This window comes from Microcoleus sp. bin48.metabat.b7b8b9.023 (genome assembly GCF_013299185.1).
Lineage (GTDB): Bacteria > Cyanobacteriota > Cyanobacteriia > Cyanobacteriales > Microcoleaceae > Microcoleus.
On sequence record NZ_JAAFKG010000012.1, the window covers coordinates 57,672 to 115,342 of the forward strand.

Genomic DNA, 57,671 nt, shown 5'->3' on the forward strand with positions numbered 1-57,671 from the left:
ACAAGCCGATTTAGTCTTGTTGACAATTGACGCAGAATCTGGTTGGACAGCAGGCGATCGGGAAATTTACGAACAAGTAAAACACCGCCAGCTCATTATAATCATCAACAAAATCGACCTAGTAAAAACAATCCCAGAATTACCTTTCACCTCTGAAATTCACCCCGTTGTCACCGCTGCCGCCGCCTTAGATCGAGGTATAGAAGAATTAGAAACAGCCATCTTAGATGCTGTCAGTGGCGGAAATTTGCAAGCAGAAAACTCAGATTTAGCAATCAACCAGCGGCAAGCAGCAGCTTTAACTAGAGCTAAAATTTCGCTGGAAGAATGCACGGATACTATTAACAATAAATTGCCTTTAGATTTTTGGACAATAGATTTGCGCGGCGCAATTCAAGCATTGGGGGAAGTTACGGGGGAAGAAGTGACGGAATCAGTTCTCGATAGAATATTTAGCAAGTTTTGCATAGGAAAATAGTAATTTTAATTGATTTATAACGCTGCTCAGAAAGATGAGGTATGTTGTTGGGCTTCAGCCCTTCTTAGTTTCGTAGAAACCCGGTTTCTCGCCTCCCATGAGTAATCTCTAAAAGTCTACTGAGTGGCCGAGACTTCAGAAACTGGCTTTCTTTAGACCTCTTGCATAAGTCTTTGATCGATCCTTCAACCGCAGATGTCAGACAGATAAACACGGATAAACGCAGATAATTTCAGGGTGTTTTCCGATTTTTGCAAGAGGTCTTTTCTAAACTTCTCGTTACTCAACATAAAACTTCCTAAAAACTCGGTTTCTCGCCCGATTTGGGTAAATTTCATTTAAGTCATATGATGTCTGCTAGAACGATCGCACTCATCCTCACGATCGCGGTCTTCCCAGAGTTGTGATATAAAGCACAGCCTCACTCGTAGGAATACCGAGAACGTCATTCACGAGATCGTCAAAAAAGCCCGCAATACCGCTGACACCCAAACGCAGTTGAATCGCTGCTAAATTCAACCGCTGGCCCAAATGACCCGCATCCATGTGCAAATATCGGTAAGCGCGATCGCCATATTTGGCAACAGCCCTATTCAAATCCGCCGTGTGAAACAACAGCGCCCCCGCATCTCTGCCCAAATCTTGCCCCAAACACAAATAATGCAGCTCCCTGCGGAAATTTTTGAACCGAATTTGCCGCAATTCTTGAGCTTTCGGAGCGTAATAATAACAACCTTCTTCTAACCCATGCACTCCCGAAACCGCAATAAAAGTCTGAATCAAACTCAGATCGAAATAGTCTGGATAACCGTCTAATCCTTGGTCGATATAGTGCTGCGACTGATAAGTAAAATCAAGCAACGCTAGCAGTTCGCCCAAGCTCAAAGAAGCACCTGTATAAGCACGGGTAGAACGCCTCTTCAGCATCGTATTTTCTAAAGTTTCTTGATTCACTCCCCAAGGAATTGAAGGTGTGACAGTCGAAACTTTAGTGCAAAATGGAAAGTTATATTTGTCTTCTAAATCTCCTTCACGTTCATCCAGTTTCCAGCCATCTACTCCAGTGGGATCTGATTCTAACTGTGTCGCTTTATGGAGGTATTCTAAAATTTTACCTTCGGAAATTTTCGGGTAATCTATCGTCGTTTTTCCTGCCAAAGCCGTTTTAAACTTTGGCAAATTTTGGTCGATGTCTAGCAAGTCAGCTAAACCAATTAAACAGATCGCTCCTTCTTGCTGCGAGTCGATATACAGTAATTGATTGACAGCTTCGTCTGCGAATCCTCCAATCAGGTGAGGTCGGTAATCGTTGATGGCGCAAGCTAACTCGATATTGCTCAATAAATGACCAGTGTCGAGAAAGATTCGCCGATAAGCTCTGTCTGCGTAACGCCAAGAAGAACGGAAGAAAACAGTGGTAACGGCGATCGCCAATTGGGTATTTTCTAACACTGGCGATCCGAAACAAGCCACTTGCAGGGCCGGCCAAATTTCGCTGTCCCAAAAATGAACCAGCGAATGAGTTCTGCACTGATAGTTGTAGAGTCCCGCCGGCAACTGTGGCGTACCCCGCGAGATTAAATAAACCTCTGCTGGGTAGAGCCCACCGGCCGATGGTGCCGATCGCAAATACAGGTAGCTGTCATCTACCGTCTGCACCTTCGCCGTCAGCCCGTAGCTGCACAGCAACAAACTGGACAACCGATGCCACCAACTGGCATCATCCGGGGAATTTGGATCGTCTGAGGGGTCTTTTAGATAAGGCTTCAGGTCAAAATACGCGCCAATTTTATATTCTTTGAACGGAACTGGTTGCTCTGTCCAATCTAGCTGTCTGCTTTTGGCAGCAATGGTTTGAGGATCGTATTTCGTCCGTTCGTGGTAGTGCTGTGCAATGGAGGGAGGAAGTTCTGGCATATTTCAGTAGAGGATCAGCTTTGGTTTGTTTATCGATCTTGACATTACTAACGGGAAGCATGGTCGAGCAACCCAGAAATTTACAAATATAAAAAAAATCTTAGAAAAAATACGATCGTTGTTACACAAGCTTAACATAAGAAGATGCCTAGGTATAAATACGCAGAATAATAATCATCAATTATCGTTATGAATTGGCTGCAAAAGCTGTCGTCATTAAGGGATGAAAATGCAAAAGCTAAGCGCTGAGGAATTGCTCGCTCAGTATTCTGAAGGCCAGCGAAACTTTAACGCCGTTGACTTAAGTGGAGATAACTTGTTTCAAGCAGATTTGCCAGAAATAAACCTTTCTGGTAGCGTGCTGACGCGAGCTTATTTGCCCTACGGAAATCTGACTCAAGCCAATCTTTACAAAACACAGTTACAAGATGCTGAATTGGGCGACATTCAACTTTATCAGGCAAATTTGTCGGAAGCTAATCTGTCAGGAGCTAATTTATCTAGAGCAAATTTGCGCCACGCCAATTTGCAAGGAGCAAATTTGTATAAAGCCAATTTACAAGGTGCGGATTTGTACAATGCAGATTTGAGCAATGCCGATTTGAGATATGCTGATTTGAGCCGAACTAATTTGGAGAAAGCAAAGTTAACCAAAGCTCAATTAGCTGGCTGCAACTTATTTCGATCGCGCTTAGTGGATTTGTCCGACGCTGAGTGCGATCGCACTACCATCGGCCCCGAAGGATATTGATTTCGCAGCAGTGCATTTGGGCGATCGCCAAAAAGGGCGTGAAGTGCAGCGATCGTCTGCTGGAATCGCCCTTTTTGATATTTCTTAACATTTCTCGACACCGCTGACAATGTAAGTTACAGTCATAGAGAACTTATTGCCCTTCTCAAAAAGATGAGGTACTCATGGGCATAGGGCATAGGGCATAGGGCATAGGGCATAGGGCATACCTCACTTTTTTTAGAACCGCTATATAGCCGTCTAATCTTGACAAGAAAAAACACATATTTCCACATAATAAAAAAGGTAAAACCTATGAACGATCCCGATGAAAAAGCCAGAGAACTCCGACATAAAGAACAACAACTGCGGAAGCGAGAACAAGAAATTCGACTCAGGGAACTAGAAGCAGAAATTGAACGATCGGTGCCAGAAAATATAACAAGAAAGTACGAAAAAGAAGACAACAATACTCAAAAAAGCAAACTCGAACTATGGCGTCGAAAAATCATAGCAATCAGTCAATTTACAGGCCTGGCAATTGTAGCGCTGGTTGCGCTGCGCGTAGCATCTTGGCTGGGAACTGCGGTGATGGTGGGAGCAATTGCTTTCATTGGTTACAAAATACTTTTTCAAGACAAGAATCCCAAGAATTAACTAACAGAGTATTGTAGTTGTTTCAGGTTTGTAATGCACATTTTTTCGCAAGAAATAGCGAATCAAATAACTTTTGCACGAACACCATCATGAAATGACTTTGTTTTGAAATATCCAGCAGTAAACAATCATAAAACAACCATGAACCTCAAAGTAGAAACTAGCAGCTTTCTCAACGATTTAGAGCGAGTATCCGCCGTGCGCCGAGAAATTGCCGATCGCCTGAGCAACATCGTCACAGCCATAGAGCGATCGGAATTAGCGGGAATCGAAGCATCAGGAAAACTTGGTTTAGAAACAGACAGCGCCGACATCAATCTCGCCAGCAAAAACTTGCGCCAAGGAGTATTTCGGCTGCTCATCTTAGGCGACATGAAACGCGGCAAAAGCACTTTTCTCAATGCCTTAATCGGAGAAAACTTGCTTCCCAGCGATGTCAATCCCTGTACGGCTTTGCTGACAATTTTGCGCTACGGCCCCGAAAAAAAAGTCACCGTTTATTTCAACGACGGCAAAAGCCCCAAACAGCTCGATTTTAAAAGTTTCAAACAAGACTACACAATCGACCCCGCCGAAGCAAAACGCCTAGAATCCGAGCAGAAACCAGCATTTCCCGATATCGACTGCGCCGTAGTAGAATATCCCTTACCTTTGCTAGAAAAAGGCATAGAAATAGTAGACAGTCCCGGCCTCAACGATACAGAATCCCGCAACGAATTATCTCTCGGTTACATCAACAACTGCCACGCAATTTTGTTTGTACTCCGGGCGACTCAGCCTTGTACAATGGGTGAAAGACGTTATCTAGAAAATTATATCAAAGGTCGTGGATTAAGCATTTTCTTTCTGATCAATGCTTGGGATCAAGTGCGGGAAAGTTTGATTGACCCAGACGATCCTGAAGAAATGGCAGAAGCAGAACAGAAATTGGGGCGGGTTTTCAAAGCTAATTTGGCTGAATATTGTTTAACAGAAGGACACGACATTTACGACGAGCGGGTGTTTCCAATTACCTCAATTAAGGCGCTCAGATTGCGGGTAAAAAACCCGGATGCAAATTTAGCAGGAACTGGTTTTCCTGAGTTTATGGCGTCACTAAATACATTTTTGACCCAGGAAAGAGCCATTTCGGAATTGCGTCCGGCAAGGACTTTGGCGCGTCAAATTTCTGCTCGCGTTCGCGAAGCTGTCGGGCGCCGTTTACCATTGCTTGAAGGGGATGTCAATGAGTTGAAGGACAAGATTAATTCAGTTGAGCCGGAGTTTAATAAACTGAGTCTGATTCGCGATGAATTTCAACAAGAAATTATCCGAGTTAGAGATAGTAAATCGCGGGCGATCGCAGATTCTTTCCGCACCTACGTTCTCAACTTAGAAAATACCTTTGAAACAGACTTTTTGCGGTATCAACCCGAGCTGAGATTTCTGGATTTCTTCAGCCAAGACAAGCGAGAAGCCTTTGAAGCATCGCTCAGACGAGCATTCGAGCAGTACATCAACGACAAACTAGCAGCTTGGACTCTCACGGCTGAACAAGAGATGAATTCAGCATTTTCGCAGTTGTCGCAAAGTGCGGCAAATTACGGAGCATCTTACACAAAAGTGACTGAAAAAATTACCGAAAAACTGACCGGGCAAAAAATCCCCGCAGCAGTCAGCAACTCAAACGAAGATAACTCGCCAGCTTGGGCAAAATGGGCGATGGGATTGTTTTCATTAACGACAGGAAACTTGGCGGGTGTAGCAATGGCAGGAGCTGGTTTCGACTGGAAAAATATCCTGCTCAATTTAATTACTGTATTGGGCGTCAGTACGATTTTTGCGAGTTTTACGGGGATTGTTTTGGGGCCGCTGTACTTGGCTTTGCTGGGGATGGGTATTGGGGTTTTGCAAGCAGATGGAGCTCACAAACAGTTAGTGAAAGCAGCTAAAAAAGAGTTGGTAAAGTATCTGCCGCAGGTGGCTCAGGAGCAGTGGCAGCCGATTCACGATGCTGTGAAAGAGTGTTTTGATGTTTACGGGCGCGAAGTGGGCGATCGCATGAATGATGATATTAAGTCTCGGAAAGCTGAGTTGGATAATTTGTTGGAACAAAAGCAATCTCGCGAGATTAATTGTCAGGCTGAATCGCAGCGGTTGGAAAAGTTGGAGGCTGATGTTTCTGCTCAGGCGCAGAGTATAGAATCAGTATATCAAGGTTTCTTAGCATCTGCTAGTTGAAGCTCTAAGGTACGTAGTTGCGCTTCAGCGCTCTTTGTTTATATAGACAAGAGCGCTGAAGCGCAACTACGTACCTTAGATTTGGAAAAGTTGGAGGCTAAGGTATGTTGTTGCGCTTAAGCGCTCTTTGTTTATATAGACAAGAGCGCTGAAGCGCAACTACGTACCTAAGATTTGGAAAAGTTGGAGGCTAAGGTATGTTGTTGCGCTTTAGCGCTCTTTAGTTATATATAAGAAAGAGCGCTGAAGCGCAACTACGTACCTAGGATTTGGAAGAGGACTGAAGTCCTTACTACGAACCTTTTATAAGTCCAAGAATGAGATGATTTTAAATATGCAACAACCCGAAACTTATCAAAATCTAACTAACTATCTCAAATCAGCACTGGGCATTCTCGAATTAGATAAAAACTCCCAACTTTACCGAGATACAAACTCAATTTGCGATTATCTCGCCAAACCAACTTTTCAAATCGCTGTCTTTGGCCCGTTTAATTACGGTAAGTCAACTTTGCTGAATGCTTTGCTTGGAAATCGCGCTTTGCCGATCGATCTTGTGCCCACTACCGGTGCTGCCATTTATGTCAACTACGGCGACGAATTGCACGCAAAAATCACCCTCAAAGACGGTACAGAAGTCAGCGAAGCCGGGACTGATGTGTTGAAACGCTACGCCATCCTCGACGACAACCGACAGATGCGCGATGATGTCGCAGCCGTGAATGTCTACTGTCCCCACCCATTCCTGAAAACGGGTGTGGAATTGCTGGATTTGCCCGGAACTAACGATCGCCAAGAACAGGATAACTTAGTTCGGGATAAATTGCTTTCGGCTGATTTGGTGGTGCAGGTTTTGGACGCTCGCAAATTGATGACTCTGGGCGAACGGGAACACCTGAGAGACTGGTTGAGCGATCGCCAAATTAACACAGTCGTCTTTGTTGCCAATTTTCTCAATCTACTCGAACCAGACGACCAAAAACAAGTATACAATCGATTGTTGTTTGTTGCCGAAAGTTTTCGCTCCAACTTGCCGAATAACATCAGCAATATCTACCGCGTCGATGCTTTACCCGCTTTGAGGGCGAGGCTGAAAGGAGATGTGGCTGCGGCTCAAACTACCGGAATTGCCATGTTTGAATCGGCTTTACAAAGTATTGTCGCAAGTCAACAGGAACAACTAGCAGTTAAGTTGCCGAGAATTGAAGCCATAGCTACTAAGATTTGCCAATCTCTGGAAGCCAAATCTGAAACTGTCGCCGCCGAAATAACAGCCGCTAAACAAAAGCAAAAAGACCGAATTGAAATTAAACAAAAAGCTGAAAAACTGATTTCACAAGGCTTTCAAGCCAGCGTTTCCGACTTCGAGATTTGGCTTTACCAGCCCACATTTTTGCGGCGCTATCAATCGGAAATGGCGCTGTCGCTTCAGCAAGGAAGTTTTGATGCGTGGAAGACAAAATTTGAGGAAGATGTGCTCAAGCAGCGGGAAACCATTGCAGAATGGGTAAATAAAGCTTGCGAGTTCTTCGATCGCGAACAGCCGATCGCCCTTTTGATCTCGTTTCCCCCATCCCCGCAAATCGCGTTACCAGAACCGCCACCAACCGCCGCAGCCAAAAAGTCGATCGAGGGCGAAGTGACTCCAGTCGCGATCGCCACCGGCTTAGGTTGGCTGTTGGGTGGCCCAATGGGAGCAGCAGTAATAGGCGGTGCCAGCTATATTTTGAAGAAAAGAACAGGCTATGAAAAGCCGCCTGAATCGTCAGAAGCTTATCTAAATCAAGTAACAGAAATTTGCAACGAAGCTGCTAAAAACTATCTCATTGGTTTCAGTATCGATACTTTTTTAATGCTGCAACACTACAAGGAAATCGCCGCAAAAGTTATCTGTTTTCAAGACAGCCAAGAACCCCTACAGACAAATATGCAGCAGTATCAGATACAGTTGATTGATAATTTGTTAGAAAACATCGAATCCAGCTTTCAAAGTACCAAATCTGTAATTAACGGCAAATGATCCGAACCCACATTGCGGACAGTATGAATATTCAACACACCAATTTCTTTCTCTCGCCGCTTTTGAAAAAATCTCACCAGCAAGCTATCTACCACAAAATAACTAAAATAATTGGCAACAAATCCTGCAATTACCAACACACTTAAACCGCTGAGCGTCCCAAAGGAACCGCCTACTTTCCTCAAACCAGACCAGACGGCTGCATCACCTGTTTTACCTGTAGCTACTATGCCGATAAGTAGCATTAAAGCAGGTAATGCGATCGTGATTGTATTTCTGATGAGTTTGTCCATTAGACAATTTTAGATTGTAGATTGGGAATGAATGATTCAGGTTTCCGGGTGCGGATGGCACAGCGATTGAATCGGAGGTGGCTTTAAAAAATTGGCTAATTCTTAAATCTCATAGATTTCTAACGGTAAGTTGTCTGGATCTCTAAAAAAGGTAAACCATTTTTCGGTAATCTCGTCAAAGCGAATTTCTTCTACTTCTATTTGTTGGGATTTTAAGTAAGCAACCGATGCTTTTATGTCTTCAACTGCAAAAGCTAAATGTCTCAAGCCGCAAGCTTCAGGATTGTTAACTCTTTGAGGAGGCTCGGGAAATGAGAACAGTTCAATCATTGTGCTACCGTTTCCGAGTTGCAAATCTAGTTTGTAAGAATTCCTCTCGGTTCGGAAAGTTTCTTTGATTGTGGAACATCCCAATACTTCTACATAAAATTTCTTCGATTTTTCGTAATCCGAGCAAATAATTGCCACATGATGTATTGCTTTTATTTTCATTTTGAAAAAGTTACTTGGGTTTTCTGAGATGTAGTAGCATTCTCAATCAGCTTTTATGAACAGGCTTTCCGGCCTGTTCCACAAAGAGTGAATTTTCTTGTGGAACAGGCCGGAAAGCCTGTTAAGAGAGAATGGTGCAAGATGTGAGGTTTTTCTCACAGCACGGTGGGTTATTGACAATTATATTTGACGATCGCAAACTCCGCGACCAACCTGCCTAAATTCAGGGCGAGATTCCTTTATTTTCCCCCACCCAAATCTCGATCGGTAAATTTATGCAAAAAAAGCACCCCACTTTGATAAAATTAGAGTTTTGCAGTCACTCACCCATTTGCATCTCAGGAGACAAGCACCATGGCCCGTATGTATTACGACACCGACGCCAACCTAGACCTCTTAGCCAAGAAAACAGTTGCTATCATTGGCTACGGTTCCCAAGGGCACGCCCACGCGCTCAACCTCAAAGACAGCGGGATGAATGTCATTGTCGGTTTGTATCCCGGTAGCAAATCTGCCGCCAAAGCAACCGATGCAGGTTTAACTGTTCACCCGGTAGACAAAGCAGCCGCCGCCGCTGACTTCATCATGATTTTATTACCCGATGAAGTTCAAAAAACTATTTACAAAGAACAAATCGAACCTAACCTTTCAGCAGGAAATGTTTTAGCATTTGCTCACGGTTTTAACATTCACTTCGGCCAAGTTGTCCCCCCAGCCGACGTAGACGTAGTAATGGTAGCGCCCAAAGGCCCCGGACACTTGGTGCGCCGGACTTACGAACAAGGCGAAGGTGTTCCGAGTTTGTTTGCAGTATATCAGGATGCTTCGGGCCAAGCGCGCGATCGGGCAATGGCCTATGCTAAAGGTATCGGCGGCACCAGAGCAGGCATCCTCGAAACCACTTTCCGCGAAGAAACAGAAACCGACCTTTTTGGCGAACAAGTAGTTTTGTGCGGCGGTTTGAGCGCCTTAATTAAAGCTGGATTTGAAACCTTAGTTAACGCTGGATATCAACCGGAATTAGCTTATTTTGAATGTTTGCACGAAGTTAAACTTATCGTTGACTTAGTAGTAGAAGGAGGCCTCGCCAAAATGCGCGACAGCATCTCCAATACCGCAGAATACGGCGACTTAACTCGCGGCCCCCGCATCGTCACCGATGACACCCGCGCCGAAATGCGTAAAATTCTTAGCGAAATTCAATCCGGCCAATTTGCGCGCGAATTTGTTCTAGAAAACCAAGCCGGCAAACCGGGCTTTACTTCGATGCGCCGTCAGGAAGCAGAACATCCGATTGAAGAAGTTGGTAAAGATTTGCGCGCTATGTTTAGCTGGTTGAAAAAGCAGGCATAATCGATTTTAGATTTTAGATTTTAGATTTTAGATTTTTCGTTTTATCTAAGATCTAAAATCGCCAATCTAATAGTAATTTTCAAAAGTAGTCGTAGGGTGTGTCGCCACGAAAAATCCCTAAATAAGACAGAGAATCTCACAGCGACGCACCTGACAAGCAGCAGAAATAAACCCAACACCACTGAACAGACAAAAATCGGTCAATTGGTTCTTTCTTTGTCTTCCAACTTCCATCGGATTTCTGTCAACTGTCAACTGTCAACTGTCAACCCTTCTCTAAGCAAACTGTCAACTGTCAACTGTCAACTGTCAAAACTATCGACTAGGGCTTTTTTGCAAGTCATCAATATCTTTCTCTCTTTGCTTATTTACCTCTTTCGGCTTTACCCATGACGGCCACAAACTGACGAAGAACTTTCTACTTGCTAAGCTGGTATCTCTTACAGGTTTGGGGAGAAAAGTTAAACTGTCACCGTAAAGGGTAAACAGCGCTACAAACAGCAGCACTATCGGGATAATATTTTTTTTAGGCATGGCAGTTTGGGATTTGAGTTTATAAAAGTCGTTGTTTATATTTTGCCCTGGCGCGAACCAAAAATATCAGCACTCAAGAAAAATAAACCGGTGGGCGAAGCGGGCGCCCAGACAGACGATGCACATATTCCGAATCCTCCCTAACGCCCCTTAATAACCAGGGTGGTTGGTACGTTGTTGGGCTTTAGCCCTTTTTAAACATATATATATAAAGAGGGCTGAAGCCCAACAACGTACCTAATTTAGGGAACAAGATTTCGAGCTTTCTTCCTCCTCCAAGTAGAGGGATGCAATGGTAAGTAAGGTTCGTAGTGCGGACTTCAGTCCGCAAAAAGCTGCGGACTAAAGTCCTCACTACGAACCATTTTTTCAAGGTAATGCACCGGATATGATATTATTAGGTAACTACTAAAGACTCTGCTGTAAGTAAGGTTCGTAGTGCGGACTTCAGTCCGCAAAAAGCTGCGGACTAAAGTCCTCACTACGAACCATTTTTTCAAGGTAATGCACCGGATATGATATTATTAGGTAACTACTAACGACTCTGCTGTAAGTAAGGTTCGTAGTGCGGACTTCAGTCCGCAAAAAGCTGCGGACTAAAGTCCGCACTACGAACCATTTTTTCAGGGTAATGCACTGGATATGATATTATTAGGTAACGACTAACGACTCTGCTGAATAAAAGTTTGTACGACTGCATTAGTTTCCGGAGAGATTTCTGTTACCAGGCGCACCGGAATTGCATTTGTAGAAGCAAATTGCGCGTATTCTGGGGTGAGAAAGACTGCATATTTGTCAGCTTCGGTCGTTAGTTGAGCGGCAGTGGCTAGACTGATAGCTTTAATATAATTGCGGATGCTAACTGCTTTCTCGCCGACAACTTCATCGCCAGAAATTACTGTACTCGGTCTGCTAACTTGGTCTAAGGTTGTACTCGGATCTTTGACGCTTAAGTGGGTTCCTCCTACAAAGCCCACTAGCCATTTGGGACTGGAAATTTTGGTGAAGCCGGCAATTTGTTCGACTAAGGCGGGTGTGGTTTTGTCGGCTGAAGATGCTACTATTAATGTAGGGATTTGAATGGCACTTAAACCAGTTTCTCCAAATAGTAATGATGTGGTGGGATTCATGACGATCGCCCTTTTAATCCTCACATCCCGCAATTGATACCGTTCTTGGGGCAATCGGGCCGCCGCGCACTGAATGCCTTCGCCCAAGCTAAACCCGATTAAATCGCCCTGACAGCGCTGTTTGAGCCCGGTCAATTGCAGTTCGGCACCGGCTACGGACAAGGCTGTGGCGCCACCGAAGGAATAGCCCACGATCATCGATCGGTCGATCGCAATTTTCCCCTGCAAGTTATCATCCGTTTGGTTCAATTTTGCCAGTTCGTCGAGCACAAAACTGATATCTTTAGGACGGTCTAAAAACTCTCCAGAAGCGAGCAACTGAGACTTACCCGCGATCGCAGCCTTGGTATTTGTTTCGTTGCTTCCCGGATGTTCTACAGCAGCTACCACGTAGCCGTAGGACGCCAAATGCTCGGCTAAATAACGCAAATCCGTCCGCACCGAACCCAAACCGTGAGAAAACACGATCGTCGGTTTGTCGGCCGTCGCTGCTCTCGACCAATAGACATCAACAGGAATACGCCGATTGCGGGCGCTATCGTTCAAATCTAGCTTGAGAACCCGAACCGAATTCGGGCCGGGTTGGGTCGGGTCGAAAGGCGGGTTAAAGGCGGGTTTAGTGGCTGTTAATTGAGGTGCGATCGCGGCCATAAACCTCTGAGTTTGCCAAAAACCCGAGTTTAAATTGCTTAAAACTGCGAAAGCTCGATCGAGATCCACGACTACCCGCGAGCTCGGATAAGATTCAATGAAACTCAATACAGATAAGCCTTCCGGCGCATTCGCCCCCAGCACCAAAGCCGCTCGCAGCGCTTCCACACCCGCACCGTCGCCCCTGGGTATCACTGTAGTCAAATCCGTCAAAATCGCAGTCCCGATGCGCGTATTTAGCAAGTTGCTCAAACCAACTACATTGAGAGGGATTTTCGCTTGAAGTGCTCCCAAAATTTGACTGCGCTGTGCGTCAGACAGCAGATTCGCGTAGGCTTGCAGTCTGAGGGGGACTTTTCCGGTTTTTGCGAGCTCGCGCAAATCCGCCACCGAAATAGACGATTCTAAAGGGCCTTTGCGGACAACAACTGTTTCTGTAGCTTTTGCAGGGGATATCATAGCGCCGAAAGTGCCGATCGCGATCGCGCTACAAACACTCGCCACTGAAGAAAACCATCTGAAATTTTGTGTGATGCTCATTTTTACCTGATTGAACTAGAAACCATATCACCATATTCTCAGAATTGTCCCAGATACAGAGAAATTCTGTTCAAGTGTTGATAAATTGTCTGGGAATGCGATCGAAAAAACCTCTCGGTATGTTTAAATGTCGATCGTCGCGATCCTATTAAGTATAATTGTCAATCAAACATGGCAATTTAGCTTAAGGGACTAAGCTAAATTGCGGTTGACATCATATTTTGTGTTTACTATCATAATAAATAAAACCCTGTGATATCCCTGACCTTTGCATCAGAATGATAATTTTTCGAGTGCAGTGCGATCGTCCCAAGCGCATCATATCGTTTCCCCCAGCCTTGAAAAAAATCAATTTACCGAATAGCAAGGGTTTGAAGCCCTTACTCAGGTCGGCAGATTGCGATCGGAACGGAGTTGAAATCTCCGTTCCGATCGCTTCGCTGTCAACTGTCAACTGTCAACTGTCAACTGTCAACTGTTTAACTCAGCTATCAGAATGATTTCAATGAATACCTTTGCACTTCCAGGTTACCAAATCAGCACCTCCATATCCGACGGCTTCAATACCAGCATTTACCGGGGAATTAGAGAGTCAGACGAACAACCAGTCATCATCAAAATCCTCAAAGCAGAATGTCCCACCCTCGAACAAATTACCCGCTTAAAAAACGAATATAAAATTAGTCAGCATTTACAGGTAGACAGCATCGTCAAATATTACAGCCTCGAAACCTGTCAAAACCGTCTCGCCCTAATTGCAGAAGACTTTGGCGGCCGCTCCCTCAACCAAATTATCTCGAAAAAGCTTGACTTAACAGCATTTTTAAGTATTGGCATTCAACTAGCATCAGGACTCAGCTCGCTGCATCAGAACGGCATCATCCACAAAGACATCAAACCCTCCAACATTATCATCAACCTGGAAACAGGAACAGTCAAGATTACCGACTTCAGCATCGCTTCCAGGCTGAGTAAAGAAAACCCTCAAATCAACAGTGCTAACTTAGTTGAAGGCACAGTCGCCTATATGTCTCCCGAACAAACCGGGAGAATGAACCGCAGCTTAGATTATCGCAGCGATTTCTATTCCCTAGGCGTCACATTATACGAAATACTGACAGGCGAATTGCCGTTTAACAGCAACGATATTTTGGAACTCGTACACTGTCATATTGCCAAACATCCCGTACCACCTTGTGAATACAGCAGGAATCCAGAAAAGAGCGATAAGATTCCGCAAGTTGTTTCGGATATTGTGATGAAGCTTTTGGCAAAAAATGCCGAAGATAGGTATCAAACAGCAGAGGGAATTCAAGCAGATTTAGAAAACTGTTTGAATTCTTGGCAGACAACTGGGGAAATTGCTTATTTTGTACCGGGACAGTTGGATCGATCGCGACAATTGTCAATCCCTCAAAAACTTTACGGACGAAAAGCTGAAGTCGATCGCCTGCTGGCTGCTTTTGAAAGAGTTAGCGGGCTTGCAGGCTCACAACCGCCAGAAAGTTCAGAAAATCTACAAGCTCCTACGCAAAGCGAAATAGTCCTAGTTTCCGGTTATTCTGGGATTGGCAAAACCGCCATTGTCAATGAAGTTCACAAGCCAATTGTGCGACAGCGTGGCTATTTTATTAACGGCAAATTTGACCAATTTAAGCGCAACATTCCCTATGCAGCTTTGATTCAAGCTTTCCACTCCTTAATCGGGCAGTTGCTGACTGAAAGCAGCGAAAAATTGCAAGCTTGGCGAGAAAAGTTAGCGGCGGCTTTGGGTGCAAACGGTGCTGTGATTGTTGATGTAATTCCAGAAATTGAGCTAATTATTGGCAAGCAGCCGGAAGTACCACAATTGGGAGCTACCGAATCTCAAAATCGCTTTAATCGAGTCTTTCAAGAGTTGATCGGTGTCTTTACTCATCGAGAACATCCGCTGGTAATATTTTTAGATGATTTGCAGTGGGCAGATTCGGCTTCGCTGAATTTAATGCAGTTGTTGCTTGGTAATTCCGAAAGTCAATACCTGCTTTTAATTGGTGCTTATCGGGATAATGAAGTTAATCCGACTCATCCGCTCGTACAGGCGATTGAACAAATTGAAAAAACTGGTACTCCTGTTAATAATATCATCTTGCAACCGCTGGATTTTGAGAATGTTCGGGAATTAATTGCCGATACTCTCACGGCTAACGACAAGGTGAGATTGCTGGCTGAGTTGATTTTCCACAAAACCGGCGGTAATCCTTTCTTCATCACGCAACTTTTGCAAGCCCTTTATCAAGAGAATCTGTTACACTTTGAGTTGAGCAGCGGTAGTTGGCAGTGGAGTTTAGCAGAGATTCAGGCGATCGGCATTACGGACAAAAGTGTCGTGGAATTGGTAGCCAGCCGCATCGAAAAACTGCCGGAAACCACGCAGCGAGTCTTAAAATTGGCGGCTTGTATTGGCGACAGGTTTACCCTCGACGTTTTGTCAATTGTCAACGAACAATCCCAGACGCAAACTGCTAGCGAACTCTGGGCGGCGCTGCAAACTGGATTGGTTCTCCCGTTGAGTAATGCTTACAAGATTCCGCTGGTTGGAGGCTGGGGATTGGACAATTTGCGATTGCTTCTTGCGGCTTCCCAATCAAAGATTTCCTACAAATTTCTGCACGACAGAGTGCAGCAAGCAGCTTATTCTCTGATTCCCGATGACGAAAAGCAAACAACACACCTAAAAATCGGTCAACTACTGCTAGACAATACTCCTGCTTCCGAGATTGAAGAGAATGTGTTTGATATTGTCAACCAACTGAATGTCGGCTTTGAATTACTCGCCGAAAAAGCCGACAAATATGAACTAACAAAACTAAATCTGATCGCTGGGAAAAAAGCTAAAGCATCCAATGCTTACGAAGTCGCTGTCACGTATTTTAATGTCGGCTTGGAACTCATTAACTTCCCTCTGTTCCCCGTTAATATGGGATCGAGTTGGGAAACTGATTATGACTTGACGTTGAATCTGCACGTTGAAGCAGCGGAGGCGGAGTATCTGAATACTAACTTTGGGCGATCGCACGAATTAGCAGAGGTCGTTTTGCGACAAGCTACAAATATACTCGACAAAGTTAAGGTTTACGAACTGCAAATCCAGTCTTATATGTCTCAAAACCAGATTCTAAAAGCCGTCGATACTGGTTTCCAAGCTTTGAAAATATTAGAATTTCCCCTATCGGAAATCCCACCAGAGGGTTTGGCAGGAATTAAGTTACCTCAGCTTGAGGAACTAAAAAATATTCCGGTAATGACTGATGAATATCAGTTAGCTATCATGCGGATACTCTCGGTTATTCTTACTCCTGCTTTTGCTGCAAAACCGGAACTATTGCCACAGATAATCTTCACAATGGTTCATTTTTCGATTAAACGGGGTAATTCAGCACTAGGAGCGATCGCCTATAGTTGGTACGGCTTGCTGCTGACTGGAGCATTAGGAGAGATAGATGCTGGATATCATTCTGGACAGCTAGCTTTGAAGCTATTAGACCTATTCAATGCTAAACAACTAAAATGCAAAGTTTACCACATATTTAACACTTTTATCCGTCACTGGAAAGAACACGCTAAAGAGACAATTGCACCATTAATAGAGAGTATTCAAAGTGGCATCGAAACAGGAGATCTAGAATTTAGTAGTTATTCTGCTATCAACAGTTGTTCTTGTCCATTTTTGATGGGAGAGTCGCTGGAAATTGTACAACAAAAACAAGTGCAATACTTAAATTTTGCCCGCGATATAAAACAAGAACTTTCGATGGAGTTGCTAGGTATTTGGGGGGAAATTGTTTTGAAATTGCGAGGTATATCAGGGAATAGATATGGATTTATAGGTGAAAAACATACGGAACAAGAAATATCACTTAGTGTGAAAAAGCTTAATCCCATGTCAATTTTTAATGTGTATTTTGCTAGAATGCTGATTTTTTACTTGTTCAAAAAGCCCGATAAATCAGTTGCTAACGCATCTTTGGCGACAGAATATGCACAAGCAGCAATTGGCTATATGATGATAGGCACGCACAATTTTTACTATTCCCTGGCACTCCTCGCTGTGTATCCAACTGCTGACAATTTAGAACAAGAAAAATACTTGAGGCAGGTAGCAGCCAATCAGGAAAAAATGCAGCATTGGGCGCACCACGCCCCAATGAACTATCAGCACAAGTATGACCTGGTAGAAGCAGAAAAAGCGCGATTTTTCGGGAAAGCTTGGGAAGCAGCCGATTATTATGACAAAGCCATTCAAGGCGCAAAAGAGCAGGGATATATCCAAGAAGCAGCACTCGCCAACGAACTTGCAGCCGAGTTTTATTTTGGCTGTAAAAAAGACAAAATTGCTCAAGTCTATCTCACAGAATCATACTACGGTTACATTCACTGGGGAGCCATAGCAAAAGTCAAAGATTTAGAATCCAGATATCCCCAATTAGTGACCCAAACCCTCAACAGACAAATCAATTACTGCGATTTAACTGTCACCGCCACAACAACAGCCATCAACAGCGAGTTTAGCAAAATATTAGATATCGGCACATTCATCAAAGCATCTCAAACTATTGCCAGCGAAATTGTGCTGGATAAATTGCTCGCGAGTTTAATCGAGATTTTGTTAGAAAATGCCGGGGCTCAAAAAGCAGTGCTGATGCTCTACAAAGATGGCAATCTTTTGATCGAAGCCACTTCCAATACCGATCAAAATCAAGCCGTCGTGTTGCAATCCTTGCCCGTGGAAATTAGTCAAGATTTGCCCATCTCGATAGTCAACTATGTTGCCAGAACTCAAAAAGACTTGGTTTTAAACAATGCAGCCTCAGAGGGCTTGTTCACCAAAGATCCCTATATTGTAAGCAGTCAGCCTCAGTCAATTATTTGTAATCCCATTATTTATCAGGGCAAACTCACAGGTATTCTTTACTTGGAAAACAACTTAGCTATCGGTGCATTTACAGCCGAGAGATTGCAAGTTTTAAAAGTGCTCACTTCTCAAGTTGCTATCGCCATAGAAAACGCCCAACTCTACGCAAAAGAACAAGAAAAGTCGCAGCAACTCGCACAATCTTTGCACCAATTGCAGCAAACCCAAGCCCAACTCGTACAAACTGAAAAAATCTCAAGTTTGGGGCAGTTGGTAGCAGGAGTCGCTCACGAAGTCAATAACCCCGTTAGTTTTGTTTCGGGCAATCTCCATCATGCTAATGATTATGTCAAAGACTTGATTTCCATTGTCAATCTTTACCAGCAGAATTATCCGAATCCAGTCCCGGAAATTGTGGAAGCAGCAGAAAATATTGAACTCGATTATCTGATGGAAGATTTGCCGAAAATCTTGGGTTCCATGCAGCTAGGAACCGATCGCATCCGCGATATCATGCAATCATTGCGGAACTTCTCGCGCATTGACGGCACCCGCAAAAAAACCGCCGACATCCACGCAGGCATCGACAGTACGTTGATGATTTTACAGCACCGCTTGAAAGCTAAACCCGAACGTCCAGCAATTCAAGTGATTAAAGAATACGGCTATTTGCCTGCGGTTGAGTGCTACAGCGGACAACTCAATCAGGTGTTTATGAATTTGCTGTCCAATGCGATATACGCTTTGGATGAGTCAAATGCCGATCGCACTTATGCTGAAATTGAAAAGCATCCGAATATTATCACAATTTACACCGAAGTCAAGGATGCTAAGGAAGAAGGAAGGAGGAAGAGGGAAGAAGGAAGAGTGGGGAAAACTGACAGTTTTGCGGTGATTCGGATTAAGGATAATGGGCGGGGGATGCCTGAAGCAACGCGGTGTAAATTGTTCGATGCGTTTTTCACCACTAAGCCCGAGGGGAAAGGTACGGGATTGGGATTGTCGATTAGCTATCAAATTGTAGTCGAAAAACACGGCGGTGCGATCGAGTGTATTTCTGAACCGGGAAAAGGTGCGGAATTTGTCATAGCAATTCCCTTAAATTAGGCAATCTTAACCGGTTCGTAGTGAGGACTTTAGTCCTTTCTTTGATGCGGACTAAAGTCCTCACTACAAACCTATTGAAAATCCAAAACAGGGAAAGGTTTCGCCGCTTCTATCTGCGCTGCTAAAGCAATTAAAGTTGCTTCGGCCGCCGGCCGCCCGATAATTTGAATTCCCACCGGCAAACCGTTATCATCTAAGATGGCTGGAAGTGCGATCGCAGGTAAACCACTCGCATTAAATGGCGGACAAGGAGCAACCCAATTAATAATCCGCTGCAAAGTTTCCTCACAACTCAAATCCGCCCACTCCCCGATGCCAATTGGCGAGTGCATATAAGTCGGCAAAACTAACACATCAAAATTTTCAAAGAATCCCACAATCCGCCGTGAAATTACCTGCATTTGATTCACCGCCCGCAAATATTCCCCAGCCGCAACAGTTTTTTCCAACAACCAGCGATTCATCGGTTCCAAAACCTTGCCTGGAATGCCGCTTGCTGCCGCCCCTGACTGCCAAATTACTGTAAACGGTTCGATTAAACCTGTAAAATCCGGGCATCCCGGTTCGATATCGTGACCCAAATCTGTCAGTAATTTTACGGTATCGAGTACCGCTTGCTGACACACAGGCGCTGCCTCACCCACGGGAGCAATACTGGTAGAAAAAGCAACTCGCAGTTTGCCCAACTTTTGGCCGGAAGCCTCTAAAAACGTGGGATTTGGGTCTGGTAGCCAGTACGGATCGCCGGTGGTGTAGCCTGACATTACGTCCAACAGGGCGGCGGCGTCAGCCACGGTGCGGGCGAGGGGGCCGTTGGCAGAAATTCCGCTTAGGTAATCTCCGACTGGCGCCCAGGAAACTCGCCCGCGCGAGGGTTTAATGCCCACTAAACCGCAGGCGGAAGCTGGGCCTCGGATCGAACCGCCGCCGTCTGAACCTTGGGCGATCGCACATAAACCCGCCGCTACGGCCGCCGCTGAGCCGCCGCTGGAACCTCCGGGCGTGTAGTCTAAATTCCAGGGATTGCGCGCGGGCCGGAAACCTGGGGGTTCACTGTAAGGTAATGAGCCTATTTGAGAGGTTGCTGTTTTCCCCAGAATGTTAAATCCGGCTGCTTCGATCCGCCAGACTACTGACTCGTTGTAGGGAGATATGTTACTGTGCAAAGCCTGAACCCCGTAAGTACACGGAATGCCGGTAACTGGTGTCAAGTCTTTGATGCCGATCGGCACTCCGAAAAAAGGCGGCAATTGCTCTGACTTGTTTAAGCCTGCTAGGTGTTCGGTTTGCGCTGTCGCCAGCTCGATCGCCCGATCGGCCGTTACTGTAAAATAACTACCAAGCTGATGGTTTAATCGATCGATCCGTTCCAAATACACATTGGCAATTTCTAGGGGCGAAATTTCCCGAGCGCGGATCGACTTCGCCAAATCCAGGGCTGAACTAAAAGCCCGATCGACAGAATTCATAGGTGTAAGTCCTGAATAGTTCGGTCAAGTATCTATTTATACTGTTTTTTGAGGAAAAGTCTTTCCCTTTAAAAAAATATTCAAAAATGTCGAAAATCCATATTCGATTGTAGGGCCAGAGCGATCGCCCGCGTGCAAACAGCAGAATATTTCCTTGCTGCGACCCCCTCTTGAGATAAACTGATCGGAACAGTTAAGCTTTTGTGCAAGAAACGCTCTTCGGGCGATCGGCATTGTCTAACTTCCACAAATCATCAGAAAATGTGGGTGGAAACCCCGTTCCTTCGGCAAGCTCAGCGCAAGCCTTACAGAACGGCTTTATATGTGGGAAGTGTGTTAAAATAGACACACACACGTTGACCTCTAAAGTAAGGTGAAACTCCTAGCAATTGGACTTTGTAGTTAAAAGACGTTTAACCGACATGGTTAAACTGGTATCCAATAATACCCTACCTCTAGCCTTTGCAAGTAAAGACTCTGGGGCGACTGAATCACTCACAACAAATCAAAGTAGCCTCAATGCTAGAAATAGCGGAGAGAGTAGTGGGAATTGGCACCCCCTGTCGCGCTGCGGTAGAGTTCGAGTAAGCAGCTCTACGAGTAGCGGTTCGAGCAATGTCCAACGGTGGATATCTCCTTCTAAAGAATCTCAGTGCGTTTACGCGCCTTGAGTGTCAACTGTTCGAGTCAGCCTTCTCACCAAATTCCCAGTAGCGCATATGACACAACAGCATCCGCCAGCTCCTCGTCCGCCCGTACCCGGAGCTCCCCCACCCCCAGGGCTGCCACGCCCTCCAGCTCCAGGCATTCCCAGAGCAGCAGGAATGCCACCAGCACCGCCACCACCAGCACCAGCAGCACCGCCACCACCCGCACCAGCAGCACCGCCACCACCCGCACCAGCAGCACCGCCACCACCCGCACCAGCACCCCAATCAACCGCCACACCTAAAAATTCCAGCAACAACAAAATTCCGACTTTGAAAGAGTTGGTAATGCGAGCCAAAGAAGAAGGAGTATCCGATCTTCACCTCGGAGTCAACGAATTCCCGCGCTTCCGAAACCGGGGCGAGATAGCCGATATCGGCTATCCACCGTCGGATTTAGATACGTTTTTTGGCTGGCTGCGCGAGTGCATGAGCGATGAAGAAATTGAAATTTTCCAAAAAACCCTAGACTTTGACGGTGCTTTCGACTTCGGCTTCGTCCGCATTCGGATCAGTTGCATGGACTCCTTGGCCGGCCCGGCGATGGTGCTGCGGCTAATTCCTGCCAAAATAATGACGCTGGAGGAATTAAACCTGCCGCAAGTCTTTAAGAAAATATGTGGCTACCACAAAGGGCTGATTTTGGTGACGGGCCCCACAGGTTCTGGCAAATCGACCACCTTGGCCGCCATGATCGACTACATCAACAAAAATAAAGCCTACAACATCATCACGATCGAAGACCCGGTAGAATTCGTACACGAAAGCAAAAAATCCTTGATCAAGCACCGGGAAGTCGGCAGACACACCCTCAAGTTTATGAGTGCTCTCAAAGGCGCTCTGCGGCAAGATCCGGATATGCTGCTAGTAGGAGAAATTCGGGACAGAGAGACGGTGGAAATTGCCCTCAAAGCCTCTCAGACAGGTCACTTAGTTGCAGGAACTCTGCACACCAACAGTGCAGTTAAAACCCTGAACCGGATTCTGGATATGTTCGGGGCGGAAGAACAGGACGCCATACGGGTTTCAATTTCCGAATCCCTAGTGGCGATTATTGCTCAACTGCTGTGCAAAACCACAGACGGCAAACGGGCTGCTTTCCACGACGTGATGATCAATACCGACGTGGTTAAGGAATACATTCTGAAGGGACAGAATGAGGAAATCAATCAAATCATGATCAAAGATACTTATGAAGGCATGACGACGATGAATAAGTCGCTCTACGGCCTTTATCAAGAAGGTAGAATTACTGAAGAACTGGCTGTAGAAAACTCACCGTTCCCCAACGAAATGGCCCAGATGCTCCGAGGTCGAGTCTAAAGGTCGAGTGTTAACAGTTAACTGTTATTAATTAATAGTTAACTGTTATTAGACTTGCATTGCAAAAATCGCTCTCAAGTCTTGAAATTATCTGCGTTGATCTGCCTTGCATCTGCGGTTGATCTATCAATCAAAGATTTATGCAATGCAAGTCTATTGGTACTTCATTGACACTCTCAGGGAGTCAACGCCACGCTCGATTCTACTGACAGAATTAGACAAGCGTGTATTACCTAAATCTAATCTCGTTACGGCCGTCAAACGCCGTCTACCTAGTCACCAATCGTCAAGCGATAGTTACTAGCTAATGATTGTTATTTCCAATGCTTTCAGAATCCATCACGCTTGCCAAGACACGGTACGCTCAACATCCTGCCATCCCACCGCTCTTTTTGTGTTACCTCTCACTCTTGCGTACTAAGTTGCAGGGATTTCTCCGATACTAGGATGTTTCAACACGTAGATGTTTTTGTTCTTACTCACAATTCAAATTATACCACATTTTCAAGAACACGGGGACTGAAGTCCCTCGCGTCGCTTTCCTCTCAGGTCTAAAGACGCGCTCGTTTCCCGCATCCCGTATTATTTTTATGAAAGTCGATCGCCCGATTTTGCCAGAATTTTTCAAAGGCATTGCACTGTTTACACCAGGGGGAGACTTAATCTATTGTATAGACTCCCGCAAGCAAACTCAGTGGCACTTGCAGTTGTGCGTTGCTCTCCAGGAGATACTCGGTTTGTCGGAACCGCCGCATTTTCTGATACCTTGCTACACGGCAACAGTTGACTGCTGGCGCGATCGCACCGATCGACAGTTGCGGGTGGCAGCCGAGGCATACCCCCCGGTGCTGCGACATCAAACGCTGCTAAATGCCATTTTTGGCACGAGCGACTTGGTTTGGGAAGCCCGCAGCGACGAAATCTGCGAACCAATGGCGATCGCCACTTATCACGAACAATTCCCCGAACTTTGGGAAAATCACGACTTAGTTGTACGATATCCGATCGACGTTGGGCGATCGGACTCTGGCAATTCTGCGATCGTACCTCCCTCCCACTTTCGGCAATCTCCGCTGTTCCCGGGAACCAAACCAACAGGACTCACCCCACCGCCACCAACCCAAGGGTACGTTTTGCGGCTGTTTGTTTCCGGGAGCAACCCCAGCACCGAACGCACCCTCGAAACTTTATACCAATTCCTAGAGAAATGTCTCGATCGCCCCTACACTTTGAAAGTAATCGATGTGTTAAAACATCCCGAACAAGCAGAAGCAGATCAGATTTCAGCAACTCCCACTTTAATTAAAATCTGGCCGAAACCCGTGCGGCGAATAGTCGGCGAATTGAACGATGCCCAAAAAATAGTCAGATTGTTGAGCAATTCAGAATTTTAGATTTGTGCGATTATTGCATACTGGCGATCGCCGGTTGACTCACCATCGAATTAACAAGATCCAGCAACTGCTGTTGAGACACTGCACTCGCCGATACCGCAACGGCATATCTGAGTCCTTCCTGTTCCCAAGAAATAGTTCTGCCACCACCTTTTGCTAAATAGTAGCCACGAATTCCACCACTCAAATTAATTGGCGAAATATCCTGATCTTGCCCGGGCCAATTTTTAGAATGAGCGGGTGAAACCACCGCGAATACTCCGACAGTGCAAGACGAAGCATTAGCAGATTTACCGCACTCCGGCTTAATTCCGATATTAACTTTAAATACTTTACCATCCGACTCAATGAAAGGATAAAGCTGTATCGGAGTAGCGGGGATAGACGCAGGCAGCCGCATTTTCAAACCTTTGGGCAATTGGCGGCGAATGTCGTCAATCAGCGGCCTAAAAACAGAGGCTGGTTGGGCGATCGCAGATTCCACCGCCAATAAACCGCTTCCTAAAACTGTCAGACTGACTAAACCAGCGAACAGAGCTTGCAACTTCATCGATAGATTCCCTGAAAATAACCGTTTAATAATACAGCTACAAACTCTCGACTCCGCCTCACCCAATCGGATGATTTATTATCCCCCAATAGTATGACTATCCCTTTTCTCAGTAACATGAAGTACACTTTGTAATTGGTAATTAGTAATTAGTCATTAGCCATCGATCGCCTGCGTGCTTCAATTACTTAGCAATCGCTATAAATAGGAGTATAATAATAAAATTATTTAAAACTTTCACGATATTCTTATTATTAATAATTTCCATCGGCATTACGGAAGCTTACTCCATCATTGCGACATTCACAACCCCAATATCTTGCATTACTCAGTACAAATTAACGATTGGGAATCTATAGGATGGAAACCAATTCACAGCAATAGCAAAAAAAATACGGCAAGATTAGCAATTTGGCAAATTGATTGGGATAGATTTCAAACTGCCAAATGGATATTATATCGGGAAAAGGAACGCATCAATCAAGCATTGCATATTTCTGTAGCAGAGTTTCACGAACGCTGGCAATATGAACTCTATCGATTCAATTGCGAACATTGGGCAAGACTTTTCAGTTGACAGTTGACAATTGAGGGCGACCTCTACCTGGAAGGAAGAGGATTGGAGTAATGAATCGTCTTTTTTAAATTTCTCCCGAGCGGGCTTGGGGCTTTCAACCAATTCTTTCTGATAACAACAGGGGATGCGAGAAGCCCATCCCTCTCCTAACTAAATTTAGCAAGTAAGAATTACAGGCGTTGAGTATTAACTGTTTAAAACCTCGCTGTCAAATGCTTTCCTGCCAACTGCTAACTCTCAATTGTTTAAGCAGCATACTCCAATTAATCAGAAAGATATTTGGTTAAGCGATCGGCAATTTTGCTGCTACCGCCCGATCGCCCCATTCTTTCTAAGCCATTTTTTACGCAAGTCTCTAAATATTTTTTGTCTCGCAAAGTGCGATCGACTGACGCGGCAGCTTCTTTGATAATCTCAGGATTTGCTGGTTCTGTGCCAATAACTTGCACTGAATCACCTAACAGCCGGTTTTGAGCCTCGGCAAACCGATAGGTAAATGACGGGCCGTTACCAGGGATGGTAATTACTGGTTTTCCTAAGCCTACGGCTTGTTCGATCGCAGTTCCCGTCATCCCAATTACTAAATTAGACTGCTGCAAAATGTCGGCGAAAGCATCGGAGTAGCAAATTACTTCAACTGTTGCTGCTTTTTCACTATCCTGCTGTTTGATTTCTTGACAAACTAACTTTCCTTCTCGGTGCAGCCATCCGGAGCGCGCTGCAATATTATCTAATTCCAGCATTAAACTTGGAACTAAGGCTGCTCGAAACTGCACTGGTAAGGTAGAGTTGGCGGCAATTTCTTTGACCAATTTTAGCAGCAAAATCAGGTTTTCCGTGGCTTCGGGGAGCCGCGAACCGGGCAGAAGGGCGATCGTCCTAACTCCAGGCTTTAACTGCAAATCTTTGCCTGTAGCATTGAGGTTGTCCATGACAGGATTGCCGACAAATATCGCTCTCTCGAAACCCTGTTGGTTTAAGTCCGCAGCAGTCAAAGCATCCCTGGTGAAAATAGCCAGACATTGCTCGGAGGAAAGCAAATAATTCAAGACGAAACCCAAATCGGCTAGCCCTTCGTAATAAGTAGAATGAGCCGACAGAAAAATTATATACGGGCGGCCTGTGGCATGGGCGAACCCCGCCGCGACAATATCCCCAGTCGTTACCACCAAATCGCATTGCTGCGAATGCGCCGAAGCAGCCTTGACTTGCTGCCAAGTCAAACGAAGTAGCCCCGCCCTCACATCTTTGAGGAAAAATAGGGGATTCATGTAAAAAACTCCCCCAGATGGCATGGGACTGGTGGGCCCGATAATTGGTACTGTCGATCGACTGTAAGCAGCCCCATCACCGACAATGGGCATCGCTGAAACCTGAATCTCTGGCGCAGATGCTCTCAAAGCATTGACAATTTGACAGTTAATCGCGTCTTCCCCGTGGCCGTTGCTGAGGAAAAGTATTTCCTTGGAGTTCATGGGAATGAAAATTATTGATGAGCTTTTGTTAAAAACCGTGAGAGGATCGCGACCGGCAACCGAGCTACGATTTTGTTAACAAGGCAGACGGGAATTCCCCCACTATACCGTACTCGGTTAGTGGGGGATGAAAGGCGTGTGAGTCGTACTCGATGAACAAATAGATAATTGCTTAGCAGAAACATTTCGAGAATTGGTACAATCGGTTTGGAGGTCGATCACCCCGCGCGGCGTCTAAAAGGCCGTTGCACTCGAGCAAGCGTAAGTACGCTTCGCACTATCCACTAAAAGAAATCCGCCACTGAATATATCAAACGCCATGTGGGTTTCCGACTAAAAACATTTCTGCCTTCGGAAGGAGGGTGGCTGCCTGGGCATCGTGCAAGGGATGTGAGAGTCAGGGCAAGACGGCTTGTCAAACCTCTAGACGCTGCGTAAGACCGAAACATAAGGCAAGCTTGTGTCGAGGCGGTGGCGGTTGAAACAGGAAGCCCCCGTCATAGCGGTAATCCGCTTGACGGTGGGTACTTCACTCTAATTTAAATACATTGTGGAAGTGAAACAGCGTGAATATTGAAATTGGGCGGGGCAAAAGCGCTCGCAGAGCTTACGGCATAGATGAAATCGCGCTCGTACCGGGACAGCGTACCCTCGATCCGAGTTTGGCAGATACTAAGTGGCAGATTGGTGGGATCGATCGAGAAATCCCGATCATCGCCAGCGCCATGGACGGAGTAGTCGATGTCCGCATGGCCATTTTGCTGTCGGAATTGGGAGCAATGGGCGTGCTTAACCTAGAAGGAATTCAAACCCGCTATGCTGACCCCCAACCCATTTTAGAGCGCATCGCTTCTGTGGGGAACCACGAATTTGTGTCTCTGATGCAGCAACTCTATGCCGAACCCATTAAGCCAGAATTAATCGAGCTCAGAATTAAAGAAATTAAAGCTGGAGGAGGGATTGCCGCCGTCAGCGGTACACCCGCAGGTGCGAGCAAATACGGCTTAAAAGTTGCTGAATCTGGAGCCGATATATTTTTTGTGCAGGCTACTGTAGTCTCGACTGCTTTTCTTTCCCCAGAGTCGATCGCATCTTTGGACTTGACCCAATTCTGTCAAGAGATGCCAATACCCGTAATTTTGGGCAACTGCGTCACCTACGAAGTCGCCCTGAATTTAATGAAAACTGGCGCCGCAGGCATTCTCGTGGGCATCGGGCCGGGGGCTGCTTGCACATCTAGGGGGGTATTGGGTGTCGGCGTTCCCCAAGCGACAGCGGTAGCAGACTGCGCCGCTGCGCGGGACGACTACTATCGCGAAACTGGCAAATACGTGTCGATAATTGCGGACGGTGGTTTAATTACCGGGGGCGATATCTGCAAGTGCATTGCCTGCGGCGCTGATGGAGTGATGATTGGTTCGCCCTTTGCTAGGGCTGCGGAAGCTCCGGGCCGGGGCTTTCACTGGGGAATGGCGACTCCCAGCCCGGTTTTGCCGCGAGGCACTCGGATTCGGGTGGGGACTACTGGGACTGTGGAGCAAATTTTGCGGGGCCCAGCACTGCTCGATGACGGTACGCACAACTTGCTTGGAGCGCTGAAAACTAGCATGGGTACCTTGGGCGCTAAGGATATTAAGGAGATGCAGCAAGTGGAAGTGGTGATTGCTCCTTCTCTGCTGACGGAGGGTAAAGTCTATCAAAAAGCTCAGCAGTTGGGTATGGGTAAGTAGATTTATCGATTGAATACCATCGTACCTTGACAAAATTTGTGCGATCGTCTCGAAATTTACAGAATGTTGTGGAATTATCGAGAAGGAGGTGTCACAATATAAGAAGCGGAGACGCATGTTTCCGTTCACTCCTCACACCACACTCCGCCCGGACTACTGTTCGGGCGGTTCCTTTTTGACCCCAAGCGCTCCCCTTTACTGACTAGGTACGGGGTTAAGGCTGTTCGATCCGGAGAGGGAAGAGGGGAAGAGGCGGAGAGGGGGAAAATTTTTTGGTGGCAGAATGCCGAATTCTAACTTCCATTTCTCGAATTTTTTCAGAAGCCTTCTGTTAAAATCGTCGCTCCGACCCACAAAGGGATAGCGTGCCACGTACAATCGTCGTGCAGAACTCAGAATAGTGGACTCCTGTTTGAACTCCGAGATTCAATGCTGCAAGTGAACTAACCACCCCAACTGCTATGCGGTATGGGGTAGGCTTCCCAATTCATCAGCAACCGCCTCTACATTAGTAGACTTACGCCCATACCGATGAAGGTCTTACATTGCCTCCAAGGGCAGTATCGCTGGTTCCCAACGACAATATCCGCAAGCCTTCATTCTTGATATTGATAGCAGCATTGATATCCCGGTCATGATGTTCCCCGCAATGCGGACATTCAAACATCCTGATCGATAAATCAATCTTGGCTACTTTCAGCAGTGTGTTAGAGCAAAGATGTGAGGAAGGAAAGAATCTACCCACTTCTAGGTAAATCTTGCCGTCTTGCTCCGCTTTGTATTTGAGCATGGTTTGGAACGTTCCCCAACTTACATCGCTGATTGCTTTAGCTAGGTTGTGATTCTTGACCATGTTTTTCACTGCCAAGTCTTCCACCACAATCACTTGGTTTTCGTTGACTATCTTGCGGGATAGCTTATGGAGGAAATCTTCTCTCACTCTAGAGATTTTGGAATGCACTTTCGCTAGTGCTTTTTTAGCCTTACGACGTTTGTTCGTCGTTTTATCCTTTTTGCGGGACAACTGACGCTGCTTTCGCTTCAGGTTGCGCTCATGCTTTTTTAGATGACGAGGGTTTTGAAACTTTGAACCGTCAGAAGTAACGGCAAAATCAGTCAGTCCCAAATCAATCCCAATGGCATGACCTTCGCTATTCGATTCTGGTTTTTCAGTACCATCATCTAGCAACAAGGAAGCGTAATAGCGACCATCTGTCATCCGGGATAGCGTCACAGTTTTGAGTTTCTTTCCCTCAGTTTACCGATGAATTTTCGCTTTAACTGTGCCCAGATTGCCGGGGAACTTAATCTCGGAATTGCTGAGGATTTTAACGTTTGCAGGGAATTGAATCGACTGGCGACCGTGCCTATTTTTGAAAGTTGGGTAGCCTGTGCGACCATCAAAGAAATTGATAAACGCACCAGACAGATTCAGAACAGAAGATTGAAGGCATTGAGAGTAACACTCTTTCAACCATTCGTATTCTTTCTTCCAAATCGGAATCATTTTCTTCATGTCATAAGCCGATACTCCCTTTCCCGTGTCTTTGTAGGTTTGGGACATCGCAGCCAAAGATTGATTCCAAACCCAACGAACACACCCGAAAGCCTGTGCAAGATGGGCTTCTTGAATGTCGGTGGGATAGATTCTGACCTTGACTGCTTTCAACATGACTATGTTTATCGTGCTTCTATGAGTATGATAACACCCGCAAGACAAAAGCTTCTGGTTTGCCCAATAGACTGACTGGCTGTTTCCTCCGTCTCCGCAACTCTATTGGCTACGCCAATTCGTTCAGGGAGCGTCGTCAACAGCCCTGGCTTTCATCCCACACCAATCGCAGCGCTATCGCGCGAGGGATTCCCGCGCCCGTTAGCTAAATCTAAAATCTAAAATCTAAAATCGTAAAATCGACTGACGCAAGTGGTTACACTTTTTGCTAAACTTGTTATCCGAGAAATAGTATTTACAAGGATGGCTAGGGATGTCAGCAGCCGCGCAAGTAACCGACTCTACCTTTAAACAGGAAGTGCTCGATAGCGAAGTTCCAGTTCTAGTGGATTTTTGGGCTCCCTGGTGCGGGCCCTGTCGGATGGTGGCGCCCGTCGTAGACGAAATTGCCCAGCAATATGAAGGGCAGGTGAAGGTAGTAAAAGTTAACACCGACGAGAATCCTAATGTGGCAAGCCAATACGGTATCCGCAGCATTCCGACGCTGATGATATTTAAGGGCGGTCAGCGGGTTGATATGGTGGTTGGGGCAGTTCCGAAAACTACTCTGGCCAACACTCTGGAAAAGTACATTTAACCAAACTGCGAGAGGTTTCGGGCTGTTTTTTGGGGCCGCGAAATCTAACTATCTTCAGAACCGGGGCAAAGCTACTGGAAAAGTTATTAGTTGCTAGCAGTGCTATTTGCTGGTGGCTACTGGCTTCTAAATTTGGCTTGCCCCTTAATTTTTAGCAACAACAAATTGTTACCGTTTCGGAAAAATTCATGATTCCTTCTGGTCAAGGTTTTGAGTCCCTCCAAGCTGATGCGATCGACTTAATCGATCGCCTGCCAATGTTAAAGCACTCTGAGTGGATCGAACGATCGCTCTCGACGATCGTGCAAATGGCTGGAGAGGAACTCGATCGCCTCGATTGGAAGATTATGGCGTCGTCGCTGCGAGATATGGAGAGAGCTTTTTCCATGTTTTATCCTTACCGCCACGTTCGCAAAATTGTGATTTTTGGTTCGGCGAGGGTGTCGCCGACATCGGCGGAATATTTGCTAGCCAGAGATTTTGCACGGGCGATCGCCCAGCAGGGATTTATGGTGATTACTGGTGGCGGTGGGGGGATTATGCAGGCGGGGAATGAGGGGGCGACTGCGGAACGTTCTTTTGGGCTCAACATTCAGTTACCTTTCGAGCAGAGTTCTAATCCTTTCATTGCGGGCGACTCCAAGTTGCTCAATTTTAAATATTTTTTCACCCGCAAGTTATTCTTTCTCCGGGAAAGCGATGCTTTGGCTTTGTTTCCCGGCGGTTTCGGCACTCTGGATGAGGCTTTTGAGTGTCTGACTTTGACTCAAACTGGCAAGTTTGGGCCGGCCCCTTTGGTTTTGCTCGATCGACCCGGAGGCGATTATTGGCACGATTGGGATTATTTTGTACAAAAACAATTGCGTGGTCGGGGTTTGATTTCAGCCGACGATCGCAGCCTGTACACAATTACAGATGATATAAATGTCGCTTGTGAGGCGATCGCGAGTTTTTATCTGGTTTATCACTCCTGCCGCTACGTGGATGGAAAACTGGTAATTCGCTTGAAGTCTCAACTTTCTGAGGAGAATGTCGATCGATTAAATACTAATTTTAGCGATATTTTGGTAGACGGTAAAATCGAAAAAAGTCAAGCTCTGCCCGCCGAAGCCACGGATGAAACCTTTGCTTTACCGCGCCTAGTTTTGCATTTCAACCAGCGGGATTCGGGGCGGCTTTATCAGCTAATTGCTGCGATTAATCAAATGGGAGCGACATCGCCGGCGGCGGCGCATCCAGAACAAAAATAGTTATAGCAGTTGACAGTTGGTAGGGGCGGTGCCCCCGTGCCCGCCCTCTTAATTAGCAGTTGACAGTTATGGTACCCGAATCAAACCGTCGATCGATCGCGGGTGCATCTGATTTTTGCAAATATATTCGTAGGGGCGAAGCATTTCGGCAGTCAATCTCTGGTTCTCACTCATAAATTATGTGCCGAAATGCTTCGCCCTTGCCAAATTAAGATGCACCCTCGATCGCGGGGTAGCTTGCGTCAGTCAGATGGGGTAGAAGTCCTAAGAAAGTAAAAAATTAAGGGCAAAAGGTATGGCTTACAGCGATTTTAGTTTGGCAAGCATCAAAAAATCTTTAAATTTAACGATTTCGCCCAGACAAGATTTGTTTTCCGCCGTACCTGATTTACAATGCAGCAATTATTTAACAGAAACTTTAGCTTATAATGTGCCTTTTGCTCTGGCGAGGAATACGGAAAAATCGCGATCGGAAATGATTATTGCGCCGATTTTGCTGGAACTTACCTCGAACAGCAAGAAGGCTCACACTGTACCTGTACGTTTGTCAGTGTCGAGATGAATTGCGCGTGAGTTGAGGAGTGTAGTCTGACCACATTTGAGCGCAGCGAAAACCGGGAAGACTACGACGACGAAACGAGCAAAATATTCTGTTTTTGGTGAAACAATCATCAAAAATGTGTTACTATGAATATGTAAACACGGTAAGGTCGATACCATGTATAGAGCAGTTAAGATGAGAATTTATCCTACAGGCGAGCAAGAATCATATCTAGCTCAATGTTTTGGCAATACTAGATGGTTGTGGAATCATATGCTTAATGCAACAACCACCGCGTACAAAGAAACAGGCAAGGGGCTTTCTAAAGCAGCTATGGATAAGTTGCTTCCGGGACTAAAAAAAGAATTTGAATGGTTGGGACTAGCTTATAGCCAAGTTTTACAACGAGTAACATTCAATCTTTCAAGTGCGTTTGTCAATTTCTTTGAGGGTCGTGCTAAATTCCCTAACTTTAAATCTAAACATGGTAAGCAATCAATTCAATATCCCCAAAATATCAAACTGATGCCAGAGGATTCTGTTATTAAGTTTCCCGGTAATCTGGGGTTAATGAAAACTGTGTTTCACAAACAACTACCTGATGCTAAATTCACGACTGTAACAATATCGAGAAATGCAGACGGCAGGTACTACGCATCTATTCTTTTTAACCAAAATGACAATCCGGTAGTTGCAATTAGGGAAGCTATCGGCGTTGACTTAGGATTGAAGCACTTTGCTATAACTTCCGAAGGCTCAAAATATGACCTACCTAAAAAGCAATTAGCCAAACTAGAAAATAATAAAAAATGCAAACATAAAAAATTAGCTAAAAAGACAGATAAAACTTCTAATAAACGTCGTAAAGCTAGACGAATATTAGCCAAAGTTTCTAGCAAAATAGCTAGAATTCGTGAAGACTTTCTACACAAGCTATCTCGCAAAATAGCCTACGAAAACCAAGTTATTTGTGTAGAAGATTTGGCAGTTAAGAACATGGTAAAAAATCCCAACTTGGCAAAATCGATATCAGACCAAGGATGGGGGATGTTTCAAACCATGCTCAAGTACAAAGCTGAGAAATTTGGTCATACCTACCAAGAAATAGGACGTTTTTTCCCATCTTCTCAACTTTGTAGCGAGACTCTACTACCAATCCCGATGCTACAGAAAGGCTATGATTCATTGGGCGTAAGGTTTGTAGATTGTCCTCACTGCCAGAAACAGCATGATAGAGATATTAATGCTGCAATCAATATTAAAAATGAAGGTTTGCGACTTTTGGAGTTAGGAACTAGCTCTTCTGCCCTTGGAGGGGATGTAAGACCAAAGTTATCAGGACGTAAAAAAGCCATGAAGACCGAGGCAATCCCCAATGAATTGGGAAGCCTACACCCTATCTGTGCTCAGATGGGTGTTGGGTAGTTCACCAGACTGTTTCCCGATCGCATTAGTTTGTTTTCGGGTGTCGATTTTACGGTTGATAGCGACTTGGGATTAAACGGGAGTTGCGATTTTCTGATTAGCCGATCGGTAGAACTTTTGATTCTAAGCGCACCTGCGATTTTAATCGTTGAGGCAAAAAAGGAAAATATTAATGCTGGGTTGGGTGAGTGCGTGGCGGAAATGTATGCAGCGCAACTGTATAATGAGCGCGAGGGAAATCAGGTATCAAAGATTTATGGAGTGGTGACAACGGGAGAAATTTGGAAGTTTTTGATACTGGAAGGGCAATCAGTTAAAATAGATTTATTAGAGTATTTTTTGAATGAAGTTGATAAAATTTTGGGGATTTTGGCGATCGGCATTCAAAACAGTTGAGAGTTGACCACAATCAAAAGGGTTTGTAGTGAGGACTTTAGTCCTTAGGAATCAAGGACTAAAGTCCTCACTACAAACCAGATCGCGGGTAATTGACCAGACATGACATAAGCAGTAAAAACCAATCTAAAATCTAAAATGTAAAATCTAAAATCCCCTGACTCAAAATGCTAGACATCCTGCTAATTGCAACTTTAGGATTTCTCGGCAGTTTCGGACACTGCGCCGGAATGTGCGGCCCGCTGACAGTGGCTTTTTCCCTGTCAAGTACCGACAAAGATAAATTAGCTTCTTTCCGCTTTCACCTGCTATTAAATGTGGGAAGAATTGTGGCTTATGCTTTAGTTGGCGCTGCAATTGGCGGAGTGGGTTCGGTATTGATTGCAGGCGGGCAAATGGCAGGTATCGGTAGCGGGTGGCGGCGGGCGATCGCCATTATCACCGGTACAATGCTAATTTGGTTTGGATTGGTACAAATTAAACCGGGTTTGCTCCCACGTTTGCCATTGCTGCACCCAGTTTCGCACGATCGCATCAGCAGTGCAATGACCAAGATTTCAACTCAAAACAACTGGTGGATACCGTTAGCTTTGGGTTTGCTTTGGGGTTTAATTCCCTGCGGTTTCCTGTACGGGGCGCAAATCAAAGCGGCAGAAACCGGAAACCCAATTTTGGGTGCGGCAACGATGTTTGCTTTTGGAATGGGCACGCTGCCAACTATGCTGGGAGTGGGATTTTTTGCTGGCAGATTCAGCACCGACAAACGCAGTCAACTGTTTCGTGCGGGCGGTTGGGTGACAGTGGCGATCGGGATCATTACTCTGTTGCGAACCGATGAAATGGTCGATCTGACAGGCCACGCAGCGCTAATATGCTTGATGCTAGCACTGATTGCGCGTCCGCTCAGCAAGTTTTTGCCGCCACTGTTGCGCTACCGTCGGGCTTTCGGTGTCGGTGCGTTTGCGATCGCCCTTGCCCACACGTTTCATATGCTAGATCATACGCTGCAATGGAATTTTGACGCTGTATCTTTTATGCTGCCGCAGCATCAATTAGGGATGGCATTGGGAATGCTGGGACTGCTGTTGATGATACCGGCGGCGGTGACAAGTTGCGATCGCATTCAGAATTATTTAGGGAAGCGGTGGCGGCAAATTCATTTGCTAACAGTACCCGCTTTCTTGCTGTGCGCCCTTCACGCAGCCCTCATCGGTTCCCACTATCTCGGCGGTTTTGAATGGAAGTTGTACGATCGACTGCTGACAGCCGTCTTAGCCGCGGTTGCGGTGTTAGTTTTGTTAGTGCGATCGCGCTTATTTTGGTCAATTTTATCACTGGATAATTTCTATGTTGCACCTGTCAAACAAAAGTAAAACTTTAGGATTGTTAGTCTTCTTGGGATTGCTAGTACAAGCCGGAATATTTCCCATACCGCAGCTAAACACAACTGCGATCGCCCACGAAGTCGAAATCTCGGGAGATGTCGCCGCTACCTTTCACCTAGAACCAAACCACAATCCCCGCGCCGGAGAAACTGCAAAAGTGTGGTTTGCACTGACTCGCAGGGGCGGTCAAATTATCCCCTTAGAGCAGTGCAACTGCCAGCTAGCCGTTTATCCAAAAAATCACAAACAGGGGGATAAACCGCTGATGGAACCGCCTTTAAAAGCCGTATCTGCCGAGCGATACCAAGGCATTCCCGGAGCAGAAATTGTATTTCCCAAGGCAGGAATCTACGAGTTAAAACTCAGCGGAACGGCGAAAGCATCGGCTAAATTTAAACCCTTTAAACTCAGTTATAAAGTCACCGTTCGCTAATAGAATATCCCCCTAAAAAACATCAATCTTGTAGGGGCGGGTTCACCGAAATAACCGCCAAAAAGAAACAATCTCGTAAACCCGCCCCCACCCAACCATAAATTCAAATGTACCTATTTCTTTAAACCCTTTAAAATCAGTTATAAAGTCACCGTTCACCAATAGAATATCCCCTAAAAAACATCAATCTTGTAGGGGCGGGTTCACCGAAATAACCGCCCAAAACAAACAATCTCGTAAACCCGCCCCCACCCAACCATAAATTCAAATGTACCTATTTCTTTAAACCCTTTAAACTCAGTGATAAAGTCACCGTTCGCTAATAGAATATCCCTAAAAAACATCAATCTTGTAGGGGCGGGTTCACCGAAATAACCGCCCAAAACAAACAATCTCGTAAACCCGCCCCCACCTCGTAAACCCGCCCCCACCTAACCATAAATTCAAATGTACCTATTTCTTTAAACCCTTTAAAATCAGTTATAAAGTCACCGTTCGCCAATAGAATATCCCCTAAAAAACATCAATCTTGTAGGGGCGGTTTCACCGAAACAACCGCCAAAAACAAACAATCTCGTAAACCCGCCCCCGCCCAACCATAAATTCAAATGTACTAAAATTGTATCCCCGCATCAACAAACATCAATATTGTAAGGGCGGGTTCACCGAAATAACCGCCCCTAACAAACAATCTCAAAAACCCGCCCACCCAACCATAAATTCAAATGTACCTATTTCCCAATAAAAACAACCGATAAATGTATTAAGAAACACAAATCAAATCTGTATAAAACCTTAAAAATTCCCAACCCTACAAAATGTCACGAAGTTTTACATTACATTGTAGTTAATGTCAATTCTAAAAATTGTGCAAACTAATCTCTGTTGAACTGACCAAAGGACACAAACATGGATATCTTATCTAACACCGTGGCCCTATCGCGGATGCAATTTGCGCTAACCGCCATATTCCATATGCTGTGGCCGGTTCTCACTACAGGAATGGGAATTTATCTGGTAATTGTTGAGGGAATGTGGCTGAAAACTCGCAACCCAGATTATTACCGTCACGCTCGTTTTTGGTCGCAACTTTATGTCCTAAACTTCGGGATTGGTGTCGCTTCCGGGATTCCGATGGAGTTTCAATTCGGGACAAACTGGGCGCCGTTTTCCGAAGCAGTTGGCGACTTTTTTGGCAGCATTTTAGGGTTTGAAGCTTCCATGGCATTTATGCTGGAAGCAGGCTTTTTAGGGATTATGCTGTTTGGTTGGGGGCGCGTTCACCCGATCGTCCATTATTTCGCTACCATCATGGTAGCCTTCGGCGCAAACCTATCCACAGTCTGGATTTTAGTCGCTAACTCCTGGCTGCAAACTCCCGCCGGCGGAGAAATGATCGACGGCAAGTTTGTTGTCACCGATTACTTCCAAGCAATTATGAACCCCTTCGCATTAAACAGCATTCTACATATGTTTTTTGCGACGTTAGAAACTTCCCTGTTTGTAATTGGTGGAATTAGCGCTTGGTACATTCTAAATAAGCGCAACGAAGCCTTCTTTTCCAAATCTTTAAAGATTGCCATAGCAACGGCGATCGCAGTTGCACCTTTACAGATATTCATCGGACATTTGAGCGCCGAACAAGTCTATCACTATCAGCCGACCAAATTAGCAGCGATCGAAGCTAAATGGGAAACCTCAGCAGCCGGAGAATCAGCCGATTGGACTTTGCTAGCTTTGCCTAATGAAAAAGCCCAAAAAAATGACTGGGAAATTAAAATTCCCAATGGCTTAGGATACGTTCTAGAATTCAAACAAAAACTTTCCGAACCAGTCCTCGGTTTAAAGGAATGGAAACCAGAAGATCGACCCCGGATGGTAGGTTTAATCTACTATTGTTTCCGCATCATGTCCGGGATTGGATTCTTCTTTGTAGGATTGATGCTGTTCAGTACAATTCAGTGGATGCGAGGCAAACTTTCCGCTGAAAATATTAGCAGTCAACCTTGGTTGATGCGCGCTTGGATCTTAGCAGCACCCCTGGGATATATCGCTGTAGAATCGGGTTGGATTGTGCGCTGTGTAGGCAGACAACCCTGGGTTTTATACGGGCAAATTCGCACGGCTGACGGGGTATCAAATATCCCCGCTAGCAATGTTTTAACTTCTCTGAGTTTCTTTGCTGTTATTTACAGCTTTTTGTTTGTTTGCGCCTTGTATTTTGGCAGCCGCATTATCCGCAAAGGCCCGAATTTGAATCTGTCAGTACCTGGTTTAGACAATCAACCTGCGATCGAAACTGAACCCGCAGAACACATTCCCGATCAACGCCCTGTAGAAGCACAACAATAGGAGATTTTATGCAAGCTTTGGAGCATTTTCTCCCGCAAGTCTGGTTCATCATTTTGGGTTTATTTCTTTTGCTCTATGTCATGCTAGACGGCTTTGACTTAGGGGTGGGAATATTATCTTTGACTGCTTCTGATGACGAGCGCCGAGGCATTTTAATGACCAGTCTGGGCAATGTTTGGGATGCTAACGAAACATGGCTGGTTTTAATGGGAGGCGCTTTATTTGGTGCATTTCCCCTAGCTTACGGCACAATTTTAACTGCCTTGTACATACCGATTTGTATGATGCTTTTCGGTTTGATATTTCGGGCGGTGGCCTTTGAGTTTCGCGAGCATTCTAACCGGAAGTTGTTTTGGAATTATGCTTTTGGTGCGGGCAGTTTTTTGGCTGCTTTAGCTCAAGGATTTGCCCTCGGCGCGGTGCTTGAAGGCATTGCGGTGGATGAAGCGGGTCACTTTGTGGGGACTACTTGGGATTGGCTGGATTGGCGATCGATCTTGGTGGCTTTGACGCTGGTTCAAGGCTATGTTTTGATTGGTTCCACCTATCTAATTATGAAGACTGAGGGGGAACTGCAAACACATCACTATCGCACGGCTAAAATTGCGGCGGTGACGACGTTAATCGGAGCGATTTTGATTACCGTCGCCACTCCGGTTTTTTATGAAAGTACCAGAGCAAGATTGTTTGAGAAACCGCTAGTTTATGTGTTTGTAGCGATTCCTTTGCTGGGATTGCTATTAGTTGGACTCTTGCTCAGAAGTCTCAATCGCAAAGAAGAACGGACGCCATTTGTCTGGACGATTATGATTTTCTTGCTCAGTTTCATCGGTTTGGGATTGATTGTTTTTCCCTACATTATTCCCACACAACTCACGATTTACCAAGCGGCGGCGGCACCCAGCGCCCTGGTATTTATGATTGTGTTCATCGGCTTTCTGATCCCGATCATGATTTTCTACAACATCTACAACTACGTAGTATTTCGGGGTAAGGTTGCTGGCGGCCATTACGGCGAATAAAGCAGCATAACACTGCAAATCCAAGTAAAGACACCCAAATCTCCCCAGATTTAAAATTAATCCGATCTGGGGATATTTGGGTGTCTTTGCTGTTGACAAGTATCGATTTCTGAGCGTCAGGGTTCTGATTTATTAATCAAAAAAATATAAAACTTTTTGTTTTCGCCCGCAAAATTAAGTGAATCTACTTATAAGAATGCTGAAAATTTCTGTATAATTAGTAGAGAAAATGATTTCTATGCTCTTTTTGTCTGGCAACAGTTACAAGTTTTGGCTGTGTTTGCCTAACTATTGTCTCAGGTGCGTCGAGGCGAGATTGTCGCTTTTTTTCAGGATTTAAGGGTGTCCCGGTACGAGGAACCTTACTGTTCTGTGAGTTTTGAGAATTAGTAGAAATAGAGTAACTCGTAAGTTGGCTAGTGATATTACGCAAATAATATGTATTATTTTACACCTAATTCAATAATTTATGTCTGAATTTTTAGACGGCGATCGAGAAATCAATCCCCCATCAGCAGCAGACGATCGCACTTTGATTTGTTTCAGAGAGAGGAAATTGCAGACTATTTGGGAAACTGCCCTAGATGCGATCGCGATCGCCGATGACAAAGGGCGATACCTCGATGTCAACCCCGCCGCCTGCGAATTGTTTGGACTAAAAAGAGAACAACTCCTCGGGCGCTGCATCTGGGAGTTTGCAAAACCAAGCTGGAATTTTCAACAAATGTGGGAAGAATGCCAGCAACCGGAAAAAGTGCAGGGTGAATTTGAGTTAGTGCGGGCTGATGCAGAGATTCGCACCGTCGAATATGCAATAACGCTCAACTTTTTGCCTCACCGCTACTTGTTAGTCATGCGAGATGTTACAGGCTGCAAACAAGCCGAAACACAAGTCGAAGAACTTACCCGCCAACTCGCCCAAACCCAAGCTCAACTTCGGGAAGCAGGTATCGCACCGGAGAGTCCAATCAGTCCCACAGATACTGGTATTTTAGAGCAAATTGCCCGCCACATCCCGGGCGTTATTTATCAGTTTCGCATGGATATTGATGGTGGTTTCCATTTTCCCTATGCCAGCGGCAGGCTGGAAGAGATTTACGGCGTTACCCGAGAACAAGTGCAACAAGATGCGAGTTGTATTTTCAATCACCTCCATCCTGAAGATTTCGATCGCGTTTATCAATCGATTCTCGATTCTGCCCAACATCAGACACCTTGGTGTTGCGAATACCGGCTGTGTTTTCCCGACGGGCGGTTGCGGTGGTTGCGCGGCGATTCTACACCGCAGCGACAACCCGATGGCAGCACTATTTGGCATGGCTATGTTCGGGACAATACCGAGAGCAAAGCCGCAGAAATTGCCATCAAAACCAGTGAAAACAGATTCCGCACGATCGTGGAAAATCTCAACGATATGGTTTATATCGTCAATCCCGATACCACCTTCAGCTATGTCAGTCCCCAATTAAAAGAAATCATAGGATATGAAGCAGCAGAAATGTTACATGAGAGTTTTGCTAAGTGGGTTTATACAGAAGATTTACCAATTTGTAAAAATACTCTCGATCGCTCTTTGCAAGGTGAGAAACTGCGGGGATCTGAGTACCGAGTTTTGCATCGAGATGGCAACTATTACTGGCACTCTGCCAATGTATCCGCGATCGTAAATGACGCTGGAGAATTCGTTGCCTGTTTGGGAATAGCGCGTTACATCCACCCTCAAAAACAAGCACAAATCGCTTTAGAAGAAAGTAACAGCCGCTGGCAGTTGGCTATAGAAGGAGCGGGAGATGGCACTTGGGACTGGAACCTCAAAACCAATGAAGTCATCTTTTCCAGGCAGTGGAAAGCGATGCTGGGCTATGCAGAACACGAAATTGTGAATAATTTAGCAGAGTGGGACGGTCGGGTACATCCAGAGGATAAAGCTCAATGCTATATAGATTTTGCCAAACATTTTCGCGGCGAAACTTCTACCTGTCGCAACGAACACCGCCTGCGCTGCAAAGACGGTTCTTACAAGTGGATTTTAGACCGGGGTCAGGTGGTGGAATGGGACGAGGAATGTGAACCGATGCGGTTTATCGGCACTCATTGCGATATCAGCGATCGCAAAACCGCAGAATTAGAGTTAGCTGCCTCTCAAGCAGAATTAATCGCACTATTTAACGCCATGCAGGATGTGATTATGGTGCTCGATGCAGAGGGACGCTATCTCAAAATATCTCCCAGCTCGGCTCCCTTGTTGTACAAACCTACCGCTCAAATTTTAGGCAAAACTCTTCACGAAGTTTTACCCAAAGAATCAGCAGATTTTTTCCTAGAGTCGATTCAAGAAGCGATCGCCAATCAATGCGTGACGCAGTTGGAATACTCGTTACCAATTGGCGATCGCTCAGTCTGGTTTGATGCCAGGATTTCTCCCATGTCTCAAGAGCAAGTGGTGTTTGTCGCCAGAGATATCACCGATCGCAAACGCCAACAGCTAGCTCTCCGCTTAGTAGTCGAAGGTACGGCGGCAAAAACCGGCGCAGCATTCTTCAAAAGCTGCGTTCAATATCTCGCCCAGGCACTAGAAGTTCGATATGCTTTGATTGCTGAATTTGGTGACTCTGAAAAAACGATCGCCACAACTCTAGCATTTTGGGCGGGAGATGAATTTGGGGATAATTTTACTTACCATCTATCCGAGACACCCTGTCAAAATGTCGAGCGGTGTACCGAGATATGTCGGTATCCCAATCTCTTGCAGTGCTGGTTCCCCAAAGATGATAATTTAGCAAGTTTCCCAGCCCAAAGTTATGCGGGTGTACCGATTGTAGATGCCGCTGGAAATTGTTGGGGATTGCTCGTAGTGATGGATACTGAGCCGATGGTGAAATATCTAGAAATGCAGTCAGCTATCTTGAGAATATTTGCCACCCGTGCGGCTGCGGAAATGGAACGGATGCAGGCGGAAGCAGCAGTGCGTAAATCAGAAATTCAACTGCGGCTGCAAACTGAAGAATTAGAAGCAACCCTGAAAAAGTTGCAGGATACCCAAACTCAGTTAATTCAAGCGGAAAAAATGTCTAGTTTGGGTCAATTAGTCGCCGGAATTGCCCATGAAATTAACAATCCAGTCAGTTTTATTTATGGCAATATTCAACCTGCTACCGATTGTGCGAGCGAGTTAATTCAACTAATTCATCTTTACCGAGAGCATTATCCGATTCCGCCCCAGGCGATTGCCGATTTTATCGAAGATATCGAGCTTGAGTATCTAGAAAATGATTTTTATAAGCTGTTGAAATCGATGAAAACTGGAGCCGCGCGCATCAGCGATATTGTTAAGTCGCTGCGGACTTTTTCGCGGTTGGACGAAGCGGATTTAAAAAGCACAGATGTTCACGAGAATCTCGAAAGTACCTTAGTGATTTTACAAAATCGCTTGAACGGTAGGGCGGGAAAACCAGAAATTATTGTCGCCAAATATTATGGTGAAGTACCTCTGGTTGAATGTTATGGCGGTTTGTTAAATCAGGTATTTATGAATTTGCTGGTGAATGCGATCGATGCGATCGAACAAAGGCGAGAAAGCCTAGAACCCAGCGCCAAATTAAATTATATTGGTCGGATCGCGATCGCCACTTCGTTCGCTGCTGACAATCGCGTGTCGATCTCGATTCATGATAACGGTTGCGGGATAACTCCCGAAGTTCAAGAAAAAATATTTAATCCCTTTTTTACGACTAAACCGGTGGGTAAAGGTACGGGGATGGGGCTAGCAACTAGCTATCAAATTGTCACGGAAAATCATCGGGGGAAGTTGCGGTGTTTTTCGACACCCGGAGAGGGGACGGAGTTGGCGATCGAGTTGCCAACTTGCAAGTAAAATTATCTATAGCTAGTTTATAATGGAAGCTCGATCGCAAATTCCGTCCCTTCACCCAAAACCGAATGGCAGATCAAGGTTCCGCCGTGTTTTTCCACCACAATTCGGTAACTGATGGCTAAGCCCAAACCGGTGCCTTTCCCCATCGGTTTTGTGGTGAAAAACGGGTCAAATAATTGGTGGCGCACGTCTTCTGTCATGCCGATCGCATTATCGGCAATCCGGATGCAAATAATATTTTCGTTAAGGGCTTCTGTGCGAATGCTAATAGTTGGTTTCCAGTCGCTACTACCGGATCGCCTTTTTTGCTTCCAAGCATCTTCCAAGGCGTCAATACTGTTGCTAACCAGATTCATGAATACCTGATTTAGCTGGCCTGGATAACATTCAATTAAGGGTACTTTTCCGTAATCTTTGATGACTTTAATTTCGGGATATTCGGATCTAGCTCGCAGTTTGTTGTGCAAAATTAGCAGTGTGTTGTCTATGCCTTCATGAAGATTGGCAGGCTGTTTTACCGACTCGTCTAAACGCGAGAAGTTTCGCAAACTCAGAACTATTTCGCGAATGCGATCTGCTCCCATTTTCATCGAAGAGAAGATTTTTAGCAAATCTTCTTTCAGGAATTCTAAATCTATGTTTTCAATATATTCTTGAACTTCTATTTGTGGTTGAGGATAGTGTGTTTGGTAAAGTTCCACAAGCTTCAATAAGTCTCTCATATATTCGGTGGCGTAGGAAATATTGCCGTAGATAAAACTGACGGGATTGTTGATTTCGTGGGCGACTCCTGCTACCATTTGACCGAGACTTGACATTTTTTCGGTATGAATTAGGTGAGCTTGAGTTTCTCGAAGTTCTTTGAGAGCTATTTCTAGCTGCTGGGCTCTGTTGTTGGCGATCGCCTCGGAGAGTCGCAAAGCATCCTCCGCTGCTTTGCGCTCTGTCACGTCAAAAATGGCGCCGTTGAGGGATAAAATTTGACCGTCTGGATTGAAAATAGCTTGACCTTTTTCGGAAACCCACCGCAGGTTTCCGTTGCTGTGAATCAGGCGATATTCGATCGCGTAGGGTTGTCTTGTCTTAATTGCCCGATCGACAATTTTATCGATCTGCCCCACGTCATCGCCATGAACTATGCTAGCAAAAGCTTGCACGGGTTTTTGCATAAAGTTATCTGCCGGATAGCCGGAAATAGCTTCTATGCCGCTGCTGATAAAAGTTAAGCTCGATCGCCCCGCAGCACTGCAACGGTAAACTGCGCCGGGAATATTGGAAACTAACGATCTAAATTCTTGTTCCCTTTCCCGCAAAGCTGCCTCAATCCGCTTGCGATCGCTAATGTCGCGAGCAAAGGCGCACTGATATTCTTTGCCGTTAAATTGCCAATGGTCGATCGTAATTTCTACTGGAAAAATGCGACCGTATTTAGTGATGTGGTGAACTTCTATATTAACGGAACCGCACCTTTTTAAGACTTTCCAGTGCAAATTCCAAGCAGTTTCGGGAAAATCGGGATTGATGTCGTGCACAGTTAGATCGAGCAATTCTGTGGCAGAATATCCCAACGAACTGCAAGCGGCGTCGTTGACGTACAAAAATTTACCGTCCGCTCCGATCCAGAATACCGCATCTGCCGATCGGTCGAGCGCAAATTGAGCCAATTGCAACTTTTCCTCAATCCGGTGGCGATCGGCAATTTCTTTTTGTAATAGTTCGCTTAACGAACTGAGAGTTAAAGTGCGATCGACAATATCATCTGCCGGTGGTTTTGCCAATTCTGCTGTCTGTGTATCATCTTGCTGCTGATTTTCTGCTAGCTGTTTTAACGGCTGTTGTGGAAGATTTTCTGTGAGATTTAAGTCAGATTCGGTAAATGCTTTCGGCATCAGGGCGATCGCGAATGCGGCTAAGAGCAAAGAAATCACACCACTTGCAGCTTTGAGATCTACCGACAGCCAATCAATGGAATGCCAAAGCGTCCAAACTTGCGTTAATTGAGCAGCGCCGCAGCCCAAAAAACCGACAGCAAATAGCCCTCCAATCTTGTTGTGAGAACTTTGGCGGGTAAAATAAACCAAAGATAGCGCCACAGAGCAATAAGCGAGTGCCGTCAGCGAGTCAAAAACAGCGTACAGTCGCAACTGGGCCAGCCCGTCGCAGCCAAGTGCGGAAGATGCAGGCAGTGTTGCATAAAAAAATGTTAATAATTCTTGCATAAATTTCAAGAAAAAAGTTATTTGCAGCAATCCAAATCCATCAAATATAATTATTTGATTTCGGTGGCTGAAAAATATTTACATAATTATATACTTTTTTCATTTTTTATGAAACAGCTATTTTTGCATGGAATGTCAAAACTGTGTAGCTTCGGCTGACAGTTGACAGTTGACAGTTGCCCTGTGATAGTTGACAGTTGACGGTTTAAACAATACCGATGCAACCGGAAACGATATCAAAGGGTGGTAATGGGGAAAAAGGCAATTGGTAGTTCCTGTAAGCTGACTGAAGTTTCTGGGAGTAAAAATAATCGCGCGCAGTGTTTCCGATCCCTGGTGCTTCTAGAATAATTTTCGATATAGCGGTTTTCAGAAAGATAAGGTATGTTGTTGGGCTTTAGCCCTGTGAGTTTAGTAGTTATATGAGCTGTCAGTTATACCTCATCTTTTTGAGAAAGGCTATAAATTATGTACCGAAATGCTTCGCCCTTGCCTAAATGAGATGAACGCAAATACGTAGTTGCGAACTTAGCGCTTTTTGTTTAGATCGTGAAGAGCGCTGAAGCGCAACTACGTACCTAGGATGATAATCAATAATAGCGCTTTTTGCTGGGATTGTTAAGAGCGCTGAAGCGCAACTACGTACCTAGGATGATAATAAATAATAGCGCTTTTTGCTGGGATTGTTAAGAGCGCTGAAGCGCAACTACGTACCTAGGATGATAATCAATAATAGCGCTTTTTGCTGGGATTGTTAAGAGCGCTGAAGCGCAACTACGTACCTAGGATGATAATCAATAATAGCACTTTTTGCTGGGATTGTTAAGAGCGCTGAAGCGCAACTACGTACCTAGGATGATAATAAATAATAGCGCTTTTTGCTGGGATTGTTAAGAGCGCTGAAGCGCAACTACGTACCTAAGATGATAATAAATAATAGCGCTTTTTGCTGAGATTATGAAGAGCGCTGAAGCGCAACTACGTACCTAAGACGACAACCAAACGGCCCTGACTTCCTCCCCGAAATTGCGGGGAGGGAGTTACAAATTCACAAATGATTTAGGATTGCTATGACCCAGATTGCCAGCCGCAAAAATATCTATTTTTGCGCTAGCCAATCCACAGTTAATTAAGCACCACCAAGCACCAAATGCACCAGAGTCCGAACGCCAAAACCAGTTGCTCCAGCGCCGTTATAGCCGTTTTCCTTGTCGCTCCAAACTGGGCCAGCAATATCTAAATGCGCCCAAGGAGTGTCCTTAACAAACTGCTTCAAAAATAGCGCCGCCGTAATCGAACCGCCGTAACGAGGCCCTGTGTTTTTCATGTCAGCGTGCAAAGCCTTCAAGCCATCAAAATACTTTTCTTCCATCGGCATTCGCCAAAACTTTTCGCCTGCCAATTCTGAGGCGGCGACTATTTCGGCGGCGACGCTATCTTGAGGACTCCACAAACCGGCGATATCTTCGCCCAAAGCAATGACGCAGGCGCCAGTTAGAGTGGCTAAATCGACAATTACGTCAACTCCCAACTTATCAGCAAATACCAAAGCATCAGCGAGGGTTAAACGACCTTCGGCGTCGGTATTATTGACTTCAATTGTTTTGCCGTTGGAAGCTGTGAGGATGTCTCCAGGGCGCATGGCGTGGCCGCTGATCATGTTTTCGGTGACGGCGCTGATAAAGTGAACTTCGACATCTGGTTTGATGTGTCCGATCGCCTTTGCGGCTCCCAAGGTAGCAGCGGCACCGCCCATATCTATTTTCATCATTTCAATACCGCTGCCGGCACCTTTGATGTTCAAACCGCCGGAATCAAAGGTTAATCCTTTGCCGACGATCGCAATTTTGCGCCGCGGTGTGCCTGCGGGTTTGTAAGTCAGGTGGATGAATTTCGGCGGCAAGTCGGATGCTTTGGCAACCCCGAGAAAGGCTCCCATGCCTAGTTTTTCGCACTCTGCTTGCTCTAATATTTCTAATTCTAAACCGCATTCTGCTGCTAGACTTTGAGCGGTTTCGGCCATGGTAATCGGGGTGACATAATTGGCCGGCGCTGCGACTAATTCCCGTGCTAAAATAACTCCGGCTGTGATTTGGCGAGCGCGGGCGATCGCACTTTCGGTACCGGCGAAACCGAGTAAATGAATTTGTTCTACTTGCGGGCTTTTGTCGTCGGGTTCCGATTTGAAGCGGTTGTCTTGATTCAGGGAGAGCTCTACACCTTCGGCGATCGCACTTGCTGTCACATCCGGCGCGCTTTGCCACACCGGAAGGCTAATTCCGAGGGTTTTGCATTTCTCCTTTTTGGCTAACTTGGCGCACGCGCCCGCAGCTTGCCGCACGGTGTCTAATTTTAAGTCTGGGGCTTTCCCCAAACCGACGATCGCAATTTTGCGAATCGGACTATTGCCGCCGACACGGGCGATCGCACTCTGGCCCGCTTTGCCCTTAAAATCTACTTCCTGAATCAGCTCTTTCAACGTGCCTGCAAGCTTTTCATCTAATTGTGCCAAGTCGCCGGCGAGCTCCAAAGCGTCCTCAAATAGACCAATTGCCAGGGCATCTCCCGTCCAAGCAGAGGGGAGCGTATCGGTGACTAGAAATTCCATGTTTTGATTTACAGTTTAGATTTTAGATTTTTGATTGTACTTTGTCCTTGCTGGTTTGTCGTTTTTCCTTCGTTCGATTAAATAAATTTATCTCCTAAATTCTCCGCTACAGATCTAAATAAATTCTGGTACGATATCAGCCAAGTCCGCTGGCGATCGATTTTCTATTGTTATTTTCTTAAATTTTCCCATGCTAAAGCGACGAAAAACCCGAGTTTCTGTTTTAATTGGCGTTTCAGTTTGCATAATGGCGATCGGCTCTGTGGTTGGTGCGGCGAAATGGATGGGTGTAGGCCCCTTCCAGAAGGCTCAGCGTGCCAGAGATGCAGCCAATTCCGCATCTGAAGTCAAAATGCTGGTATCGCTGTCACCGAATGAGCGATCGGCAAAATTGGTTGAACTCGCCGCCAGTCAGTCTGCAAGTACCAACCCACAGCAGGAAATCTCCCCTCAAAGCCGCGCCCGCTACTTACTTGCCAGCGATTTAATCCAGCAAGGAAATGCCACCAAAGCATTAAAGTTACTGGACAATTTAGAGCAAGAATATCCACTTTTAGCTGCTCAAATTGCCCTCAAACGCGCGCAAGCTTACCAATTAAGCGGCGACAAAGGCAAAGCACAAAAAGCTTGGGAAGAACTGCTTAAAAACTATTCTAGCGATCCAGTATCTGCCGAAGCTTTGTATGTTTTAGGCAAGTCAAAACCAGAATATTGGAAGCAAGCAATTACAGAATTTCCCGCACATCCGCGCAGTGTAGAAATTGCCCGGAAGAAGTTAAAAGAAAATCCCAATCAGCCCGAGTTAATGCTGATAGTAGCAAAGCACGGTCATTATGTCAAAGATTACGGTACATTATTAGAACAACTGGCGCAGCAAAACAGCGCCACTTTGAAACCGGAAGATTGGGAAGCAATTGCCTTTGGCTATTGGGAAAAACAGGATTACGGCAAAGGAGCGATTGCTTACGGAAAAGCTCCCCGCACGGGTCAAAATCTTTACCGCAAAGCTCGCGGTTTGTGGCTAGACGGCAAAATCCCGGAATCGAGAATTGCCTATCAAGAATTAGTGCGAGATTTCCCGGATGCCGAAGATACTGGTATGGGTTTAATCCGGCTAGCACGGCTGAGCGATCCCAAGGATGCGATCGCCTATCTCGATCGCGCGATCGGCAAATTCCCCGATCGTGCCCCCGAAGCTTTGCTAGATAAATCCAAACTTCTCGACAAAGCAGGCAGCGGTGAATCCGCCTCACAAACCCGCAAGTTGCTATTGACAAAATACAACAATTCTGATAAAGCAGCCGAATTGCGTTGGGCGATCGCGCAACAGTATGCCAAAGGCGGAGATTTAAAATCAGCTTGGCAGTGGGCGAGGGAATTAACCACCCACAATCCCGACAGCGAACAAGCACCAGAAGCAGCATTTTGGGTCGGCAAATGGGCTATGCAACTCGGCCGCGAACAGGATGCCAAGACATCCTTTGAGTACACCATTGTACGCTATCCAGAATCATATTTCGCATGGCGATCGGCAGTATTTCTCGGCTGGCCAGTAGGCGACTTTACCACAGTCCGAGACTTATCTCCCAAGGTAGTGCAACAGCCTCAGCGCCCCGAACCAACCGCCGGATCTCCTGCATTAAAAGAACTGTATCAATTAGGTCAAGATAGAGATGCTTGGACATTGTGGCAAATAGAATTTACCAACCGCGTCGAACCAAGTATTGCCGAACAGTTTACCGACGGTTTAATGCGAATTGGAGTTGGAGACAATTTAGACGGTTTGTGGATGATTGGAAGTTTGCGCCAGCGCGAAAAACCCGATGATAGAACTGAATATTTGGCTCTCAGACAGCAGCCCGCTTATTGGCAAGCACTTTATCCCTTTCCTTACCTAGAAACCATTGTCAAATGGTCGCAAGAACGCAAAATAAATCCAGTATTAGTAACAGCATTGATTCGCCAAGAATCTCGGTTTATGCCCAAAATTAAATCAGTAGTTGGCGCGACAGGTTTAATGCAAGTAATGCCGGAGACAGGAAGTTGGGTGGCTGAGAAAATCAACCTTAAAAAGTATTCCTTGGAGGATGTAGACGACAATGTTAAACTCGGAACTTGGTATTTGGATCATACCCACGACGAGTACAAGAATAATTCGATGTTAGCTGTGGCGAGTTACAATGCTGGGCCGAATGCGGTAGCAGATTGGTTGAAGAGGTTTAGTTTTAGCGATCCGGATGCTTTTGCGGAAAAGATTCCGTTTCCTGAAACTAAAGGATATGTGAAATCGGTGTTTGAGAATTACTGGAATTATCTGCGGATTTACAATCCAGAAGTTAATCAGTTAATGAGCGAGCATTATGAGGCTGCTCAGAAAAAAGCCAAGCCTTAGTAATTTTTAGTTGTGAGAAACAGGCTTTCCGGCCTGTTCCACAATCAAATTAATTAGGTACGTTGTTGGGCTTCAGCCCTCTGTAGGCGTATATCTTAAACAGGGCTAAAGCCCAACAACGTACCTTCTATATAAAAATAGGTACGTTGTTGGGCTTCAGCCCTCTGTAGGCGTATATCTTAAAGAGGGCTAAAGCCCAACAACGTACCTTCTGTTCCAAAAATTGAAATTATGGGATTAAAACAAATCAGCGGCATCCCAAAGAATCGCGAGTGGAAATCCCAGTTTGAGAATTAATCCCGCTGGCTTTGCTGCACAATTCTTTAACTTGTGCGCCATCCATAATTGCATCAGTAAAATCAGCGCCAGTGATATCAGCTTCATCAAAAGTAGAACGCAACAAAATTGTTTCCACTAAAATTGCATCGCTTAAATCAGCCTTAGTAAATTTAATTTGATCGATCATGGCATTAGTTAAATTTGCGCCGTGCAAATTCGCTTCAGTCATCACCGAAGCACTCATAATTGCTCCCCGCAAATCGGCATTAGAAAAATTAGTTAAATCCATATTAGCGTTAGAAAACTCAGCGGCGCGCAGCGTTTGGCCAGAAAAATCGCGTCTGGTAAGTTCGGCATTGCTAAAGGACAGCGGCGGTGGGTAATATTTAGATTGAGCTTGGGCTGCGCGCGGCAGGATGAAGATGGTTAGCGCCAATAGGAATGCTGCTAGTTGCCGGAGTTTCATAAATCTGATGTCGTCGCAAGGTGGGTATTTGGTAGTGTATCCCGAACTTTGGTCGATCGCCCAAACAGCTACAATCTTAATTAAGAGTGATGGAGATGAAAAAAACGATATGGTAAGTTTTTTCTTAACTTGGATAGTAGCGGCCGTTTCGCTGGTGATTACCGCTAACATTGTACCGGGTATTGCGGTGACGAGCTTTCCGGCGGCGATGCTGGCTGCTGTGGTTATCGGATTTGTGAATGCGGTTGTCAGGCCGATTATTACATTGCTGACGCTGCCTTTCAGCATTCTGACTTTAGGTTTGTTTTTGTTTGTGGTGAATGCGATTTCGCTTTCCTTGGCTTCGTGGTTGGCGGGTGCTTTCAGTATCGGCTTTGCGATTAACGGTTTTTGGCCTGCTTTGTTCGGTTCAATTGTGTTGTCGTTGGTTTCTGGGCTAATTGGCCGATTTGTGAATGTCGGTGTCGAGCAGTAAGATATTATCGTAGATAGTCGATCGGGCAAACTGCAACCGCCACTGTAACAGAGCCTAGCATTTTTTCCGATCGCAAGACTTTTTTCGGAACTAAGAGCGGATGTGAACCGCAGATAAACGCAGATAAACGCAGATGATTGATGGATATCTGCGTTTTTTGGTGTTGGTGCACGGTGACAATTTGGGCGATCGCGCAAAGTGCAGCGGCTTCTGCTACGCTGGGCGTTCCCACTGCTGTTGCTGCAATATCTGAAGGATTGGGGACTTCAACGGAACTTAAAACATCAGCCGCAAAGGTTTTTAACGGCCAATTTCGCGATCGACAAAGTTCCAGCAAGCCGATTTCCCCTGCTTTAGTGTCTATCGTAGCAATACCTGCGATCGCACTTTCCGCTAAATGATAACTGCGACAGACATTTTGAATCGCAGTTTCGATTAATTCTCGCGAAGTTCCAGCCTTGCAACCTATCCCTACCCACAACACTCTCGGATGCCACTGAACCTTTGGCAAAACCGATTCCGGCGCAAATCTTCTCTGAGTAAAACTAATCCAAATTCGCCCTTTGATAGGTGATAGATTTTCCCCATCCCAAGACAAACAATGTTTTTCCGGCAGACTGTTTCGCCACAAAGTCGAACCAACTTCTTGAATTACTTCTACAGTTTCCCCTCTCTTCATCGCAGCCGCAACTTTCGTCCAGTCGCCTGTCCCGCGATTCCAACTCCTGGGAATGTCTAGCATCTCTAAAGTAAATTCATCGCTCATTATTCAATTATCTATTCCGTAGTTTCACTGAGACTGCAATCTTAAATTTTTTTTAACACTCTTTGTTGATTTTTTTTGTATAATAACTTTAGCACAAACTGCAAACAATTAAACATTTAATATGGTAGAACTGAACCAATTACTGTTAGAGTTTGAAAGCAACCTCACATGGGAATCTGTGACGCAAGAATGGAAAGAACGTCGCGACAGTTGGGTGAGTGACGTGCAAGCAGCAGTCGATCCGTCACAGTTAGCAGAATTTCTAGTTGAATTGGAATCAGACATCGAGTGGGAAGCGGTGCAAAATCAATGGAAACGGCGCCGGGAAAGTTGGGTAGAAGAATGTCAAGCAGCATCGACTCTTGAAGAAGTATCAAGTTTATTGCTGGAACTTGAAAGCAATACAACTTGGGAAGCTTTCGCCGATGAATGGCAGGAAAATCGGGATAATTGGGCACGGCAAATGTACGAGTTTAACGACGAGTAATAATTTACTCAATCAAAATCTATTTTCATAGTCAATGATGTCCCGGCTGTGCGGTTAATTATCTCGCTTCCCTCAATTACTTTAAATCCCGATCGCTCGTACAAATTCAGGGCCTGATTTGAGCTTCTGACACTCAAGGATACCGCTGGATAAGATGCTTTGGCTGCTGGCAACAAATGAGCCAGCAATTGAGTTCCTACACCCTGATTTGTGTATTCTGGAAGAACCGCGATCGCCAATTCCGGGATAGTATCGTCAATCCAGCCAAACCCCCTGTCATCCCCTGCAAACAAACGCAGCCACGCCGCTCCTACTGGCTGGCTGCTGTTCAATTCAATTGCTAGGAAGCCCATATCGCCTGCACGTCCCCAATGCTTGACATATTTCGCAATTAAAGGATGATTCACAACAGCTTCCACCGTTGATTCGCCTTCTTCTGCCATGTGCGCCGCTTCATAGAGCATTTGCCACAAAAAAGGCTCGTCTTCCTGCATTAAGGGCCGAATAGAATAGTCTAAGATTTTGTCCATAAGGTAGAAGAAAGTTCAGCAAAGGATGCGCTCCACGGATTTAACGAATGTGTTGAAGAATAAAGAAGGAAAAAACGCGAACTATAGCCTTTCTCAAAAAGATGAGGTATGACTGGCATCAGTATAACCGCTTAGACGTATAGGGCCCAAGCCCAACAACGTCCGCGAATCTTTCTGAGAACCGCTATACTAATGACTAATGATTAATGACGCTCGCGCTAATGACAACTAACAACTAACCACTGACAACTAAACACTGACAACTGACTAATCCTTAACCAAAACTCCATTCAGAAAAATATCTGCCAATCCTTCCGCCATTTCCTGCATTTCCTGCGGGGAAGCATTCGGCTCCATAATTGTATTTTGACTGAAACCGGCGACGGCAAACATTCCCAAAAATACCTGAGCGACAATCTTTGGATTCATCTTCCGATAAACTCCTTTTTCCATCGCCGTTTCAAAAAAAGCCTCAGCCACAATACTCATTTTTCCGATGACTTCCAACTGAATTTTGTCGCGCAAATCGGGATGAAACTGCGCCTCCAAAAAACATACCCGCATCATATCGCTATTCTCGCGGATATTTAGCATCCGCCTCCGCATCACTTGAGCCACTGCTTTGTAACTACCCATCTCGCTCAATTCCGTCAGCAAATCTGTCAGTATTTCCACCCATCCTTCCGTCGCCACCTCAACCAAAATCGCTTTTTTATTATCAAAATGCCGAAATAACGTACCCTCCGCCACCCCCGCCGCCGCTGCTAAATCCCGAGTTGTCGTACCGTCGTATCCGCTGCGGGCAAATAACCGCTGAGCTGCTTGTAAAATTCGCTTCTTGGTTTCTGTTTCTGAAGGAGGAGACTGATTAAAAATTCGCATGGCTTTGGAATCGGTAATTGGCGATTTAGAACTGGGGGTTTCGGACGGGCGGGCGAAATAATGTTAAGTTTTAAGTAGTGCGCGACTTTAATTCCAAACTCAAAACTCCTTGCCTGACCCTAGACCCTTTTTGAGATTTGCTGTATCAGCCTAACATCTGCGGCGCAACAGATCGCTTATGCGTCAAAAAATCTTTATCCTTAAACAAGAATCTCTTGTATTCGGCACAAACCTCTGGTTTGACAATCCAAAATCTAAAATCTAAAATCGAATGATCCCGCACTTCCAAAAACCACGCGCGGCGAAGCGATCCCGTAGGGAATCGCCCAAACCCAAAACTCGATTCATTGCCTCCCTGCTCGCCGCTGTACTGCTGTGGTGGGGAATTTCCCCCGAAATCGCCCTCGCTCGCGATAACCCTGCTAGCGGCTCGCAATTAGTGTCTGTGCAACCGTCGCTCGATCGCGTAATCAACCAAGTCACCGAATTTAAGCTCGACAATGGCATGACATTCGTGGTGCTCGAAAGGCCGAGATCTCCGGTAGCATCGTTTCTGATTCACGCCGACGTGGGAGGTGCCAACGAACCAGAGGGCCAAACCGGAGTCGCCCACTACCTGGAACATTTAGCTTTTAAAGGTACGCCAAAAATCGGCACTACCGACTACAAAGCCGAAAAGCCGCTGCTAGAAAAACAAGATAAACTCTTCGAGCAAATGCAAGCAGCGAAGGCAAGCGGCAAAACTGAAGAAATCGCCAAATTCAAAGCAGAATTTGACAAGGTTGAATCCGAAGCTTTGCAATTTGTCAAGCGCAATGAATTCGGTAAAATTGTCGAACAAGCAGGCGGAGTTGGACTAAATGCCGCTACTTCTATCGACTCGACCATGTATTTTTACAGTCTCCCCGCTAACAAGTTAGAACTGTGGATGTCGTTGGAATCCGAGCGTTTTTTAGAGCCTGTTTTTCGGGAATTTTATAAGGAAAAACAGGTAATTTTAGAAGAACGGAGGCTGCGAACCGAGAATTCGGCGATCGGGCAAATGGTAGAAGTTTTTGCTGACAAAGCTTTCTCTGTTCATCCTTACCGCCGTCCGGTGATTGGCTACACTGAAGATATTAAGAACCTCACGCGCAGCCAGGTGCAGAATTTTTTCGACACTCACTACATCCCCAGCAAGCTGACTGTGGCGGTGGTAGGAGACGTGAAAGCTGCGGAGGTGAAGCGTCTCGCTCAAATTTATTTCGGCCGCTACAAGGCGAAACCAGCGCCTCCTGAATTGCAAATTGTGGAGCCTCCGCAAACACAAACGAAGGAAGTGACGCTGAAGTTAAAAACTCAACCTTGGTATTTGGAAGGATACCACAGGCCGGCGATGAATCATCCCGACAATGCGGTTTATGAAATCATTGGTTCTTTGCTCAGCAGCGGCCGCACTTCTCGGCTTTATAAGTCTTTGGTAGAGCAACAGCAATTGGCGCTAGCTGCTCAAGGTTTCAGCGGTTATCCGGGGGAAAAGTACCCGAATTTAATGTTGTTTTATGCTCAAACTGCTCCGGGTAAGACGGTTGATGAGGTGGCAGTGGCTTTGAGCAAGGAAATCGATCGCCTAAAAACTGATCCGGTGTCTGCTTTGGAGTTGGAACGGGTGAAAACTCAGGCGAGGGCGGGTTTGTTGCGATCGCTCAATTCTAATATGGGTATGGCATTTTCGCTGCTGGATTATCAAGTGAAAACTGGCTCTTGGAAAAATCTGTTCAAGCAATTGGATGCGATCGCTGCTGTTGCTCCCGCTGACATTCAGCGAGTAGCTAAGGCAACTTTCCGCCCGGAAAATCGCACGATTGGTAAGCTTTTGTCGCTGTAAGAAGAAGCCTCGATTTGGACTCGGCGGTTGAAACCGCAGCTACAAAAACGAAGTCTGCCTCCGCAGACTAAGACTCGGCGGTTGAAACCGCAGCTACAAAAACGAAGTCTGCCTCCGCAGACTAAGACTCGGCGGTTGAAACCGCAGCTACAAAAACGAAGTCTGCCTCCGCAGACTAAGACTCGGCGGTTGAAACCGCAGCTACAAAAACGAAGTCTGCCTCCGCAGACTAAGACTCGGCGGTTGAAACCGCAGCTACAAAAACGAAGTCTGCCTCCGCAGACTAAGACTCGGCGGTTGAAACCGCAGCTACAAAAACGAAGTCTGCCTCCGCAGACTAAGACTCGGCGGTTGAAACCGCAGCTACAAAAACGAAGTCTGCCTCCGCAGACTGGGAAATAGGCTCGCATCTAGGGCGGGTACAGAGCACCGCCCCTACGCTATGTCACGATATCAAACTTAGGAGAAAGCATGAAAAGGACTAAATGGAAACTGAAAAAAGTAAAGTTATTTCTGCTGTCGCTTTGCTTTTTTACTGTTTCACTTGGCACGTTTAATTTGTTGCCTTCCCTAGCGGCTGGGCCGAAGCACTACGATGAATTAAAATTCCCGGGGCTGGCAGAAATTAAACTGCCTAAATACACTCGCTTCGAGCTGAAAAATGGCATCCGAGTCTATCTGATGGAAGATAGAGAACTGCCGTTAATTGGGGGAACGGCGCTATTTCGCACGGGCGATCGTTTTGAACCTGCTGATAAAATTGGATTGGGAGGTTTGACGGGAGAAGTGATGCGAACTGGTGGGACGAGTCGGCATACGGCTGATGAATTAAATCAGTTGCTAGAACAGCGGGCAGCTTCTGTAGAAACGGGAATTGATGTTGCTTCTGGTAGCGCTAATTTTAGTGCTTTAGCTGAAGATGTGGAACCTGTATTTGACTTGTTTGCGGAAGTGATTCGGGAGCCAATTTTTGCTAAGGAAAAGTTGGATTTAGCTAAGAATCAAGAGCAAGGTGGCATCGCCCGTCGCAACGACGATCCTAACGATATTACGGGCCGGGAGTTTCAAAAGTTGATTTATGGCGATCGCAGTCCCTACGCGCGCACGGCAGAATACAAGACTCTGGCCAATATTTCCCGCGACGATTTGGTGGGTTTCTACCAGAAGTATTTCCACCCGAAGAATATGATTTTGGGTATTTCTGGCGATTTTGATACGGCTAAAATGCGATCGCTCGTCGAGCAAAAATTCGGCAACTGGGTACCGACTCAGAGTGCAGAAGTGCCTGCGCTACCAGCGGTAACGCCGGCGAATCAAGGCGGCGTATTTTTGGTAAATCAACCCCAATTGAGTCAAAGTTACGTGCAGATGGGGCATTTGGGCGGGATGTTGAACAGCCCAGATTACGGTGCTTTGGACGTGATGAATGGGGTTATGAACGGTTTTGGCGGGCGTTTGTTCAATAATGTGCG

At 45.7% G+C, this 57,671-nt stretch carries 44 protein-coding genes (2 of these 44 cut by a window edge); 27 read left to right on the forward strand and 17 right to left on the reverse strand.

Annotated features, from left to right (window positions below):
• Positions 1–478, forward strand: the 3' portion of a protein-coding gene (gene mnmE / locus QZW82_RS09645; protein WP_293147454.1) for a tRNA uridine-5-carboxymethylaminomethyl(34) synthesis GTPase MnmE. Its footprint begins 908 nt before the window's first position; the window shows 478 of its 1,386 coding nt (coding positions 909–1,386); its start codon lies beyond the left edge, outside the window; its stop codon occupies positions 476–478.
• A 378-nt stretch (positions 479–856) separates the two neighbouring features.
• Here the strand turns inward: mnmE and QZW82_RS09650 are convergent, their stop codons facing one another.
• Entirely contained in the window at positions 857–2,395 is a 1,539-nt protein-coding gene (locus QZW82_RS09650) for a SagB/ThcOx family dehydrogenase (RefSeq protein ID WP_293147456.1), read from the reverse strand.
• A 229-nt stretch (positions 2,396–2,624) separates the two neighbouring features.
• On the opposite strand from QZW82_RS09650, the gene QZW82_RS09655 reads away from it, so the two are divergent.
• The 4 genes from QZW82_RS09655 to QZW82_RS09670 all read left to right on the forward strand — a co-directional run bounded on the left by QZW82_RS09655 (position 2,625) and on the right by QZW82_RS09670 (position 8,022).
• Positions 2,625–3,146, forward strand: coding sequence for a pentapeptide repeat-containing protein (locus QZW82_RS09655; RefSeq protein ID WP_293147458.1), 522 nt, complete (start codon positions 2,625–2,627; stop codon positions 3,144–3,146).
• Between the two features lie 294 nt (positions 3,147–3,440).
• Positions 3,441–3,782, forward strand: a complete 342-nt coding sequence (locus tag QZW82_RS09660; protein WP_293147460.1) for a hypothetical protein — start codon at positions 3,441–3,443, stop codon at positions 3,780–3,782.
• A 141-nt stretch (positions 3,783–3,923) separates the two neighbouring features.
• Entirely contained in the window at positions 3,924–6,002 is a 2,079-nt protein-coding gene (locus QZW82_RS09665; RefSeq protein WP_293147462.1) for a dynamin family protein, read from the forward strand.
• Between the two features lie 334 nt (positions 6,003–6,336).
• A complete protein-coding gene (locus tag QZW82_RS09670) occupies positions 6,337–8,022 on the forward strand; it encodes a dynamin family protein (protein WP_293147464.1) in 1,686 nt (561 codons plus the stop codon).
• On the opposite strand, the gene QZW82_RS09675 is transcribed toward QZW82_RS09670, so the two are convergent.
• Together QZW82_RS09675 and QZW82_RS09680 are read right to left on the reverse strand one after the other, a co-directional pair.
• On the reverse strand, positions 7,989–8,315 hold the full coding sequence (locus tag QZW82_RS09675) for a hypothetical protein (protein WP_293147466.1): 327 nt from the start codon (positions 8,313–8,315) through the stop codon (positions 7,989–7,991). The two genes, QZW82_RS09670 and QZW82_RS09675, sit on opposite strands and share 34 nt — an antisense overlap.
• A gap of 102 nt (positions 8,316–8,417) precedes the next feature.
• Positions 8,418–8,807 (reverse strand): VOC family protein, encoded by a 390-nt coding sequence (locus tag QZW82_RS09680; RefSeq protein WP_293147468.1) that lies wholly within the window; start codon positions 8,805–8,807, stop codon positions 8,418–8,420.
• Positions 8,808–9,161: 354 nt separating this feature from the next.
• Here QZW82_RS09680 and ilvC point away from each other — a divergent pair, with 354 nt between their 5' ends.
• Complete coding sequence (gene ilvC / locus QZW82_RS09685; protein ID WP_293147470.1) at positions 9,162–10,160, forward strand: ketol-acid reductoisomerase; 999 nt, start codon at positions 9,162–9,164, stop codon at positions 10,158–10,160.
• Positions 10,161–10,475: 315 nt separating this feature from the next.
• Here the strand turns inward: ilvC and QZW82_RS09690 are convergent, their stop codons facing one another.
• Both QZW82_RS09690 and QZW82_RS09695 read right to left on the reverse strand, forming a co-directional pair.
• Positions 10,476–10,694 carry a hypothetical protein gene (locus tag QZW82_RS09690; protein ID WP_293147472.1) on the reverse strand — a complete coding sequence of 73 codons (219 nt, stop codon included), beginning with the start codon at positions 10,692–10,694 and terminating at the stop codon, positions 10,476–10,478.
• 662 nt (positions 10,695–11,356) lie between these two features.
• A complete protein-coding gene (locus QZW82_RS09695; RefSeq protein WP_293147474.1) occupies positions 11,357–13,015 on the reverse strand; it encodes an alpha/beta hydrolase in 1,659 nt (552 codons plus the stop codon).
• 278 nt (positions 13,016–13,293) lie between these two features.
• Between QZW82_RS09695 and QZW82_RS09700 the strand changes: the two genes are divergently transcribed.
• Entirely contained in the window at positions 13,294–13,515 is a 222-nt protein-coding gene (locus tag QZW82_RS09700) for a hypothetical protein (protein WP_293147476.1), read from the forward strand.
• Between the two features lie 5 nt (positions 13,516–13,520).
• Positions 13,521–19,016, forward strand: coding sequence for an ATP-binding sensor histidine kinase (locus QZW82_RS09705; protein ID WP_293147478.1), 5,496 nt, complete (start codon positions 13,521–13,523; stop codon positions 19,014–19,016).
• 71 nt (positions 19,017–19,087) lie between these two features.
• On the opposite strand, the gene QZW82_RS09710 is transcribed toward QZW82_RS09705, so the two are convergent.
• Positions 19,088–20,485, reverse strand: coding sequence for an amidase (locus QZW82_RS09710; RefSeq protein ID WP_293147480.1), 1,398 nt, complete (start codon positions 20,483–20,485; stop codon positions 19,088–19,090).
• A 658-nt stretch (positions 20,486–21,143) separates the two neighbouring features.
• Complete coding sequence (locus QZW82_RS32220) at positions 21,144–21,491, reverse strand: hypothetical protein (protein ID WP_363318776.1); 348 nt, start codon at positions 21,489–21,491, stop codon at positions 21,144–21,146.
• Here QZW82_RS32220 and QZW82_RS09715 point away from each other — a divergent pair.
• Entirely contained in the window at positions 21,466–22,515 is a 1,050-nt protein-coding gene (locus tag QZW82_RS09715; protein WP_363318775.1) for a type IV pilus twitching motility protein PilT, read from the forward strand. The two genes, QZW82_RS32220 and QZW82_RS09715, sit on opposite strands and share 26 nt — an antisense overlap.
• Positions 22,516–23,105: 590 nt before the next feature.
• Positions 23,106–23,909: a circadian clock KaiB family protein gene (locus QZW82_RS09720; protein WP_293147484.1), complete on the forward strand. Its 804-nt coding sequence runs from the start codon at positions 23,106–23,108 to the stop codon at positions 23,907–23,909.
• Between the two features lie 10 nt (positions 23,910–23,919).
• On the opposite strand, the gene QZW82_RS09725 is transcribed toward QZW82_RS09720, so the two are convergent.
• A complete protein-coding gene (locus QZW82_RS09725) occupies positions 23,920–24,459 on the reverse strand; it encodes a hypothetical protein (protein ID WP_293147486.1) in 540 nt (179 codons plus the stop codon).
• Positions 24,460–24,778: 319 nt separating this feature from the next.
• Between QZW82_RS09725 and QZW82_RS09730 the strand changes: the two genes are divergently transcribed.
• Complete coding sequence (locus QZW82_RS09730; protein WP_293147488.1) at positions 24,779–25,036, forward strand: hypothetical protein; 258 nt, start codon at positions 24,779–24,781, stop codon at positions 25,034–25,036.
• A gap of 263 nt (positions 25,037–25,299) precedes the next feature.
• Here QZW82_RS09730 and QZW82_RS09735 read toward each other — a convergent pair whose 3' ends face one another.
• Positions 25,300–26,511 (reverse strand): lipid-A-disaccharide synthase-related protein, encoded by a 1,212-nt coding sequence (locus QZW82_RS09735; protein ID WP_293147490.1) that lies wholly within the window; start codon positions 26,509–26,511, stop codon positions 25,300–25,302.
• 566 nt (positions 26,512–27,077) lie between these two features.
• Here QZW82_RS09735 and QZW82_RS09740 point away from each other — a divergent pair.
• Positions 27,078–28,241, forward strand: coding sequence for a GuaB3 family IMP dehydrogenase-related protein (locus QZW82_RS09740; protein ID WP_293147492.1), 1,164 nt, complete (start codon positions 27,078–27,080; stop codon positions 28,239–28,241).
• Between the two features lie 517 nt (positions 28,242–28,758).
• Here QZW82_RS09740 and QZW82_RS32225 read toward each other — a convergent pair.
• Positions 28,759–29,460 (reverse strand): RNA-guided endonuclease TnpB family protein, encoded by a 702-nt coding sequence (locus tag QZW82_RS32225; protein WP_366664991.1) that lies wholly within the window; start codon positions 29,458–29,460, stop codon positions 28,759–28,761.
• Between the two features lie 39 nt (positions 29,461–29,499).
• Entirely contained in the window at positions 29,500–29,913 is a 414-nt protein-coding gene (locus QZW82_RS32230) for a helix-turn-helix domain-containing protein (protein WP_366664992.1), read from the reverse strand.
• 313 nt (positions 29,914–30,226) lie between these two features.
• Here QZW82_RS32230 and trxA point away from each other — a divergent pair, with 313 nt between their 5' ends.
• From trxA to QZW82_RS09795, 10 genes are all read left to right on the forward strand, one after another.
• Positions 30,227–30,550, forward strand: coding sequence for a thioredoxin (gene trxA, locus QZW82_RS09750; protein WP_006631199.1), 324 nt, complete (start codon positions 30,227–30,229; stop codon positions 30,548–30,550).
• A 188-nt stretch (positions 30,551–30,738) separates the two neighbouring features.
• Entirely contained in the window at positions 30,739–31,800 is a 1,062-nt protein-coding gene (locus QZW82_RS09755) for an LOG family protein (protein WP_293147494.1), read from the forward strand.
• A gap of 295 nt (positions 31,801–32,095) precedes the next feature.
• Complete coding sequence (locus tag QZW82_RS09760) at positions 32,096–32,362, forward strand: hypothetical protein (RefSeq protein WP_293147495.1); 267 nt, start codon at positions 32,096–32,098, stop codon at positions 32,360–32,362.
• Between the two features lie 156 nt (positions 32,363–32,518).
• A complete protein-coding gene (locus QZW82_RS09765; protein ID WP_293147497.1) occupies positions 32,519–33,766 on the forward strand; it encodes a transposase in 1,248 nt (415 codons plus the stop codon).
• 117 nt (positions 33,767–33,883) lie between these two features.
• Positions 33,884–34,162, forward strand: a complete 279-nt coding sequence (locus QZW82_RS09770; RefSeq protein WP_293147499.1) for a hypothetical protein — start codon at positions 33,884–33,886, stop codon at positions 34,160–34,162.
• 167 nt (positions 34,163–34,329) lie between these two features.
• A complete protein-coding gene (locus QZW82_RS09775; protein ID WP_293147501.1) occupies positions 34,330–35,535 on the forward strand; it encodes a sulfite exporter TauE/SafE family protein in 1,206 nt (401 codons plus the stop codon).
• Positions 35,510–35,980: a hypothetical protein gene (locus QZW82_RS09780; RefSeq protein ID WP_293147502.1), complete on the forward strand. Its 471-nt coding sequence runs from the start codon at positions 35,510–35,512 to the stop codon at positions 35,978–35,980. Before QZW82_RS09775 ends, QZW82_RS09780 begins: the two co-directional genes overlap by 26 nt.
• Before the next feature lie 909 nt (positions 35,981–36,889).
• Positions 36,890–38,332 carry a cytochrome ubiquinol oxidase subunit I gene (locus QZW82_RS09785; RefSeq protein ID WP_293147504.1) on the forward strand — a complete coding sequence of 481 codons (1,443 nt, stop codon included), beginning with the start codon at positions 36,890–36,892 and terminating at the stop codon, positions 38,330–38,332.
• 8 nt (positions 38,333–38,340) lie between these two features.
• Positions 38,341–39,354 carry a cytochrome d ubiquinol oxidase subunit II gene (gene cydB / locus QZW82_RS09790; protein WP_293147506.1) on the forward strand — a complete coding sequence of 338 codons (1,014 nt, stop codon included), beginning with the start codon at positions 38,341–38,343 and terminating at the stop codon, positions 39,352–39,354.
• A gap of 469 nt (positions 39,355–39,823) precedes the next feature.
• Positions 39,824–43,228, forward strand: a complete 3,405-nt coding sequence (locus QZW82_RS09795) for a PAS domain S-box protein (protein WP_293147508.1) — start codon at positions 39,824–39,826, stop codon at positions 43,226–43,228.
• A gap of 17 nt (positions 43,229–43,245) precedes the next feature.
• Here the strand turns inward: QZW82_RS09795 and QZW82_RS09800 are convergent, their stop codons facing one another.
• Both QZW82_RS09800 and QZW82_RS09805 read right to left on the reverse strand, forming a co-directional pair.
• On the reverse strand, positions 43,246–45,447 hold the full coding sequence (locus tag QZW82_RS09800) for a PAS domain S-box protein (protein ID WP_293147509.1): 2,202 nt from the start codon (positions 45,445–45,447) through the stop codon (positions 43,246–43,248).
• A gap of 1,129 nt (positions 45,448–46,576) precedes the next feature.
• Positions 46,577–48,055, reverse strand: a complete 1,479-nt coding sequence (locus QZW82_RS09805; protein ID WP_293147510.1) for a leucyl aminopeptidase — start codon at positions 48,053–48,055, stop codon at positions 46,577–46,579.
• Between the two features lie 190 nt (positions 48,056–48,245).
• Here QZW82_RS09805 and QZW82_RS09810 point away from each other — a divergent pair, with 190 nt between their 5' ends.
• Positions 48,246–50,447 carry a transglycosylase SLT domain-containing protein gene (locus tag QZW82_RS09810; RefSeq protein ID WP_293147511.1) on the forward strand — a complete coding sequence of 734 codons (2,202 nt, stop codon included), beginning with the start codon at positions 48,246–48,248 and terminating at the stop codon, positions 50,445–50,447.
• Between the two features lie 247 nt (positions 50,448–50,694).
• Here the strand turns inward: QZW82_RS09810 and QZW82_RS09815 are convergent, their stop codons facing one another.
• The gene (locus tag QZW82_RS09815; protein WP_293147512.1) at positions 50,695–51,192 is read right to left on the reverse strand and encodes a pentapeptide repeat-containing protein; all 498 of its coding nucleotides are present in this window, start codon (positions 51,190–51,192) and stop codon (positions 50,695–50,697) included.
• 109 nt (positions 51,193–51,301) lie between these two features.
• On the opposite strand from QZW82_RS09815, the gene QZW82_RS09820 reads away from it, so the two are divergent.
• Positions 51,302–51,667, forward strand: a complete 366-nt coding sequence (locus QZW82_RS09820) for a phage holin family protein (protein WP_293147563.1) — start codon at positions 51,302–51,304, stop codon at positions 51,665–51,667.
• Positions 51,668–51,671: 4 nt separating this feature from the next.
• Here the strand turns inward: QZW82_RS09820 and QZW82_RS09825 are convergent, their stop codons facing one another.
• On the reverse strand, positions 51,672–52,433 hold the full coding sequence (locus tag QZW82_RS09825; RefSeq protein WP_293147513.1) for a cobalamin biosynthesis protein: 762 nt from the start codon (positions 52,431–52,433) through the stop codon (positions 51,672–51,674).
• 121 nt (positions 52,434–52,554) lie between these two features.
• Between QZW82_RS09825 and QZW82_RS09830 the strand changes: the two genes are divergently transcribed.
• Positions 52,555–52,920: a hypothetical protein gene (locus QZW82_RS09830; RefSeq protein ID WP_293147514.1), complete on the forward strand. Its 366-nt coding sequence runs from the start codon at positions 52,555–52,557 to the stop codon at positions 52,918–52,920.
• Between the two features lie 8 nt (positions 52,921–52,928).
• Here the strand turns inward: QZW82_RS09830 and QZW82_RS09835 are convergent, their stop codons facing one another.
• Positions 52,929–53,450, reverse strand: a complete 522-nt coding sequence (locus tag QZW82_RS09835) for a GNAT family N-acetyltransferase (RefSeq protein WP_293147515.1) — start codon at positions 53,448–53,450, stop codon at positions 52,929–52,931.
• 267 nt (positions 53,451–53,717) lie between these two features.
• Positions 53,718–54,332 (reverse strand): TetR/AcrR family transcriptional regulator, encoded by a 615-nt coding sequence (locus QZW82_RS09840; RefSeq protein WP_293147517.1) that lies wholly within the window; start codon positions 54,330–54,332, stop codon positions 53,718–53,720.
• A 271-nt stretch (positions 54,333–54,603) separates the two neighbouring features.
• Here QZW82_RS09840 and QZW82_RS09845 point away from each other — a divergent pair, with 271 nt between their 5' ends.
• Complete coding sequence (locus tag QZW82_RS09845; protein WP_293147519.1) at positions 54,604–56,199, forward strand: pitrilysin family protein; 1,596 nt, start codon at positions 54,604–54,606, stop codon at positions 56,197–56,199.
• A 471-nt stretch (positions 56,200–56,670) separates the two neighbouring features.
• Positions 56,671–57,671: the 5' portion of a pitrilysin family protein gene (locus QZW82_RS09850; protein ID WP_293147521.1), read on the forward strand. It continues 481 nt past the right edge of the window; the window shows 1,001 of its 1,482 coding nt (coding positions 1–1,001); the start codon lies at positions 56,671–56,673; the stop codon falls past the right edge of the window.

Bases quoted from the DNA above. Each gene is read 5' to 3' on its own strand.
- QZW82_RS09650 (WP_293147456.1), bottom strand. From the start codon at position 2,395: ATGCCAGAACTTCCTCCCTCCATTGCACAGCACTACCACGAACGGACG.
- QZW82_RS09655 (WP_293147458.1), top strand. From the start codon at position 2,625: ATGCAAAAGCTAAGCGCTGAGGAATTGCTCGCTCAGTATTCTGAAGGC.
- QZW82_RS09660 (WP_293147460.1), top strand. From the start codon at position 3,441: ATGAACGATCCCGATGAAAAAGCCAGAGAACTCCGACATAAAGAACAA.
- QZW82_RS09665 (WP_293147462.1), top strand. From the start codon at position 3,924: ATGAACCTCAAAGTAGAAACTAGCAGCTTTCTCAACGATTTAGAGCGA.
- QZW82_RS09670 (WP_293147464.1), top strand. From the start codon at position 6,337: ATGCAACAACCCGAAACTTATCAAAATCTAACTAACTATCTCAAATCA.
- QZW82_RS09675 (WP_293147466.1), bottom strand. From the start codon at position 8,315: ATGGACAAACTCATCAGAAATACAATCACGATCGCATTACCTGCTTTA.
- QZW82_RS09680 (WP_293147468.1), bottom strand. From the start codon at position 8,807: ATGAAAATAAAAGCAATACATCATGTGGCAATTATTTGCTCGGATTAC.
- ilvC (WP_293147470.1), top strand. From the start codon at position 9,162: ATGGCCCGTATGTATTACGACACCGACGCCAACCTAGACCTCTTAGCC.
- QZW82_RS09690 (WP_293147472.1), bottom strand. From the start codon at position 10,694: ATGCCTAAAAAAAATATTATCCCGATAGTGCTGCTGTTTGTAGCGCTG.
- QZW82_RS09695 (WP_293147474.1), bottom strand. From the start codon at position 13,015: ATGAGCATCACACAAAATTTCAGATGGTTTTCTTCAGTGGCGAGTGTT.
- QZW82_RS09700 (WP_293147476.1), top strand. From the start codon at position 13,294: ATGATAATTTTTCGAGTGCAGTGCGATCGTCCCAAGCGCATCATATCG.
- QZW82_RS09705 (WP_293147478.1), top strand. From the start codon at position 13,521: ATGAATACCTTTGCACTTCCAGGTTACCAAATCAGCACCTCCATATCC.
- QZW82_RS09710 (WP_293147480.1), bottom strand. From the start codon at position 20,485: ATGAATTCTGTCGATCGGGCTTTTAGTTCAGCCCTGGATTTGGCGAAG.
- QZW82_RS09720 (WP_293147484.1), top strand. From the start codon at position 23,106: ATGAAAGTCGATCGCCCGATTTTGCCAGAATTTTTCAAAGGCATTGCA.
- QZW82_RS09725 (WP_293147486.1), bottom strand. From the start codon at position 24,459: ATGAAGTTGCAAGCTCTGTTCGCTGGTTTAGTCAGTCTGACAGTTTTA.
- QZW82_RS09735 (WP_293147490.1), bottom strand. From the start codon at position 26,511: ATGAACTCCAAGGAAATACTTTTCCTCAGCAACGGCCACGGGGAAGAC.
- QZW82_RS32225 (WP_366664991.1), bottom strand. From the start codon at position 29,460: ATGACAGATGGTCGCTATTACGCTTCCTTGTTGCTAGATGATGGTACT.
- QZW82_RS32230 (WP_366664992.1), bottom strand. From the start codon at position 29,913: ATGTTGAAAGCAGTCAAGGTCAGAATCTATCCCACCGACATTCAAGAA.
- trxA (WP_006631199.1), top strand. From the start codon at position 30,227: ATGTCAGCAGCCGCGCAAGTAACCGACTCTACCTTTAAACAGGAAGTG.
- QZW82_RS09755 (WP_293147494.1), top strand. From the start codon at position 30,739: ATGATTCCTTCTGGTCAAGGTTTTGAGTCCCTCCAAGCTGATGCGATC.
- QZW82_RS09760 (WP_293147495.1), top strand. From the start codon at position 32,096: ATGGCTTACAGCGATTTTAGTTTGGCAAGCATCAAAAAATCTTTAAAT.
- QZW82_RS09765 (WP_293147497.1), top strand. From the start codon at position 32,519: ATGTATAGAGCAGTTAAGATGAGAATTTATCCTACAGGCGAGCAAGAA.
- QZW82_RS09775 (WP_293147501.1), top strand. From the start codon at position 34,330: ATGCTAGACATCCTGCTAATTGCAACTTTAGGATTTCTCGGCAGTTTC.
- QZW82_RS09780 (WP_293147502.1), top strand. From the start codon at position 35,510: ATGTTGCACCTGTCAAACAAAAGTAAAACTTTAGGATTGTTAGTCTTC.
- QZW82_RS09785 (WP_293147504.1), top strand. From the start codon at position 36,890: ATGGATATCTTATCTAACACCGTGGCCCTATCGCGGATGCAATTTGCG.
- cydB (WP_293147506.1), top strand. From the start codon at position 38,341: ATGCAAGCTTTGGAGCATTTTCTCCCGCAAGTCTGGTTCATCATTTTG.
- QZW82_RS09795 (WP_293147508.1), top strand. From the start codon at position 39,824: ATGTCTGAATTTTTAGACGGCGATCGAGAAATCAATCCCCCATCAGCA.
- QZW82_RS09800 (WP_293147509.1), bottom strand. From the start codon at position 45,447: ATGCAAGAATTATTAACATTTTTTTATGCAACACTGCCTGCATCTTCC.
- QZW82_RS09805 (WP_293147510.1), bottom strand. From the start codon at position 48,055: ATGGAATTTCTAGTCACCGATACGCTCCCCTCTGCTTGGACGGGAGAT.
- QZW82_RS09810 (WP_293147511.1), top strand. From the start codon at position 48,246: ATGCTAAAGCGACGAAAAACCCGAGTTTCTGTTTTAATTGGCGTTTCA.
- QZW82_RS09815 (WP_293147512.1), bottom strand. From the start codon at position 51,192: ATGAAACTCCGGCAACTAGCAGCATTCCTATTGGCGCTAACCATCTTC.
- QZW82_RS09820 (WP_293147563.1), top strand. From the start codon at position 51,302: ATGGTAAGTTTTTTCTTAACTTGGATAGTAGCGGCCGTTTCGCTGGTG.
- QZW82_RS09825 (WP_293147513.1), bottom strand. From the start codon at position 52,433: ATGAGCGATGAATTTACTTTAGAGATGCTAGACATTCCCAGGAGTTGG.
- QZW82_RS09830 (WP_293147514.1), top strand. From the start codon at position 52,555: ATGGTAGAACTGAACCAATTACTGTTAGAGTTTGAAAGCAACCTCACA.
- QZW82_RS09835 (WP_293147515.1), bottom strand. From the start codon at position 53,450: ATGGACAAAATCTTAGACTATTCTATTCGGCCCTTAATGCAGGAAGAC.
- QZW82_RS09840 (WP_293147517.1), bottom strand. From the start codon at position 54,332: ATGCGAATTTTTAATCAGTCTCCTCCTTCAGAAACAGAAACCAAGAAG.
- QZW82_RS09845 (WP_293147519.1), top strand. From the start codon at position 54,604: ATGATCCCGCACTTCCAAAAACCACGCGCGGCGAAGCGATCCCGTAGG.